The sequence below is a fragment of the Portibacter marinus genome (assembly GCF_021533195.1).
GTDB classification, from domain to species: Bacteria; Bacteroidota; Bacteroidia; order Chitinophagales; family Saprospiraceae; genus Portibacter; species Portibacter marinus.
This window is the reverse complement of the sequence record NZ_JAJNKB010000007.1, coordinates 115,344-173,014: the sequence shown is the minus strand read 5'-3', so window position 1 is coordinate 173,014 and position 57,671 is coordinate 115,344. Positions and strand designations below refer to the sequence as shown.

Here is a 57,671-nt window from a genome sequence, read left to right as displayed (position 1 = left end):
AGTCTCCTGGAGGATTTCATAGATCTCGTATCTCTCCAGTTTTGGTTCTGAGCCTATTTTTGAAAATCGATCAGCCACCAAATTAAGGCGGTCCACATCATTGGTCAATTCGCCTATGATTTCAATCTGGTTTTCGGTGATGTTTTCGTCGACCTTCAGCATTTCTAACCATCCAAGTATGGCAGAGATAGGCGTTCCTAGTTGGTGTGCGGTTTCTTTTGCCATTCCCGCCCACACTCTATTTTGCTCTTCTCTCCTAGAAGCAGAAAATACCAGATAACCCAGGAGTATGAAAATGGCAACCAGTAAAAACTGGACCAAAGGGTAAAGACGAATAAGATTGTATAGCCTGGAGTAGTTAAGATAAATAACCCTGGAATATCCAGTTCCTTGAATAGGTTCGAAATTTCTTTTTGACTTTTCAACCTGTTTCTTTAGAAATTCCTGATCTAAAAGTTTTTCTTCCGGATAATTTGACCCTTCCAGATTTCCTTCTTCATCCTCTAAAACTACTGGTACAGTGTTATTCCTGATAATCTGATCAACTAATTTGAGATCGGCGTTTAAGTCTTCATTGGCATAAGCTTCGTCCAGGGCCAAAGCAAACAACTTAACGCTTTTTAGTTCTTTTTCACCCAATTGATTCGCTAAAAAATAAGAATAAAATGAAGTGATGACTACAATAATCATCCCGAAAATCGCGAGGAGTATCCTCCATTTTGACCTCGATTTATATAACTCCATTTATTGGTTTTCCCTTTGTAAAAAAGCCTGTACTCGTTCTTTCGCATTCTCTCGCATATTGGCATAAAAGAAATTATAGTCGGCAATGTGATAATTTCTTGTCCTTAAAAATATGCTGCCCCTAAACTTAGGCTTTGTCACCCACAAATGACCTTTATGCCTTTGCGCATCAACAATTCCCTTCTTCACTCCTTTATTAAAATCATACAAGACCGTGCCATCATTTTCACTCGCCGGCACATAGAGGGTATCAGTGGTCCAACTTAAGGGATTGGTCACCACAATATCTTCAGCTCCGTCTTTCCACTGTGGCAGATATCCGCGTTGGTATGATCTCCAGGAAACATAACAGCCGGTTTCAGTGCTATTCTGGCAAGGTTCCAATTCTGAAAACTCTGATTTGCTAACTGGAATTCCTATCAGGTAAGCTGCAACCAATTGACTCATCAGGGGCTCACCTTCGAAGTACTCTTTCACCAGTTTCTTAGCATGAGTGGTCCCCTGGCTATGTGAGGCTATGATGATGGGTCTACCCTCGTTCCAATGCTGTAGATAGTATTCAAAAGCTTTGCGTACATCAGAATAGGCCAATTCAAAAGCCTGTTCTGCAGAGGATTGATCATAGCCATCAGACCTTGTGTAATAGGAAAAGATGTGCGCTTGCCTGTATCTTGGAGCATAAATCTTAGCTGCACCATTAAAAACACTGGCTTGAAACAAAATGGCTGTTTCATCGGTTTTTTCATTAAGCTCCTCGTCATCCAGATTTCCATTCCACTCCGTATTGCCCTTTTCCTTAGTGTAAGTCGTTGGATGTAGAAAAAACACATCAGCCTCTGCTTCAGACTGCATATCTTCGTAAATTGATCCAGGTGTTCGATCAGCATTGTCTTTCTTCTGGGGATGTGCTGCCCAATACTTGAGCTCGCTATAGTCGGGAAAGTCTCTTTTTTGTTCAACTTCAAAGCTCCCTTGAGGAATGGTTTTACAAGAAATTAGAACAATCATCAACAAAAAATACCTCATGCGCAACTAACGATTTTAAGGGCCTATATATTGGTCAGGGCCTGGATAATGTCACCTGAAATATCATCCAGATGCTCTAATCCTACTGAAATTCTAATTAAGCCAGGAGTGATCCCCAATGACAATCTTTCGTTTTCCGTCAATTTGCGATGAGTCGTCGAAGATGGGTGTGATGCGATGCTCCTGGTATCGCCCAAGTTAGCGGTAAGCGAGAGCATTTTCAAATTGTTTAAAAATATTCGACCAGCATCCACCCCGCCTTTCAGGTCAAATGTGACTATGGCACCACCCTGTGACATTTGCCTACGAGCAATGTCGGATTGAGCGTGACTCTCTAGAAACGGGTAATTCACTTTTTTGATTTTCTCTTGTCCTTGTAACATTGTGGCCAATTGATACGCATTTGCACAGTGTCTATCCATTCTAACGGCAAGGGTTTCTAAGGATTTGGTTAGCACCCACGCATTAAAGGGACTCAGAGAAGGGCCTGCACTTCTGACGAAATTGAAAACCTTTTCCATATTTTCTGCTGAACCACAGACCACACCTCCTAATACCCGACCCTGTCCATCTATAAATTTTGTAGCAGAATGACAAACGATATCTGCTCCGAAAGCTGCCGGTCTTTGCAAATAGGGCGTGGCGAAGCAGTTATCCACATTAAGCATCAAATCGTGCTTTTTGCACCATCGGGAAATATTCTGAAGATCATAAATGTGCAAGCCTGGATTGGATGGTGTTTCTAAATAAACCATTTTGGTATTAGGTCTTATCGCATCCGTCCATTCATCAACTCCCTGGTCCGGCGTTAGAAAAGTATATTCAATTCCGAATCCGGATAGATAATTTTCCATCATCTTGTAGGTTGAGCCAAAAACGGCTCTGGATATGAGCAGGTGGTCTCCCTTTTTTAGAAATGCTACAAAACTTGCAAAAATAGCCGACATCCCACTTGCAGTCGCTATTGCGTCCTCAGTACCTTCCAATGCTGCCATCTTCATTTCAAACTCACGGACGGTAGGATTGGTAAATCTACTGTAGATATTTCCATCTTCCTCACCGGCAAATACATCTCTCATTTGCTCAGCAGTTTCGAAGGTAAAACTACTCGTCGGAAAGATGGGGGTACTATGCTCTCTGTGCTTTGTTTGGCTGGTCTGTAGCCTAATCGCCTTTGTCTCAAATTTCATATGAGGATTAAAGGTATACTGAAATGCGCTAAATTTTAGACTATTTCATAGGAACTTGTTATTTCTGCTGCTTTTTCAAGCATTTTAGAAACGCTGCAGTATTTGCCTAAAGACATATCGATGGCCTCTTTTACTTTTGCTTCTTTTAAATCACCGCTTAGAATATAATGAATATGAATTTTAGTAAAGACGGCCGGGATTGCACCTTCCTCTCTAAATCCTTCTACCTCCACATCCAGATTCTTCAAATTTTGTCTCATTTTTTGTAGAATGGTGACTATGTCTATCGAACTACAGCCGGCCATTGACATTAATAATAACTCCATTGGCCTAACGCCTTTTCCTTGCCCTCCTATTCCGGGTGAACCATCCATCGAAGCAATATTACCACTCGTATTCCAGGCGCGGAAATGTACTTTGTCATTCACGCGCTTCATTTTAACTTTTGTCATTCTCCTTCAGTTAATTCCATGTAAGCTGCATCTAAACTTCTTTCTATCCCATTTCCACTCCATTGTGGTGCACCTTTAACCACAGTCATTTCTTTTTTTAAATCCTGTAAAGACTTACCTGCCTCTATTCCTTTTTCCACCTCCAGCATCAATTGTTCTAAATAATTAGTGAAAGCTTTGACATCTTCTATACTTCCTGTGATTTCAAAACCTTCTCCTGAGTGTCCAAAGATAAAAATAGTATCCTCATCGAACCTTTTCACCGTATGATCCAGAATATGAATCCAATTTCCTATGTGTGCCCCGGCTGATTTATCGATGTAAGGAAACCTCCGGTTAAATACCAGATCTCCCATGTGGACAATGTTGGCATTTTCAAAATGGGTGATGATGTCGCCATTTGTATGTCCTCGACCGTGGTAGCTACACGTAATCGTTTCGTCTCCTATTTGGTTGCTCCATTCCTCCTCGAAGGTCATATCAGGGTATAATTGACCTTCTTCATTTCCACGCTCTTTGGCCACTCTCATTTGATTGGCCTTCGAGTTTTCATGGGCAAATACATGTTCTGTCATTTCCTTGAAGGCGATATTTCCTCCTGTATGGTCCCCATGGTGGTGGGTATTGATTAGAAAGTTGACCTTTTGATCCGTTTGTTTCCGTATTTCTCCTATTAAATTTTCTGCACTTTCAGGAAACTGAGCGTCAATGACTACCACTCCTTCATCATTGACCATCCATCCGATCGTTCCTCCTCTGTCTGTATAAAACCCTACATTTTTTCGAAGCGGTGTAAAAGCTCCAACTTTCGAAATGTTTAAAGCAGGAATCAGTTGGGGAGGCAAGAAAAGTGAGGCGGCACCAAGACTGGTAAATTTTATGAAGTCCCTTCTGAACATATACATAAGTTAGTGGATTTTTACTTTGTTAATAATCAAAATAACGCAATTCTAAAGTTAAGGTTTAATATTGAGAGCCAGTATTAATTTGATGGGAGCTTAATAGAAAGTGATTGATCTATGTTAAATTTGTTCATATTAAAATAAATGACAAATAGTATTGCATGAAATCAATCATTAAACATCTTGGTATAACTCTTTTCTTATTTAATACCGTTTTGGGGTTTACTCAAATTGGCCCTGTTATTAAAGATGGTGAAGCTCAAGTTGTAGAAGAATTTGCTGACATGAGTAACTGGATACGCCATGATTTGTGGGTTGAAACAGAATTTGACACAGATGGTGATGGTCAATTAGACCGCATGCATGTATCTGTCACGAGGCCTGGACAAACGGATTCTACAGATCTCAAACTTCCTGTTGTTTATGCTTCATCACCCTATTACTCGGGAGTCCAGGCTGATCCTCCGGGAATCTTTTGGAATGTAAGGCATCAATTAGGAGAAGATGCTGAACCTCGTGTTCTTACTGAGGTAGTGAGAAAAGGAGAGCGTCCTATCATCTCTAACAGTGAGATAGAAAAATGGGTGCCAAGAGGTTATATCGTCGTCCATTCTTCCTCTCCTGGAACGGGTTTATCAGATGGTGTGCCAACTGTAGGTGGAGATAATGAATCTTTAGCTCCAAAAGCTGTAGTGGAATGGTTGGCTGGGAAAGACAATGGATATTCAGATAGAGTGGGAGGAGAAAAAGTATACGCTTTTTGGTCGAATGGCAATGTTGGCATGACCGGCACTTCTTACAATGGAACCTTACCACTCGCAGCTGCGACGACTGGTGTCGATGGATTGAAGGCTATTATTCCCATTGCTCCTAATACATCGTATTATCACTATTATAGATCTTACGGTCTGGTCCGATCTCCCGGTGGCTATTTAGGAGAAGATATCGACGTTCTTTTTGATTTTATTTATAGCGGAGATGAATCTAAAAGAGCCTACGGTCGAGCCACTGTGAGAGATAAGGAGATGGCTGAAGGAATGGATCGAAAAACTGGTGATTACAATGAATTCTGGGCTGGTCGAGACTATCTGAACGATTTGGAACCAATGAAAGCGGCATTGTTCATGGCTCATGGATTTAACGATTGGAATGTGATGCCGGAACATAGTTACAGAATATATGAGGCTGCTAAAAAAATGGGTATCCCTCACATGATTTACTATCATCAAGATGGTCACGGTGGCCCTCCACCTTTCTCTCTCATGAACAAGTGGTTCACCAGGTACCTTCACGGTGTGAACAATGGCGTCGACACATTGCCGAAAGCCTGGATCGTCAGAGAAGGAGATGACCAGGACAATCCTACTGCCTATGAAGATTACCCACATCCAGACGCTGAAGATGTCACTTTATATTTAAATCCAGGAGCTCCTGCAGCAGGTGAATTGACTCTTGAACATTACAGTAGTGACATTCAGAAAGAAACTTTTGAAGACAATTTTTCATTTGATGGTGCGTCTTTAGCCAAGGCTGAAATTACCGATCATCGCCTTTTGTATTTGTCGCCTATCTTGCGTGAAGACCTGCATCTATCAGGCGAAGCATCTATTACTATTAGCCTTGCTAGCAGTAAGGAGGCGACTAACTTATCAGTTTGGCTGGTCTCCTTACCCTGGAATGAAGGAAGCCAAGCCAAAATAACAGACAACATCATTACACGAGGCTGGGCGGACCCACAAAACTATAAGTCCATATCTGAAAGTGAGCCTTTGGTTCCGGGTCAATTCTATGATTTCTCATTCAAACTACAGCCAGATGATCAGATTATTTCATCTGGTCAACAGGTAGCTTTGATGATATTTGGTAGTGATCGGGAATTTACTTTATGGCCGGATCCCGGAACTGAGGTAACCATTGATTTATCAAAGACTAAGCTTAAATTACCTATCGTAGGTGGAGAAAGCACTTATAGAGCCGCAATTGAATAAAAAAGAGCCAGACTACCCTAGAAAGCCTGACTCATTATATAAATTCGGATTGCAATATTTTTGATTACATGATTACATATTCAGCAGAAGAGAAAAAATTTTCTAATTCATCTGAAATGTCCAATGCTATATGATGGTGTTTCAATTTTTTTTGAAATCTGCTTATAAAGATTGACTAGTGAATAAGCTCTGTATTAAAAGCCAGATCAAATTGCGAAATCAATGATTCAATTTTATTCTGAAGATCCATTTCGTTAAAATCATAGATCACTACACCAGGATTGATTTCTATTTTTCTGAACAATCTTTCATCCGCATTGGCAGGAATGAGCGAAAGATGATTTCCTTTTTTCTTTGAATGTATTCCGAGTGCTTCCATGCGGTTCGTATTAATTGTAATTAAAGTTTAAGTACTCACTCAATATCAATTGGCGTGCCAAATACATAAGATATTGTATTTCAATTTATTATGACAATTATTGGTAGCTTAAAAAGATGATATATCATCTTGTGACTAAATATCATCTTTTCATTGAAGCCGAAAGGAGGGTGATCTGCTTAAACAGGGCTCGCCCGTACTCTGAGATTTGATCTGGTTCAACAGTAAAATCATATTCTTGCAGCTCACTCTTGAAAAGTTTCCAATTCTTTATCTGTTGTACCATAAATTCTAAAAAACGAGTGGAAGCTTCCGGAATGTCTTTTTGCACGTACTTCAATATATATGCAGAACCAAGTGTACTTCCAAGAAAGGTATAAGCCACTGCAACCATATAGTCCATGTGATCGTGAAATGATCTGTCAACTACACCGCTCACTGTTTGATAAAGATCATCTGAATCGCGATGATCTTCTTGTATATATCGTAATCCTAAATCTCCAGAAAGGTATTTGTAAAAGGGAGAATCTTTGAAATGTTCTTTTTCAGAATAAAGGAATGCGTTAATCTGATGTGTCACCAAAAGCCAGGAATGATAATGCTCTGTATTAAAGGTGCCTTGTTTGATCAACTGGCCTACACCGTCCTCATCAAGTTTTTGATGCAATGGTGCGGTTTTTTCACGGAGTAAGGTTAAAATGTCATTGCTGGACATTCGCTAGTTTATTCTCAAGTTGGATCGTGGTGTTCACTATCTCATCGTATGAAGCTCTGTTAAAGGCCAGGTTTCTTATTTTTTCGATATCTAAAGAAATGAGGACAAACATTTCTTGTATATCTCTTTCCTTGTCCTTAATCTTTTTATTCTCCTCTACAGCCTTCTCGACAACCATATGAAGGTCATCTAAATTATCCTTGAGCACATAACCATTCGCACCTCTCAAAATAGCCTGAGCTACTTCTTCCTCATTGTTCAAAGCTCCTGTAACAAAAATAAACGGAACGTCCCAGGATTTTTTTGATAGAAGAAGAATTTCCAAACCGTTACAGTCCTTCATATCATAATCACATAGAATCACATCCGGTTTAACCCATGAAACCCTATCCTTATAGTCTTCCATTCCTTCGCCAAATGTGAAAACGGCATTTGGAAAGTGTTTTATTAACTTACTTTTAATCAATTCACGATCAAATCTTGAATCGTCAATGACTAAAATATTGACAATATCTTCATTCATTAGTCTTCTTAATAATCGATCCTATAAACATAGCAAAAATAAAATTTTCTACCATTTTAGCAGACTGGCAAACTAAAATTGAAAAGCCTTATTTTTTCCTTCTATTCTTCATAATTTCAGCAAAATTTTCATTAGAAGGCAGTGTTAATACAAATTTTGCTCCTTTTTTATATTTCTTATCTACTTTGATCTCGCCTCCATGTCGATCAATAATCTTTTTTACGATTGCCAAGCCCACTCCTGTCCCCTTATATACATCATCAGAAACCATCCGCTTAAACACTTCGAAAACCGCTTTTTCTTTGCCACGTGGTATCCCAATTCCATTATCTGAAAAATGAACTTCCACATAACCCTCCCGCTGAATATATGACACCTCAATTTCAGGTCGCGTTTCAGGATGCACATATTTGATGCTATTAGTCATGAGATTCTGAAATACTTGCTTTAACAGCCGTCTGTCTCCGTATACCAATGGTATTTCTTGCAATATTTGGTAATTTGCCCCATCCTTTTCATTTCCCAAATGACTCCATACTTCAGAGATAAGCTCGTTTAAATCAACTTCACTAACCTCCAGCTTGTTACTATTAAACTTAGAATAATTCAAAATATCTTGAATGAATTCCTTCATTCGAGAAATATTCTCTAGAATCATACCAATCAATTTGAGACCGTAATCATCAAACTTATGAGCATAATCTTCTGCTAAAATCTTAGCGAAGCCATCTATGGATCTAAGAGGAGACATTAAATCATGACTTACGGTATAGGAGAAGCTTTCCATGTTCTGATAGGCCTCCTTTAATTCTTTATTGACCAATATAAGTTCGTTGTATTTCTTATATACGAGTTCTCTAATCTCATTTTTAATGGTTTTGGCAATCTCTATTTCATCTGATTTCCACGGTTTAGATTGATCTTTGATAACCCCTTTCCATCTTTCAAATGATTTTCGCGGTGTCAAACGGCCTTTTACTTTATCAAAAGATTTGGATTCATTAGGATTACCCGCCCAAGTTACTTCGGAAACCTCTTCCGGCCTTGTAAAAATGATGTAATCCTGAGAAATCTGTGATAATTGCAAAATCATTAATCCCACCAATTTTTCGTGAAATATCTGGTCCGCAAGTAAATATTTAGAAGATGAAGTATGTAAAATATCAAATGACCCTTTTTCCGCAAGCCAATCAAAAAGTCTTTGATGATCTATGTCACTAAGGTTTTTTGTGTACTGGATAGAATCTCCTGCTTTTACCAAAATACCTTTAGCATCCATGATCTGAAGTAGTTCATTTGAATGCTTTAGAAGTGTCTTAGCAATATCAGGTGAATTAATAATCTTGCTTAAAATTTTATCCTTATGATATTGCTTTTGTAACAAATTATTTTGGATTTGACCACTCTCCATTTTATCCAAATTCATGGAAATAAACTTCGATAAGAATTTAAGCCACTTTCTGGTTCTGTAATTGATAACTTTAGGTGCTGTATGATGGCAAGCAATGAGACCCCAAAGCTTATTTTCCTTTATGATGGCCACACTGAAGGAAGCCTTGACATCCATATTGGATAGATATTCCAGGTGGATTGGTGATACACCTCGAGAGTGAATGTTAATCAAACTCAGGTCTTTATCATAATCAGAATCTGCGTTTTTGTAAATCGGAACCTGCTCATTTTCGACATTTGCAATGGTCCTAATAATTTCTTGAAAATATAGCGCTCTGGCTTGCTCTGGGATATCAGTCGAAGGAAATCGCAGTCCTAAAAATGACGAACGCTCTTCCGTTTTCAATTCACCAATGACTTCACCATGATATTTTTCATCAAACTGATAGATCATGATATGATCATAACCGGTAATAACACGCACCTCCTGTAGAACAGCATTAAAGAAACCTGGTAAGCTCTTATCCTCTGTCAGACGAAGTATGGAGTTTTGATATTCATCTAAATTGAAATTCTCAGGTGTTAGGGCTTCTAGTTCAAAATAGATCAGTCCATCCTGTTGGTGTTTTATCAACCTCCTTTTACCTAATGATGTATTGACTTCGAAGGTTTGGTCAAACTCCAATTTCTTTAAAACGGTTAAGTCCTCCTCAATGAATCCTTGTATCCCCTCATCCTTAACATAGGGCAAAAGGTCCTCTGTTACGAAATGCCAGTTATGATATTCTGCATCTATAACCAAAAGAGAAGCATAAGATTGTAATCTTCTAATTAATTTTATTGGCTCTTTATCACAATTATGTAAGTCATATTCTTTTGGATAAAGACTAGGTATATTATCTTTCAACATCGAAGCTCTGTATTAAAATCATCGAGGCGAGCAATTTGGTGTTGCATTTTCACAAATGTAGCTCGAATTAAGGACTTTGTGATAAATTAGCTCATTTTTCTTGTTTTTGACAAAATTTTAAACACTTTATTGACAAACTTTGAATCAATATCAACTTTGACAAGCTTGGCAGAGGCTATTTCGTCGATGTATTGCATTGTCAATTCAAAAGGAAAATTACAAATAATCTCTGATTCACTCCAAAGATTGATTGGGCATCCGACATCCATTTTACAAATCGATACCAACATGAGTATCCAAGAATGGAAGTCAATGACCTCAAAATCCTGTAATATACTTCACAGGAGGAAAACCGAAATTGTTGATGAACAAGAGAATGAACTTAGAGCAGAAGTGCAATATTTAAATTTTTCACATCAAGATGACCTTTACTGCCTTTATATCTTAGAGCTTATAGATCAAATACGGGAAGCCACCACTTCGCTTCAATCTCTAGCTCAAGAATTTTCTTACGACCATTATGCGCCAAATGCTATTTTCTATTTCGATAAGGATGGTGCCACTACATATAAAAACCCACTAGCCAAAGCATTGAGGTTGAAGGCCGAAAACATGAAAGACATTTTCCTGGAGCCAGAAATAGGAGCTTTGCCATCAGCCCTTCATAAATTACAACCTGGAAAAGAGCACATCATCAGAATGATTATGAAATGCAATGGTGAGCTCATAGAGGGATATGCCAGGGTATCGATTTATCCGGAACACCGGGATACCGAGTTTTTCAGACTGGAGTTTTTGCTTCTTGATGGAATGAGTCTCACGGACAAACCTTTAGAACAGGCCATGATCGAAATCGATCGACTGAAAAGAGAGGTAGTTGTCGCTAAAGAAATCATCATCGACGATGCATTCATAGATTTTAAGTTTGATGACATTGTCACACAATCAAAAAAATACAAGGCTGTTTTAAGACAGGTCGCTCAAGTTGCGGACACAGATTCCACGGTGTTGATCACCGGGGAAACAGGTACAGGTAAAGAATTGCTCTGCAATATTTTATACAATCTTAGCGATAGGTCAAATGAAATTATAGTTAAAGTCAATTGTGCTACTATTCCAGAAAATTTAATAGAATCGATCTTATTCGGACATGAAAAGGGCGCATTCACAGATGCTAAAGGTCAGAGAATAGGAAAATTTGAATTGGCACATAAAGGCACGATTTTTCTTGATGAAATAGGTGAGATGCCATACGAAATGCAGTCCAGATTATTGAGGGTTTTGCAGGAAGGTGAAATCGAAAGAGTAGGTAATCCAAAACCTATAAAGATAGATGTTAGGGTGATCGCCGCTACCAATAGGAATCTGGAGCAGATGGTAAAGGAGAAGAAGTTCAGATCAGATCTATTTTATAGATTAAATGTTTTTCCGATCTATAATATTCCACTTCGTGAAAGGAAGGAAGACATTAGTTTGCTGATCAAACATTTTATACAAGAAGCAAACAGAAAGACTGGAAGAAAAGTAAACAAAGTACTCGAAAGTGATGTCAAGATATTAGAGGATTATGATTATCCAGGAAATGTGAGAGAATTAGAAAATATTATTGAGAGATCTGTAATTTTATCTGATTCAGATACACTAAATTTAGGATTCTTTTCTGTGAATAATATTGACAAGAATGGAACCAATTCGCATTTTCTATCATTAGAGGATATGGAAAGGACCCACATTAGTGATGCACTTAAGATTGCAAAAGGAAGAATTACGGGTCAAAATTCAGCAGCTGAATTATTAAAAATTAACGGAAAAACACTAGTATCAAGAATTAAAAAATTAAATATTAACCCCAAACAATTTAAAGCTTAAAGCGTGAGCAACACCAGATATAAGAATACTGATCCACTATCAGCTATCAAAAAGTATAGTAAAGCAGGTAATGAAAGTCTGTTACTTGTTTTTGACGCCGAATGGTCTAGTCTTTCTTCTATGACCGAAGTCATTATTAATAAAATCTCTTCTGAAAAATCCAATTTAAATATCGTTTTAGCAGATATAGAAAAACATCCCGAAATTTCTAAAAAATATCGAATCCGGCGAGTGCCTACTTGCATACTTCTGGAAGACTCAGAAATGAAGTTTAGACACGAAGGTATGTTTTCTAAAAAAACGATTCTAGATAAAATAGCTCGATATTCATCGAACTAAATCAGATATTTAATAGTATCAGGTTTAAACACATGAAATGAAAAGGTGGTTGTTATCATATAGCCTGATTTTATTTATCACTGGAATTATGGCTTTCTCTGGAATATGCGGCGCCATATCCTTTTTGGCCCAAATTCTTTTCGTTTTCTTACTTATCATATTGTGTCTGGCGCTACTTAGCGCTTTAAGAAAGCAAAGGAGAAGAAATAGAAGCATCTCTACTTTGCTTAATAAACCTCATATCTAACTTCCTCTAAATTCCAATCGATCACTAATCCCTTTGCAATTGATTTGGCGATTTCCGTTCCATATAGTAATTCAATTAAATACAGCGCAGCTTCAAATGATTTTGCTCCTCCAGCAGAAGTAATGGCTTTTCCATCATGGACAAACAAAACATCGGATTTTACATCGAGATGAGGAAACATTTCCTTGTAAGTATCTATATCTGTGGGAAAAGTTGTAGACTTAAGGCCGTCCAGCAATCCCGCTTTAGCAAGTACAAATGCACCATCACAGTGCGATGTGATAAACTGAGCCCTCTCACCCACTGATTTCACAAAATTTATCATCTCTTCATTTTCCAGATCGGTATCAAGGTGATGTTCTGCACTTGGAACTACCAAGATATCTATAATCGGAACATCATCTGTGAGATAATTATAATCTGGCAAGATGCGCAACCCCTCAAAAGATTGGATGGGTTCATGAGTGTCAGCAATAGTGAAAACATTCATAGGTCGAATGCCTTCCCTGTATTGAGTATGTTGAAATATATCATAGGGAGCAGTCAATTCAGTATTGTATACACCCTCCATGATGAGAAATCCTACATTATACCAGTCCGGCTGAAGGGAGGTAGGACGATGTGAGGCATCATGCGCTTCATGTTCGCACGATAGTATAAAAATGAGTAAAAGTAAACAGTAATGCTTCATTTTCATGATTACAAGGTATCAGCATGTAATTTAAGTTATTCTACCATCATAGAATAATTGAAATAATACCACTATCTTACCTTGCTCATCGAAAATCTTACACTTTTAATACAAAATCAGATAAATTAGATCATTATATATTATTATGGATTAATATTTGTATAAAGTACATAGAGTTGTCCCTGACAATTCGTGTCCTTATATTAGTGAAGAATATGAGAAGAAATTAAAGTAGAGCGTTGAATTGGTGGAACTGCATAAAATTAGATAAGTAATATGACGATGAGACTGGGCTTTTTGATTTTTTTACTGAGTTTGTGTTCCTGCAAAGAACCTTCCAAAACAACAGTAAAATCTGAAGAACAAAAGAAAGTGGGGAAAGAACTGAATGGTTTGAACTGGATGTTGGGAAAATGGAAAAGAGAAGATACCGGTGAGCTTGCACTATGGTCTAAAAAAGAGGATACTTTTTTTGGTGGCATGATGGTGACGCTCAATGAAGAAGAAAAAGCGGTAATTCAGGAAGTGCTGTCGTTAGAAGGCCGCAAAGATGGAATTTATTTTAGTTCCAAAGAAAGAGGACAGACGAACAGGAGGAAGGCAGAATATAAAATGAGTAATAAAGACTTTGACGCTCCTAAATTTACGAATCAAAATACAGATTATCCCACTCATATTTCTTACATGAGAATTGGAAAAAATAAGATTAAAGTGGAGGAAATGGGCCAAAGCGGGCAAGGAAATTCTTACTATTTTATTAGGGAGATGTAAGTTATCCTCAAAATAAACGCTAATTTTATCATTGAACAAGTAGAAATAAGGGGTTGTGGCACAGGCAAAAAAAGTAGAAATAAAGAATAGAAAAGCCAAGTTTGAGTACCACTTCGTAGACACCTATGAAGCAGGCTTAAAGTTGGTGGGTACTGAAGTCAAAGCACTTCGTGCGGGAAATGCCAATCTCTCTGACGCCTATTGTGTGTTTCGCGATAATGACTTAGATGTTCATTCTATGTATATCGGCGAATATAAATATGGTAATCAAAATAACCATGAAACCAGAAGAGTAAGGAGGCTACTCCTTAAGAAATCAGAGCTTAGAAAGCTTCAGCGTAAAGTTGAGGAAAAAGGCAACACCATCGTTCCTTATCGTCTATATTTCAATGATCGCGGTTTTGCGAAGCTTGAAATTGCCTTGGCAAAAGGTAAAAAGTCCTACGATAAACGCGACCAGATCAAAGAAAGAGATCAAAAGCGGGAATTGGAGAGATTAAAGAAAATAAGCATCTGACTTGAGAGAACCCTTATTGAGGGTGGTAAATTTCAATGGCTTCCTCCAGAATCTTCTCTTTGTTAAAGGTCATTTTCTTTAATTTTTGATGGGCAAAGTATTCCATCTGTGAGGTGGAATAAGGATGTCCTGGTACTTCTGAATTCCCGTAAGCATTGATGCTTTCAATTTCTACGCCATCCGATCCAAACTTGACCAATTCGATGTAAGATTCACCGCCTATTGCCCGAAGTGTGCCATCTTTCTGCTTTTCAGAATAAATGGAAGCCAATACATCAGGTCCTCCCGCCATTGGAAAGCTGATCTCTCCTCTGCTGTGCTTTTGTATTTGGGCCAATGGTACTTGAATGGTCCCAAAGTTTTCCAAAAGTATTTGCTTAGCTTCCAGTAAACCTTTGTAGGCTTGTTCTTCACGTTGCATCAATTCCCCACGTACATCATGCATCGCATAAATGGTAGATAAGAAGAGGGACGCTCCAACACTTTCCACATTAGTCCTTCTGTCCCACGATTGAATGATCTCTAACATGTCTTTCACTTCCGGATATTCAGCGGAATTCATTTTCATTAAAACGTTGACATCCATACCCCTCACTTTTCTAAAAGCAGACGGATACCGGTTATCATATTTTACGGCTTTAAAGTCTTCATAACTAAGTTTTTCAGCACCCTCCATTAATTCCAAAAATCGAACGCTTCTATTGTTTTCCTTCCCGGAAGTCTGAAAACCCATCACTTGATTAAGGTCGTTTTCGACAGGACTGCAATTGGAGAATGACGCGGTAAATGGTGTATTGTTGGTATTGAAAACCCAACCACATTCAGGATTCAACACTTGCGGCAATGCTTCAAAAGGGACTAAATCATTCATACTGGTCTTGGTCTCCATGGTATTTCCGGGTAGTACTTTACTCCAGTCATATTTTGGGTCTCTCTTCGGAATGCTTCCATTAGATACATAGTAGATATTGTCTTCTCTATCAGCATAGACGATATTTGTACTCACAATACCTCTCATTTCCAAAGCATCTTTAAACTCATTCAAATTGCTTGCAAGATTCATTCTCCACCACTGCTCTGCCATCTTTAAAGTTTTTCCGGCCATAAAACTCCATGCATAAAATCCTTCATTAGTCTCAAAGGCAGGTCCGTAAATGGTCTCATAATAAGTTCTTGAAACAGGTATTTTTAAAAAACCCAGCACCTTAGCTTTGGCTCTGGCCTTCCTTTTAATCAATGGCATCCATTCTCCATCGACCATGTATGCAGTTTTATCATCGTTGACTTCTAACAAATACACATCCGAAAAATCCGCGTGATTAACAGTGTGCGCCCATCCTAAATGCTGATTTGCACCGAGAAAAATTGAAACTCCTCCGGCAAATGTCCCTCCGATAATGTCCATTCCCTCTTCGCTCTGCAGGTGTGCCTCATACCATGAGTACCATCCCTCCAATGGCTGATGAGAATTAATGGCGAGGTAAGTCTTCCCATCCCGGGTCTTATCAGATGAAATCGCAAATGCATTAGATCCTTTATCTTCGTTTTTAGGGAGGTCACGGTCAATTCGCCCACTGATTATTCGCTGAAGATCCCGGCCTGCACCTGATATCTCTGTGCTTCCCAGTAAGTAGCCTGTAATGATATCCTGACCACTTACTGGGAATAATTTCTTCAATATAACCCGTTCAGGATGCGAGGCAGCATATGCGTTTACACCAGCCACATAGCTTTCCAAATAAGACTTGAATTCACCACTTACCTGACTGTCATACTGGGCATTGACAAAGTCAGCAATGCCCATATACTGTATGCCTATATCTGCAATTACGCCATCTTTACCTTTAATTTCACCCAATACTCCACGACATGCTGCCTGAATTTCTTGTAGAGTGGTAAATTGATCCTCACATTGCGCCCATGCCAAACCATATGCGACACCATCATGGGTTGGCGCAAATATATGCGGGACTCCGAAAGAATCTCTGGCAATAACAATCTCATCCGTATTTAGAGATTGACCAGTTAACACATTTACGGAAGTTACAAACAAAAGAATTGTTATCAATCGCTTCATTAATCTTTAAATTAAATCCTTAAATTATATTTTTAATCTTCTACTTTACTTCACGATATGCAGAAGCCAACTTTGAAAATTCAATTCACCTTACTGCTCTTAATGGTTTTTTGTTGTAGAATATACACTCAAAATACTTCTAATCTACAAACACACATTGATCAATACCTAGAGGCAAGCAGTTCAAATGCTCAATATGATGCTCTAGCCCGCTTAATGGAATATAATGCCAATGTATCAGTAGAAGAATCAGCAACGATTTTTGAAAAACTACATTCATCCAAAAGTAATCAAAAAGATCTCCGAAATGTACTTCTGGCTCATTTCATTGCAGGAGATGTTTTGTACTACAATGAAAGGCCAGATAGTGCATTACAACATTATTTGACACTTGCCAGCGAGGCAAAAACCGCAGGTGAAAACATGCTTGCAACCTCTGGTCTCGGAAACGCTTCTTACGTTTTGTCTGATCTGGGAGATAAAACTGGTGCCATTCAATTGCTCAAACAAAATCTTAATATTGCCAGGAACACTGGTGATATCAGAGATTATTCGGATTACCTTTATAACATCGCCAATAGCTATTCAGATCTAGGAATGATAGATAGCTCCATTCACTACTTTGAAAAATGCATTGATACTGATCGAAAAGCCAATAATAAGTCTGGAATGCTTTACAATATGTTGGTACTTTTAGATCAATACATAGCCAATTCAGATCAGCAACAAGCCTTAGCCTTGTGCAACGAATGTTTGAAAGTATCCAATGAGGTCAACGATACTCGATCCGAGGCGAGATGCTTTGCTGCCAGGGCTATGGTCCATCTTGAAAGTGCAAACTATTCAGATGCAGAAAATGACATCAGGGAGGCTATCAAAATTGATGAGAATCGTAAGGATCTTACGCGAATGTCCAAATACTACAGAATTTTGGCTGCTACCATGAGCGACCAGAAGAGATATGGTGATGCCAATAATTATTTTAACCAATCACTAAGCTTAGGTGCTCAGTATACCTCAGCAGAGGATTTGATAGAAACTCACCTTGCTTTTGCTCGCTCATATTTTAAACAGCAAAGATTCGAAAGCGCCATTGAGCAGACAAGCGCTGCAAAAAGTCTCATTGATAAAAATGAAATAAACCGATATCAAATCGATGTCCTGGCTTTGTTTGGTGAAATTTATTCTGAGCAAGGCCTTATTGAACAAGCATTAGAATATGAGCAAATGGAATCTGAACTACTTACTGATCTTCTGGCAAATCGGAATCTGGAAATTACAGATCAAAGTAAACACACTTATGATCTTTACAAACTTGAAAACATCAACAGAGCCTTAAGGGCTGAAAAGCAGCTTGCCGATCTCAAGGTACGTCGCCGAAATATCATCATCTTATCCAGTGCGTCCATATTGGCATTGCTTTGCATACTGGGTTACTTTGCTTATAATATTCAACGACAAAAGGCGCGGATACGGGCTCAGGAGCTTGAATTTCAAGTAGTAGAAAAAGAATTGCTGGCCCTGCGATCACAAATGAACCCTCATTTTCTTTTTAACTCCTTGAATTCAATCAATGACTACATCATGCATGAAGAACCCAGACTGGCTTCCAGATACCTGACTAAGTTCTCGACATTGATGCGGACCATATTGAATCATTCGAAAGAACAGCTGATAAGCTTAGAAGATGAGTTGCATGCCTTGCAACTCTATGTAGAGATGGAAAATCTCAGATTTACCAATCAATTTTCCTATCAAGTTGATGTGGATCCAGCGATCGATCCGGCCACCTTGATGATTCCTTCTATGATTCTCCAACCCTATATCGAAAATGCGATAAAACATGGGCTTCGGAATAATCTAAAAAATGGTATTTTAAGTCTGAGTATAGGTCTGGAAGGTAAAAAAGTGAAATTTGAAATCTATGATAACGGGGTCGGGCGAAAAGAGGCCATGAAATTCAAATCGAAAAACGATCCTAAGAGAAAATCTCATGGAATGAATATCACCACTGATAGACTGCAGGCGCTAAATAAAATTTATGACATCCATTCATCAATTGAATTCATTGACCATTCTGAACCCAGCGGCACAACGGTCATACTTTTATTGGAGTCAAATCCTAAGAAAACAGCTTAAAAATGGTTTCATTGAACGTGTATTTTGAGAAACCTTTGAGATCTGAACCATATTCTCCCAGGGCCTAGAATAAAGTGCCTTAAAAAACTCTGGGTCATTTTTCTAATCTTTATGTCACGGCGTTTGGTTCTTTGATAGGAAAAGAGGGACCATCATCTGATTTTAACTTTTTTACGGGATTTAGACTTTTAATCATCGCCCAGTAAATCGGCCGTTTAGGAAAAAGTTGTCGCCAATTGATATGTTGAAGACTTATTATTAATTATTTTGTATTCCATGATTCAACAAGAAGCTACACTAGTTTTTATCATAGACGATCACCGTTTGGTCCTGGATGGTCTTAGAATGTTGATCGAATCATCTGATGCTCTTGAATTAGCTGGCATGGCTGATAATGGAAAAGAAGGGATTCAAAGGGTGGCAGATTCAAAAGCAGATATCCTTCTGCTTGACATTGAGATGCCTCATATGAATGGTATTGAGGTATGTAAAACCATTAAGATAAAGCTTCCAGATGTTAAGATAATAGCGTTAACCATGCTTGTACAACCCAGTATTATTTCAGCAATGAAAAAAGCAGGAGCTGATGGTTTTATTGTTAAAAATACGGGCTCTAAGGAATTACTTTTCGCCATACAACAAGTCATACAAGGAGAGGAGTACTACAGTGCTGAAGTGAAGATCTCACTTGAAAAAGGGCTCACCATCCAGGGGACTTCCCAGCAAATACCTCAACTTTCCAGAAGAGAAAAAGAAATCACAAAATTAATCATGGAAAGTATGAGCACGAAGGAAATTGCTGCTCAACTTTTCATTTCAGAGGGCACCGTTGAAACTCACAGAAAGAATATTCTCAGAAAGTTAAACGTAAAAAATTCTGCCGGATTAGTGAAGATGGTCATGGAAAACAGGCTCTTATCCTAGATTTGTTCCACTTTGAACTTAATCTGCTTTGGAAATTGTAATAGAAGTACCTTCTCCAGGCCTGGAATCAATATCTAAGTCCGCCTTTATTATCGAAGCTCTGGATCTGATATTTCTAAGGCCCATGCCATTGCCGGCAGTTTCATGGAAACCTTTGCCATCGTCTTCTATCAATACTGTATAACCTCCATCAAAAACATTGACCTGAATTAAAAGCCGTGAAGCATTAGCATGTTTCATAGTGTTAGAACAAGCCTCTTCTATTATTCTATAGATCATGATGCGGTCCTGTTCCGGAATTTCCTCTCCGTGCCACTGGTAAGACACTTCGAGCGCGCCTGCGGCATTGATATCAGTTGATAAATCTGCCAGAGCCGCATTCAATCCTGACAAGTCCAGCGCTCTGGGAGCCATGTTGTGTGAAATTCTTCTGACTTCCCGGCTTGCCTTATCAAGCAACCTGGAAACATCGTCGGTGTTTTCTTCGTTTACCCACTCCGTCAACCTCTCTTGAAGCCGCTCAAATTGAAGTTTAATAGTAGTCAGCAAGCCACCGAGAGAATCATGTAAGTCCTTAGCTATTCTCAGCCTTTCATGCTCCTGTCCATTAAGCATAGAAGCGATCGCCAGGCTGTGCATCTTTTCATCCGTAAGTCTCTTTTGGTATTTGTTCCTGGACCAATAGTAGAGTGTTCCGAAAAGTCCCAACCAAACAGCAGCCAGCAGCCCACCCCATAGATATTGTTGTCTCACTTGTGCCCGGGCCAATTCATTTTCCTTGATGGCAATTTGTTTCTCCTTTTCAGCGGTTTCATATCTCACCTCAAATTCTGCAATTTTAGTATTGAGTTTAAGGTTATCAACAGAATCCTTGGTTTTACGATACCGTTTATAAAATTTTAAGGTCTCAGAAGACTTGTCTAATTTTTCTGCCACGTTGTATCTGATTAAATCAAAATTTAACTTGTCCACTGTAGACCCATTGGCCATAATGATGGCTTCATTTTCATTCAGAACAGTTTCTGCTTTCTCGAATGCGCCTTGACCATAATACACATAAGTTTTATTGACGTCAATGGCTGCTGCAACAACATAGTCACCTTCTTCCAGTGCAATTTCTTTAGCTTTACTGTAATAGTTCAATGCAGCATCATCGTTGCCTAAGGTCTTTTCCAGGATTGCCAGATTGTTGTAATTAATGATATAAAATTCAGGGTCTGCACCTGGCGGATACAGGTCTATACCTCTTAGATAGTAAAAGCGTGCGGAATCAGGTTGCTCCTGATGCCTAAAGTAAATACCCATGTTAGAAATAATTTTGGCGGAATCAACTGGAGTTCTTGAAAACACCAAGGCATCTTTTAGGTACTTGTAATGATTATCGTAGTCAAATCGATCGCTGAAGAGTTTAGCGAGACCGTAAAGTGCCTGTGAAGTCAAAGTGTCATTTCCGAGTGCCTTAAATCCATGGATCGCCTGTTCCTGCATAGCAAAAGCTTTTTCATACGCCATGTTAAGTCCATGTAATTTACCCATCTTGCTGATTCTGACCAGTTTTTCTAAAGTGTCTAAATCATTGAAATCCTGGTATAGCAGATTAATGGCATCGTCGTAATTGCCCTGTTTTTCCAATGAGTCAATGGTATCATAAAGGTCTTGTGCATTGGAAACCAAAGCAAAAAGGAAGAGTAAGGCTATCTGGAGATGCTTCATTTCACTTACAATATAATTAATGGCAAGATAACATTGGGCATTGCCCTAAACATCTATGAAAACAGGTATGGGTGATCAGATCTTACCATTCATTGGCCTTATATCGTTGTTCTACCTTTTCACCTCTTAAAAAAGAGACGACATTCATGGAGGCCAGTTGGCATATTTCATCAAAAGTTCTCTTGGTCAAACTACTGGAATGAGGGGTAAACAATACATTTTCGAATGCTAATAAAGGGTGATCGCTACCGGGGGGGTCTACGAATGGTACATCTGCCGCATAGCCACCAATGCTTCCCGATTTCAAGGAGTCAATGAGTGCATTCTCTTCAATGATCCCATTACGTGCTGTATTAATCAACAGCACACCTTTCTTCATTTTTCTAATCGATTCCTTGTTAATAAGACCTTTCGTCGCAGGACTTAATGGCAAATGTATACTAATAATATCTGAAGTTTCGATCAATTGCTCCAAGGAACGAAAGCCATAAGGCACTGATTTTTCACTCCTATTCCAGTACTGAACTTTCATACCGAAACATGTGGCTAATGTGGCAACACGCTGACCGATTTCGCCCATTCCCAGAATCCCAAGTGTTTTGTCACGAATTTCATCGCCACTATATTGATTTCGGTAATTCCAATTGCCTTTTCTGACTTCACTGGAAGCCGTGTGCATTTTGCGCTGTAGCATTAAAATAAAACTGAGCGTATGTTCTGCAACTGAATCAGAATTGACACCAGGGGTATTCAGCACCTGGATGCCATTAGAGCTTGCGAAATCAACATCAATACTATCTAACCCTACACCACACTTTGAAATCACTTGAAGATTAGGGAGTGATTTGATTAAATGCTGATCCACTATACTTTTACCTCTGGCCACTATAGCGTGTAATGCTTCAGCCTTAGGCGAGGATTCGGGTCCAAATATGTTGAAATTGTCTTGTTTTGCCAGAAAAAGCTCTGATTCCTCCGTAAGATTTTCCATTAGCCATACTCCGTACTTCATTTCTTGTGATAAAGGGTTGCGTCTTTGGTTTTATATCCCCTGAAATCATTCCGACCAGAAACATAGATTCCCTCCTTGTATAATTCATCTTCGAAAATCGCAGGGTCGATCTCTGCATCTGGGGCCGAGGACAATTCCACCAGGTTACCTGAAGGATCTCTGACAAACATTTGAATAGCCCCATCCGGCAGCTGACGAACTTTACCCCAAGGATTGATGTCTATTACTCCCAATTCCTTCATGCGCCAGAAAATGGTATTGATATCATCTACCTGAACACAGATATGACCTCGAAAAGAATAAACATCATCCCATTCAGTCAGATGTAATTGCTGCTCCTCATTGAACTTAAAAAAGGCCGTCGGATAATCAAAAAGAAATGCAGGTATGGCTTCCAGGCCCAATTCTTTCTCGTAGAATTCACAGGCTTCTTCCAGATTGCTGACGACCAGGGCCACGTGGTTAATCTTAATTGCTTTTGCCATCATTTATTGTTTAAAATCATTGACGAAATCCCAGTTTGGACTGATTCCCAAACCCGGCTGATCAGGCGTGCTAATCATTCCATGCTGCACTTTAATTTCTTCATTAATCAGATCGTACATCATGGGATTGCCACCGCTTGAAAACTCTATCACCCTGGCACTTGGAGAAGCAAAGGCTACGCTTAGCCCTGCCATAAAAGAAAATGCTGATCCCCAACAATGAGGTGCTAATTCCAGTTGAAAAACATTGGCCAGTTGGCTAACTCTCTGAGCTTCAGTGATACCTCCAATGATTGCACAATCAGGTTGTAAAACATCGACTGCATTTTCCATGATCAGGTCTCTGATATCGAATGAAGTATATTCACTTTCACCTGCTGCAATGGGTGTGTAGGTAACGTCTCGCACCTCAGCTGTGCCTTTCTTATTATCCGGGCTGATGGGTTCTTCGAACCAATATAGATTGCACTCTTCCGTACGCTTAGCAAACTGCTTGGCTTCCGGAACACTAAATGTTCCATGGGCGTCGGTCATTAATTTGATTGAAGGACCTAGAGCTTCCCTGGCATTCTTCACCCTTTGTATGGTATCGTCCAATGACTTGTCCATGATTCCCACCCTCATTTTTACTCCTTTGAATCCCTTCTGAACATACCCATTAAGCTGCTCACCGATATCGTCAGCCCCGGCCCATCCGCCACTGGCATAAGCTTCCATTTCATCTCTGCAAGCCCCGCCTAATAAATTTACCACAGAGGTTTCAAGCGATTTTCCTTTAAGGTCCCATAGCGCAGTATCCACCCCGCTTAATGCTGAAATCAAAAGTCCTCTTCTTCCCAGGACTGGAAACTTTCGACCCTGACTCAAGGCATAATGATCTCTGGTATCATTATAAACCATTTCCCAAATCTTATGAATATTAGCGGCATTCTGACCAACAATTTTTGGTTTGATTTCATTTTCAACACAATGTACTATAGATGCACAGGAACCTGAAGACCCTACCGCTGCTTTGGCTTCCCCAAATCCCTGTAAACCCGAATCTGTAGTAACGACAACCAGAGTCATGTCAAAATGGGTCAGCAGTCCATAATCTGATCGGTGTTGTTTCTCTGAAGGAATCGGGCAACTTAACCAGAATGCTTCAACATTAGCTATTTTCATAGATGAGCCTTTAAAGTCTCTATAGATTTACTGGTCAGCATCGAGTAAAATTCCTCAGTTACTGCAGAGCTTCCATGATCTTCTAAAAACTTTTTTTGCTCACGGCTTAATCCTTCAGGATTTTCGTCGATAGAATGTGGATAAGGATTGGCGGGAGTTCTATCGAGAGGGGAACAGAATTCAACAGAGATCGTTTTATTATAACCTATTTCTCTAAGAGTGCTTATTGTTTTTTTCCAGTCAATGGTTCCCATGCCTGGTGCCATCCTATTGTTATCAGCGACGTGAAAATTAAATAACCGATCTCCCACCCTCTTCATGGCCTCGTAAGGATTGTCTTCCTCAATATTCATATGGAAAGTATCTAAGCAGACCCCACAATTAGGACCAATGGCTTCAGCCAGGACCAAAGCCTGATCTCCTCTATTGATAAAATAAGTCTCAAATCTGTTGATGGGTTCTATGGCGATTTTGACCCCTTCCCCTTCTGTGTATTTATAGATTTCTTTGATGCTATTATAAGCATTGTCCCAATCTTCATCAGGCGTTCCTTCAGGAATTATTTTACCTACCGTGGAGGGTACCAGAGAAATGACAGACCCGCCCAGATCACTAACCATCTTAGCGATATCCTTTACATATTGAATGGACATTTTTCGTTGGGCTTCATTTTTTGCCAGAAGGTTTCGCTGCTCCAACATTAAGGTGACGGAGCCCCAGCATTCGATTTCGTAATCTTCGAGTATGGCTTTTACCTCAGCAGTATCATACATTTCTGGACTTCCCTGAATTTCTATCTGGTCATAGCCCATTTCAGCGATTCTCTGAATGGTCGTTTGCAGCGGTTCTGCCCTCATCCAATTGTGTATGGCTATTTTCATATTTTCTTATTTCAAATGAGTAAGTGTTCGAATTTATGCAAAAAAAATTAGAAAATGGTTCAACCGCTCATCCAGCTGTTCCATTCAGTCATTACTCATAGCAAATGATCTCAGTTCTTATTATCTTAATTGAGAATTTAAAAAATCACTAATCATGAAACATGCCTTAATTATTATTCTGGTTTTCATAGCTCAGGCTACCTTTTCCCAATCTGCTCAACTGTCTACTTTTGAAGAAATGTGGATCGTCGAACCTACTTTTTCAAATCTTGAAATTAAAGAAATGGTTGCGCTAGCCCCGGAATCTATGACTTATGAGAAGCTTTCAAGTGCCAAATCTATTACCGATTTAAATAAAACCCTGGAAAAAACAGCATTTCTGGTATTGAAAATAGGTGACATCGATGGCGAATCCCAAAGAAAATATGATACTAAGACTGGCTCGATTGGATTAAAAAGTCTTTATGGACCCAGCAGGCAACTGAATGGTGAAGCAGAATGGGTTGCGGTCACCAAGGATAAAATGGGATATAATCTGATTATTCCGACTCATCATCCTGAAAAATTAAAAGAATATTTTACCAAGAATAATTTTACGATCAAGGACGAAACCGGTAAATTACAAAACATGACCATCAAGGAAATAAGAATTGAAAATGGAACCTATGGCAAAACCTATTGACCTTGTATAACCTATGAAGACCATCCGCTCGATAATTGTAGATGATGAGGAACATGCGCAGCGATCCCTGACAAAATTATTGTCATGGGTCGCTGAAGAGGTGGAAGTGGTCGAAACATGTTCTTCAGGGACTGAAGGATTATTGGCGATACTTGAACATCGACCTGATTTGGTATTCCTAGACATCGAAATGCCGAGAATGTCCGGATTCGATATGCTGGCTAAGATAAAGGAGAGAAATTTTCAGGTGGTCTTTGTAACTGCCTATGATGAACACGCCATTCATGCATTTGAAGCCAATGCTATTGATTACCTCTTAAAACCAATTGACGAAGAACGATTAAATAAAGCATTAGACAAAGTTAAAAAGATGCTGAACTACGATTCTCATCAGGAGAAATTGGAAGAATTGGTCGCAAAGCTGAGCAATTCACAATACACCTTTAACAAAATTGCCTTGCCCACCTCAGAAGGTCTTGAATTTATAGAGACGGAAAAAATCGTACGGCTGGAATCTAATGGGAATTACACCGAAGTTTATACTGAAAATGGAGATAAGTTATTGATCAGCAAGACCATGAAAGAAATCGGTTCAAAATTACCGAATGAACTTTTTATCCGACCTCATAATTCTCACATCATTAATTTACAATTTATCAAGAAATACATGAGAGGCAGTGGTGGTCAAATCATTTTAGAAGATGACTCAAATATTCCGGTAAGCCGCTCTAATAAAGATATGATTAAAGATTTATCCAAATGAAAATAAGCTCATTGTTTATATCACTTCCGTTGCTTGTGATTCTGTTACAGTGCCAGGAACGTAAACCGCCATACACAAGTCATTCAATTCAAACAGAACGATCTGAAAAGATGACAGTCGATTCCAATGTTCAGCCTGAAATTTCAGAAACGCCTAACGTTCCAGAACAAGATGAGGTCAATACCTATATGGATCCCTTTGACCCTGATTTTATCACCGGTAAATGGGAAGCCGAGGACTACGATGAGATTTCCTTTAGCACCTGGTTTTACGTAGAAGATGGTTATGTATCAGGCCAATATTGTGCGATTAATACTGATGCAACAAGAATCGATTGTGGTACTCAGGATGAGGTGGATGTGTGTTATGTAAAAAGTCCTTACCTGGTAGGCGCCGATAAGATTGAATTGGAAATTGTAAGTTGTTACTCCCATAAAAAAGGAAAGGCGACCATCGAACCTTCACCCTATGAAGAAGGCGCTATCATCTGGACTATTACCGAGCCGCCGGGAGAATATAGGGTGGATTATTTTGCTCACCAGAGTGCCGTTCTCAGAAAAGTACATTTTGATCCTTTTGAATAGAATTCGTAATATTACACGAAAAGGCATCAAAATATGGAGAGTCATGAGTACAGAGAGGATGAACACATCGTAGAAAATAAAGAAATTAGCATCTGGGAATCATTGATTCCGGTCATTTTGCTAATGGCTCTGCTCGCCTACAATATTTTTGGTAGAGATGGGGTGTGGTTGGGAGATTATTCTAACCAATTCATTCTTCTCATTGGAGGTTTGATTGCTGCCATCGTAGGCTTTTTCAATAAAACGGCTCTTCGCACCATGGCTCTGGAGGTTTGGGAGAACATTAGAAGCGTACTCATTCCTATAGGAATTCTATTTCTTGTAGGAGCACTTGCCGGCACCTGGCTGGTGAGCGGAATCATTCCTGCTATGGTATATTACGGACTACAAGTGCTCAGTCCGGGTGTATTTTTGCCAGCCTCAGTCATCATTGCAGCAATTATTTCTATTGCGACCGGTTCTTCTTGGACCACCTCTGCAACCGTGGGTATTGCGCTAATTGGCATAGGAACTGCACTTGGTATTCCTACTGGCATGATTGCCGGAGCAGTCATTTCGGGTGCATATTTCGGAGATAAGATGTCGCCACTCAGTGATACTACCAATCTCGCGCCTGCTATGGCCGGAACGGATTTGTTTACGCATATTAAGTACATGACATTTACCACCGTTCCCACCATATTGATTGCATTAATGGCTTTTACATTGATGAGCTTTTCCATTGACACCTCCGGAAATGCAGATATATCTGAACTTTTAACCACTATGGATGCCACCTTTAATATCAATCCATGGTTATTTTTGGTCCCCTTATTAGTCGTAGCCTTAATCATACTTAAGACCAAACCTTTGATAGCCCTGGCAGCAGGAGTAATCGCCGCCGCTGTTTTTGCTTTTATCTTTCAAAGTGAAGTTCTGAATACGATCAACGATAGCAGTATTTCAGCCATCGTGCAGGCGATATTTGTAGATACCTCGATCGTGACTGAAAATGAAACTCTGAATGACTTATTCTCTGCGGGAGGAATGAAAGGCATGTTATGGACCATCTATCTGATTTTGTGCGCCATGGTTTTTGGTGGAATTATGGATGGTATCGGCGCACTGGCGAGGATCACCAAATCCTTACTTTCAATAGCTAAGTCAATGTTTGGGTTATTCGCATCAACAGTGGCCAGCTGTCTGGGCTTGAATCTCATTGCTTCAGACCAATACCTGGCCATTGTCATTCCGGGTAAAATGTTTAAGAATGCCTACGAAGATCGTGGGCTTGCACCGGAAAATCTTAGTCGAACCTTGGAAGATTCCGGTACAGTTACTTCGGTACTGATCCCCTGGAACACTTGTGGTGCCTATCAATCGGGAGTTTTAGGTGTAAGCGTAGCGGATTATTTTGTTTTTGCGATCTTCAACTGGTTAAGCCCGATTATGACCTTAATTTTTGCGGGATTGAAAATAAAGATTCGTGAGCTGTCAGGACAGAACCTAAAAAGAACTTAATCACACTTTTTTACAAGGTAATTCGTGCGGCTTAGTACTTCTAGTATTAGGTTTGTATAAAAAAGATGCTCAGACAAATATTTCACATTTTTTTGCTAGTGATCATGCCGTGCATTCTTGCTGCTCAAGAGGAAGATCATACCATTTGGACCACAAGGTGGAGTCCCAATGGAAAGTTCATTGCAAGTGGTGGCCAGGATGGAACATTGAGAATCATTGATACGGATTCTATGAAGGTCATTTATACCTTTTCCATAGGTAGTGAGATTATAAGTCGTGTGAGTTGGCACCCAACTGAGGATAAATTGGCTATTGTGGCGCAAGGGATTGATTTTACAGCTAAAATCTTAGATTTAAATACCTGGAAATATACCGGCTTGCAAAATTTAAATAATACAATGCGTGCGATCGATTGGACTCCTGATGGAAAACGTCTGGCTGTTTCCCATTTGGAGGATTCCGTATCTATATTTAAAAACGATGGAGAATGGATCAGAACATTCAAAGCCGATGAGAAGGGAGTTACAGATCTGGACTGGCACCCTTATGAAGAGGGACTGATTACAGTAGGGTCTGAAATCAATTATTATGATTTCAATATGGACAGTCTGTTTCATCTACGATCCTGGACAAGACCCATCATGCTGCTATGTGTAGAATGGCACAAGTCAGGTCACTTTTTCATCTTTGGCGATTATGGATTTATGGATACTGATGTCCATTCAAACGATAAGTCATTATGGATATACGACTTTGATCACAGCAAGACACGATCTATTTATTCCAGTGATGTTGAATTTAGAAATATTCGATGGAACCCTGACTATACGATGTTTGCTTCCGCCTCTGATCAACTGACCCTTTTCTCTAAAGAGGGTGAAGTGCTTTTTCAATCCATATCAAACGATGGCAATCTGTGGGGAGTGGACTGGAGTCCTGATGGAAAATATATAGTGACTGGCAGTAGCAATGGCCAGATTACGATTTGGAACCATAAAGCTGAGAAGATAAAACAAATGCGATTTTAGATTCTGACTTTAGTGCCGATCTGCAGGGCCAATCGATGATGGACATCATTATTAGGTCCGATACCACTTTGTGACAAATTGTGATAATAAGTAGGTTGAATATAAAATGACATCTGATCAGAAATTTCCTTGCTAACGCCTACTCCAATATTTACCGTGGTATAGGCATTGTTCAAGAAGTTTCTAGATTTTACAAATCCTTCGTCAAAATCTTTGCGGTCTACAAAGGTGCCTGGATTTCGGTTTTGATTAGGTGTAGCCATAGCGGAGGCGAGCGGTTTGGTTTCTTTCTCCTCAATATCATAGTTTGCAAAAGCTACTACGCCTACAGAAGCTCCATTTACCCCATATACTTTCCAGCCTTTCTTCTTAAAGAGACTGTACTTAATATTAAGTGGAATCTCTACCAGATCAAAAATGATCTCCTTAAGGAGTATATCCTTATAGCCCACAGTTGCATTGCTCACCCTTTCTGTGATTTGCTTGGGATAATAATTAAGGGAAGTATATTCTATTCCACCTTCGACTTCCCAGGCTGCGCTTTCTTTAGAAATAGATGCACCTACAGTATAACCTTCAGCCAGATGAGAATATGCTTCTATCACTCCCTCTTCTGTATTAATAAACCGATTGACACTGTAAGATTTGTCAAAAGGAGTATTGATCATATTAATTTGAGGAGAACCATATAAATTAAACCAATGCTGTCCATTTTTTAATTGAGAAGCCAGACCTTTAAAAGGAATACTGAAATTTCGCCTTTCCGCCTCTATTCTTGGAATGTCTAATGAAGCCAACAAAAGAGCAGGCTGCTGTCCAGGGTAATCGTCTTTGTTTGCATTCAGTCGAATTTCTTTTCTTTCGAATGCAATATGCTCTGGTTCATCGGTGTCAATGGCCTCTAAGTCAGCAATAATCTTTTCTCCAGAAGTACGCTCTATGCCAAAGCTACGTTGAGACTGGAGTGGGTTATCTGTATGACGAAAAATAGTAGGTAAGGAAGATAGACTTTTGATTATCGAGTCATCATTAGCGGATCTTTCATTGTCAGCAATAAGTGTGGGACTATTTTCAAGCGTCGAAATGCTTTCCACTGAAGCGTCAGGAGAAGTTTTGATGTTAGCCAGGGAGACATTAGAAGATTTCTGATCGCCATTGATCTGATCAATTTCACGGCCCTGGACATTTTGATGATCAGTAGCATTTGAGTTGCCACTTTGCCTCACAGCCTCTGCAACTCCATGGGTTCTGTAAACCGGCTTTTTCGTTAGATTCTGAATAGGGTACAACTGCATAATGGTCAAAATAAACAGAATGAATACAGCAGCTTCTATGAATTTGGTAATCAGAATCCTTCTTCTTCGTTTTTCTATTTTTTCAAGATGTTCACTCAGTTTAGGCCATTGGGCACCATTGTAGGGTACTTCAAAATCTTCCACCTTTTGCTTGACACGTTCATCAAAGACTTCCTCTCCTTCAAGTATTTTTTCAAATTGATCCCAATCTGAATTTCCGTCCAGGTTTAGTTCTGCTAGCTTGGCTCCAATTAAAGCATCAAATCCTTTCGGAGCATTACGGTCACCGATTGAGTCAAAATCCTGAGGAACTTCTTCACTATTGAAATGGACCAGCTTTTCCCGTATGTGCTCATCAAAGCTTATCATACCAGATTTTTCAGCAAAAGACTCCCAAGCAACATTTGGCACATCAACCTCATGCGGCACAACTTTATCTTTCAATTGTTCATCAAAAGTATGAGCATCCTGGCTTTCCTGAAAAGCATCCCAGGCTTGCGCATCATTTTCGATTGAAAACTGCGATAACTTTGATTTAATAATATCGTCAAATGACTTATTCTCCATATATCCTGGACTTCGCCAATAGTATCTTTTTTAATTTTGTCCTGGCTTTAACCAAATTTGATCTGGAGGTGGATTCGGTAATACTTAAGATACTTGCAATTTCCTTATGTGGATAACCTTCGATAACATACAGGTTGAAAACTGTACGATAAGCAGGTGTTAAAAGTTGCAATGCATCAATAATTTCCTGAGCCGACATTTCACTAATCGCATCAGGTTCAGTGGTAGAAGCATCATAAACAGTATCCAGGTCCTCCGTCCTTCTCCTTGACATTTTTCGATAATAATCAATCGATGTATTGACCATTATTCTCTTAATCCAGGAATTTAACGAAGTTCCAGGTTTGTATTTATTGACATTCTTAAACACCTTAATAAAACCCTCGTGCAACACATCCAGGGCATCTTCCCTATTATTGGTGTATCGCATGCATAAAGGCATCATGGTGCCATAGTAATCTTCATACAACTTTTTCTGCGCCCACTTCTCTTTGCGGACACAAGCTTGAATGAAATGTTCTTCACTACGCTGTAAATCAAGAGTTACATCCATGATACTAAATTATGCATTTAGCTCCATCTTTTTTAATTAAAGTCTAGATCATAACGGTTTTTTAACGAAGGGTGCTGCTTTCTTTAAAATATGTCTTAACAAATTGTTAAGGTTTACTCTAACTTTACACTTTACTCTTCTTTTATGGGTATGTCAGGATATATCATCCATGAATACCTCAAACCTTTTTAAGTAGGACTTGTTAACTCATTCAATTCGCAAACATCGGCGGATGCATTTCATCGTAACTGGTCGCTTCCTGAAAAGCTTTTGCCACCTTTAGAATCTTAGCTTCTTCGAACAGATTTCCGATTAAAGTAAGACTGGTAGGGTGACCTTCTTTATCTAATCCCGTAGGAAAAGTGATCACCGGATGTCCTGTCAGATTCGTAATCACTAATTGACTGCCTCCAAAAGTGGGGGAAACAACCACATCATACCGCGACATAAATTCGTGCATTTTTTCGATCAAAACCTTTCGATGCCTGTTGGCTTGAAGGTATTCAACGGCAGGTATGAACCGACTTTGTCTTAGTGAGTTAGCTCGGGATCTTTTGCTTTGCTCCACCATTAAGTCTACCTGGCCACTTCTGACCAATTCGTCAAAGAATGCCCCGGCCTCTGCTCTTAGTATCACATCGAATGATCTGAATGGAAATTCTCCCGGAAGAGAATCAGAAATAAAAGTCAACCCCAGCAAAGTTAGAGAATCCACAGCCTTCCTCACCACCCTCATCGCCTGAGAAGTATCCCTAACAAATAGGCTGTCCAGATATCCGATTTTCAGCTGGCTTAAATCCAGGTCTTCGTCATAGCAAAATGGTACATCATACAAAGTGGGATCCATCGGATCGACACCCTGAATTTCTTGAAATACAAGAATACAATCTTCTGCACTTCTGCATATCGGACCAACCTTATCCATAGACCAGGACAATGGCATCACGCCAGTTCTACTTACTCTTCCATAGGTTGGTCTCAAACCTGTAACCCCATTTCTCGTACTGGGTGAGGTAATGGATCCCAGGGTTTCTGTGCCAATGGAAAAAGAGACCAATCCGGCAGCTGTAGCAGAACCCGATCCTGCTGAAGAACCACTGGCTCCTTTAAGTGTATCCCAGGGGCTGACAGTCTTACCTCCGAACCAAACATCCCCTCTAGCTAATGCTCCCGACGTTAGCTTTGCAATTAATATTGCACCAGCTTCTTCCAACTTCTTAACAATTGTTGCCGTTTCATCGATTTGCTGATCCTTATAGGGCATGGCGCCCCAGGTGGTGGGATAACCTTTTACCGCAACCAAGTCTTTAAGCCCATATGGAATACCATGTAAAGGTCCTTTATATAGGCCATTTCTAATTTCTTGATCAGCTTTCCTCGCTCTTTCCAAAGCTTCTTCTTCCATTAAAGTGATGACTGCTTTCAATGTGGGATCGTACTTTTTGATACGACCCAGGTATATACGGGTAAGATGCTCTGATGACAGTTTTCCGGATTTAATCAAGGAAGCCTGCTCAGCAATGGTCATAAAAGCCAGTTGGTCGTCGTCAGGCATTTCTGACACAAGCTTGGTTGGTTCGTAAATACAGGCAGGTCCCTCCGGAAGCTTGAAACCGAAGGGCAAGGGATCAAACAATATCGCTGGCATGACGTCATTTTCTAAACGGTAATTTCTCATCGTGTCATAGCCTTCCAGATTACGCTCCAGATAACTGTACATGGTATCTATTCGCTCGTTACTAAATTCCAGACCTATCACTTTCTGGGCGGATTTGACATCACTTTTGGTAAAAGCATGTTTGGTCGAAAGGCAAGCACTTAACGTAAAAACGATGAGTAGCAGGGCAACAATTCTATTCATAAATTGAAAGTAATCGTTTTTGTAAATAAAATCCTTTTATCGATTGAATTCTCGCACTTATTTTAAAATTCGACTCAAGGTATAAATAAGAAACTCCCCTATTCCAGGTTGTGCATTAATTTTAAAATAGGCATTATTACGATCAGAAATGGATATTTTTTCAATGGCTTACCGCTGTGCAAGGGGCGCAGTCTCGTACAGATTTTTAAAGTTTACCCTGAGGTGTTTAGGGGTCCATTCTCACCTTATGATCCTCATCAATATAGACAGCGCCTCCCGAAGGGACGAGCCTAATGGCGAGCCTGGAACATAGGGACCCGGAGGGTAAGCCCCTAAACCCACTCATATTAGTACATTCTCTAATCCATAAACTTTAAACTCTAAACTATATAAGCTATTTTTGCACCTTGTAGAAAATAAGTATGGCAGAAGATAAGAACAATGAGCTTAGCAACGGAGAAGCAAATTCCGACGATAATATAATTTCACTTTCAGGAATGTACGAAGACTACTTTCTGGATTATGCTTCTTACGTAATCCTGGAAAGAGCGATCCCAACAATACTGGATGGCCTGAAGCCGGTGCAGAGAAGAATTCTGTACAGCATGAAGGAAAAGGATGATGGTCGATATCATAAAGTAGCGAACCTGATCGGTCATACCATGCAGTATCATCCACACGGAGATGCAGCCATCGGTGATGCACTGGTAAAACTGGGACAGAAAGATCTGATGATTGATTGCCAGGGCAACTGGGGAGACACGCGAACAGGTGATTCTGCAGCCGCGCCCAGATATATTGAAGCCCGGCTAACCAAATTTGCACTGGAGGTCGGCTTTAATGCGCAGACCACAGAGTGGCAACTCAGTTATGATGGCAGAAATAAGGAACCCATCAATCTGCCGGTCAAATTTCCATTGCTATTAAGCCAGGGAGCCGACGGAATAGCGGTCGGGCTTTCTACCAAAATCTTGCCTCACAACTTTAATGAACTGATTAAAGCCTCTATCAAAATACTTCAGGGAAAAAAAGTCAAAATTTATCCTGATTTCGATACTGGTGGATCCATAGATGTTAGTGAATATAACGGAGGAAAGCGGGGAGGAAAAGTGAAGGTCCGTTCTAAAATAGAAATTGTCGACAAGAACTTTCTGGCCGTTAAAGAATTGCCATATGCAACGACTACCTCATCACTGATCGATAGCATCATCAAAGCCAATGACAAAGGCAAGATCAAGATCAAGAAAGTGGTCGATAATACTGCCAAGGATGTTGAAGTACTGATCGAACTCGCCTCGGGTGTTTCACCGGAAGTGACGATGGATGCACTCTATGCCTTTACCAATTGTGAGATCAGTATTTCTCCCAATGCATGTGTCATCATCGACAACAAGCCACACTTTCTGACGGTGGAAGAAATTCTGGAAACTTCTACCATGAATACCAAGGACCTGCTAAGACAGGAACTGGAGATCAGAAAAGGTGAGCTCGAAGAGAAATGGCATTTTGCAAGCCTTGAAAAGATTTTTATTGAAAATCGTATTTATCGCGATATCGAGGAGTGCGAAACGTGGGAAGAAGTCATAGAGGCCATTGACAAAGGACTTAAGAAATACATCATCACACCTGGAATGAAGGGTGTGGATCCGAAAGGTAAAATAGAACTGGCAAGAGATGTGACGGAAGAAGACATCCTGAGATTGACAGAAATTAGGATTAAGAGGATCTCAAAATTTAATTCATTCAAGGCAGATGAGATCATCGCTAAAATCAACGAAGAACTTGCAGAGGTCAAACATCACCTGGCAACCCTGACGGAGTATGCCATTGCCTATTTTGAAAGGTTATTGGAGAAATACGGCAAGGGTCAGGAACGCAAGACAGAAATTACGACTTTAGAGTCAATAGAGGCCCGACAGGTTGTCGCTAATAATGCCAAGCTTTATGCCAATTTTAAGGAAGGCTTCATTGGCACAGGTCTGAAGAAAGATGAATACATCGGTCCGTGTTCAGATATTGATGACATTATCGCTTTCAAAAAAGACGGCACCTTCCAGGTTTCCAGAATCGCAGATAAAGTGTTTGTTGGAAAAGACATCATTCACACTGCAGTATGGAAAAAGGGGGATGACCGGACCACCTATAACTTACTATATGTAGATGCGAAGACCGGACGTACCATGGCCAAGCGTTTCCAGGTCAATAGTATCACACGAGATAAGTCTTATGATCTGACTAAGAAAGCTCCGGGTTCAAAAGTGCTTTATTTTACCAGCAATCCCAACGGTGAAACAGAAACGGTCCAGATCCAGCTTTCTCCGGGTTGCAAGGCAAAAAAAAAGGTTTTCGATTTTGACTTTGCGGAAATTGCCATTAAAGGGCGTGGAGCCGGAGGAAATATTGTAACCAAATATCCGGTAAAGAAAGTGACGCAATTGGAGGTTGGGAAGTCTTCATTGGGAGCACAGCAATTCTGGATGGATGAGGTCAGTGGCAGGCTGAACAAGGAAGAGCGTGGAATTTACCTAGGCAAATACGACACAGGGGATTTAATCATCGCATTTTTCAAAGATGGGTCCTATGAATTGAGAGAGGCTGATGACATGGTGAGATATGAAGTAAAAGAGTTGGATAAAATCGAAAAATTTGATCCAGATGCGATTGTCAATGTGGTGTATTATGAAGGTGAAAAAGGATGGACGATGGTCAAAAGGTTCGAGGTTGAGACATCAACATTAGCCACAAGATTTAATTTTCTGACAGAACATCGATCTTCAAAGCTTTATTTCGTTAGTACGCATCCGAGCGCTACTGTACAGTACACCTACAAGGAAGACAAAGAAAAGCACACGGAAGAGTTGTTGATTCCTGAGTTTATTGACGTGAAGGGTTGGAAAGCCATTGGCAACAAACTTGGAGAATTTAAGATTTTGAGTGTTAAAGATGTCTCTCCTGAAATTGAAGAAGAGGTGGATGATTCAGAAGAGCAGTATGAAAATGACAAACCAATTCAAAAGGACCTCTTTGGAAATACAGATAAAAAGGAAAATTTGGGAGCTGGTGATACGATAGAATTCGATGTCTAGAGAAAAAAAAGAAAAAGATTTTGTTTACCGGGCCTATTACGAAGGAGGTACCGAGGCACTTAGAAAGTTCATTGGAAAGCACATGCAGTATCCCACTGAAGCGAAAGAAAAAGGTATCGAAGGTACTGTTAAATTAAAATTTAACATCGATCATGAGGGGAAAGTGCATCAAGTAAAAGTGCTCTCGGGAATTGGGCATGGTTGTGATGAAGAAGCGGTTCGAATTGCACGATTGCTTGAATATACAGTACCCAAGACTCATAAGCTGAAAGTTGGTTTTAAGAAACAACTGAATATACATTTCAGATTGAAGAAAACATCAGACCAAAATACTGGTCAAATTACCTACGCGTATACTGTGACGTCTCCTAAGGAAAAAGAAAAGAGCTACAGTTACAGGATTAACATCTAGTTAAGATTTGCTACTCAAAAATTTTGTATCATTGCCGACTACTAAATTTTTTGCTGCTTTTTATTGATCGATGAAACGGAACTGTCTCTTACTAGTACTTTTTTTTGCCTGTTATCAGCTGAATGCTCAAAAGTCTGCCACTGTAGCTGTTATCGACCAGCCGATCACCTTAGATGGTGCACTGGAAGAGGAGGTATGGCAATTGTCTAAACCTGCTTCTGATTTCTGGCAATATTTTCCATCTGACTCTGTTTTGGCAGAGAATCAATCAGAGATCTATTTTCTTTATGATGACAAAAACCTATATATAGGTTTCAAGTGCTACTCATCTGGAAAAGACTATGTGGTTCCTACCTTAAAGCGTGACTTCAGGGCTGGAGGCAATGATAACATAACCATCATGATCGATCCATTTAATGACAGAATCAATGCTTTTTTATTTGGTACCAATCCCTTTGGTGTTCAACGAGAAGGATTGGTGGCTGGAGGTGGTGAAGATATTGACAACTTTTCAGTGGCCTGGGACAGTAAGTGGAAATGCAATGCCAAGATTTTCGATGATTACTGGACTGCTGAGATGGAAATTCCTCTAAATATCCTAAGATTTAATCCGGGTGTAGACAAATGGAGTTTTAATTCATATCGGTTTGATACACAGGCTAATGAACAAAGTACCTGGAACCAGATACCGCGAAACCAGTGGATCTTCAACCTGGCATTTATGGGAGAGATGCTCTGGGATCAGCCGCCAGTAAGACCTAAAGGTGGTGGTAATGCCATCATTCCTTATGTCACCGCAGGACATTCTAAAAACTATGAAAAAAATTCTCCGGCTAATTTTACCTATAATTTCGGAGGAGATGCTAAGATTGCCGTTACACCGAGTTTGAATCTAGATTTGACCTTCAATCCTGACTTTTCACAAGTCGAAGTTGATGAGCAGGTGACCAATGTGGATCGTTTTGAGATCTTTTTTCCGGAAAGAAGACAGTTTTTTCTGGAAAATGCAGATTTGTTTGGGGGATTTGGTACGCCGAGAATCAATCCATTTTTTTCAAGGAGGATTGGGGTGAGTCGAGATACCACCACTGGTAATGCTATCCAAAATACCATTTATGCGGGTGCAAGGTTAAGCGGTAAATTAAATGAGGACGTGCGGTTGGGTTTGTTGTCCATGCAAACTGCTGCCGATCCGGTGAATGGTTTGCCTGACTACAATTATTCTATTTTCTCCATTCAGAAGAAAATCTATACGCGATCTAACATAGGTTTCATTTTTGTCAATAAACAAGCTTTTGGTGAGGTGGATGCGAGTTCCAATAATGACCGATACAATCGTGTTTTAGGACTGGATTACAATCTGGCCACAGATGATAATACCTGGACAGGAAAGGCTTTCTTGCATCGCTCCATTTCTGAGGAGGGTTTGCCAAATCCATGGGCTCAGGGCACTTCATTGAGGTACAACAAGAGAATGTTTTTCGTTCAAGCCGATCAGCAATACGTTGGAGAAGGATATGATGCTCAAGTAGGATTTGTCAGAAGGCAAAATTTTTTAAGATTCAGTCCGAGTGCCGGGCTTAATTTTTATCCAACCAATGGATTTGTCAATCAACATGGTCCTTCTTTGGAATGGACTTATTTTAATTTTATAGGAGTCGGAAATACTGACCGTGAATTACAGTTTGAATACCAGGTAGAATTCAATAATAATTCAGAAATTGGAGTAGAAGTTACGAATACTTATGTGTACCTATTGGGAGATTTTGACCCTACAGGTACTGGATCTGAAAAGTTATCTTCCAATACAGATTATAATTATACGGCGTACGAATTATCTTACCGATCGAATCGAAATCTGGATTTCTCTTTTTCATTGAGTCCTAATTTTGGTCAATATTTCAATGGGACTCGCTATGGACTGAGGGGATTTGCATCATATCGTTATCAACCTTACGGCCAGTTTAGTTTGTCCTACAGCTACAACCATTTTGAACAGGACCATTTGAAAGAAGCGAAAAGAACGGTGCTTTTAGGACCCAGATTAGACATCTCATTCAACAAGGCGCTATTTCTAACGACGGTCGTACAATACAATTCGCAGATCACAAATATGAATGTCAATGCAAGGTTGCAATGGCGTTTCGCACCGGTTTCCGATCTTTATATCGTATACACAGATAATTACTTTACGGACATCACGGATGATCCTGCTGATCGGTTTATTACCCAGATACGGAATCGTTCTTTGGTAGCGAAAGTGACCTATTGGCTTAACATCTAGGCGAATTCTTAGGACCTCATAAAAGGCCTCTTGCTTCATCCCAAGCTAAACCCATTCTTGAAACATGCTACACAGGACCTCGTGCTTCAGCCCGAGCTAAACTCATTCTTGAAACATGGTCCACAGGACCTCGTGATTCAGCCCGAGCTAAACTCATTCTTGAAACATGCTCCACAGGACCTCGTGCTTCAGCCCGAGCCACTAACCTTGCTTCACATCTACTCTCCAAGAACCCATTCTAGGAAAATTAAGTCAGAATAGAGATCCCATTTTTGCTTCTCACAGGGATGATATCCATTTGCAAATTAAAACTATCTAAATACCGGGACTCCAGATCTTCAAAATCTTCTGCGTGATCTTTCAGCAAGGCAATGACACTTCCTCCAAATCCGCCGCCCATCATTCTAGCACCAATACAGTCTTCTCTCTTCTTTAGATTTTCGACAATAAAATCCAATTCTTCACAACTCACTTCATATAATTCAGACAAACTTTGGTGAGATTCAAAAAGCAATTCCCCTGCCATATGAAGATTGGTTTCGGTCAGCGCCTTGACCATAGCCAGCACTCTATTATTTTCATTGATCACATGCGTCAATCGATCAAACTCAGTCTTACTAATTAGGTCAATAAAATCATTTAATTTTTCTTCATTTAAATCCCTTAGCGAATGTATTTCGGGATTTCTTTCCTGAATGGCCGTCAAGGCTGATTCGCAATCAGCTCTCCGGTCATTGTATTCTGTTTCAGCAAGATTATGCTCAACGTTTGTATTGAATAAACACCATTTGGCACCCTTGACTTCACTATCGATTAGCTGGTAAGAATAATCTCTGCAATCCAGTAAAATCGCTTTGTTTTCCTCACCCATACAGATGGCAAACTGATCCATCTTACCGCCATTAACACCAGTGCCGTTTTCAGCTCGGCTTGCCATAAACACAATGTCCCTCTTAGAATAATTGAGATCAAACAAATGCTTGATTGTGAATAGAAACCCACAGGTCAATGCTGAACTGGAAGAGATTCCTGCACCAAATGGTATGTCACCATTAATCATAACATTGAAACCGCAAATAGAATGCTGATCTTCACGAAGAACTCTGAGAGCACCCATGAAAAAGCGAGTCCATTGTAGATCGGATGTTGGATTATTGAGGTCAATGACCGTTTCTTCTCCTAAATCCAGGGCATGAATATGAATTTCTTGATCCTGCCTTTTAGAAGCAGCAAAATAGATGGCTTTCTCAATAGGAAATGGCAAAACCAGTCCGTCATTATAATCTGTATGTTCACCTATTATATTCACCCTTCCCGGCGCCCTGCAAATGATGGGTTCTTCATTAAAATATTCCGTAAATCGCTTTCTTAATGTTTCGATCATCTTATTTCGTAACCAAATTGGTCTTATTTTTTTCTGGTTTGCTATAAGTCATAGTACCACAAGCGGCCCTGCACGGCCCAGAGAGAACGAAAATAAGATATATGTGAGAATATCATTAAAGATTTCAGTTAGATTTCAAATTACAGCTTCTCGATCCACTAAATTTTTCGAATGAATGCCAACGCCTCTTCCTTTACAGCGTCTGTCTTACTAAAATACTGGTCAATATGCTGTATGACCTTGACATCAGGTTGAATACCAATTTCCAATGGAAGCTCAGTGGCATAGGTAACACATGTCACATCTGCAATATTAAGCATGGTGCGGGTATTCTTCAAACGAACATTTACACCTCCGGCGGTGCATAATTGATTAGAGCCTAGCTCCTCTCCGAATATAGTCCCTAGAGCTTCCTGTTTGACAATCGACATAAAATGACCGGTTGTCGATTCACCATGTCCATCCATGAGATAAAATTGATTTCCTTTAAATCGGTGGACAAATGGTTGATAAACTTCTTTAGTACTGAGATCTTCAATGGTTTTTCCATTTTTCCCACTTATCCGGGAATAATACTCGAAGGGCTTATCCATGAGATATCGTAGTAAATGTATACTGGCTTCAGGCGCTCCACCGCCGTTGAATCGAACGTCGATGATGAGATTCTGTATATCATTTTCAGCAATCACTTTAAAACTACTGTCAATGAAGGTTTTGAATTCATCGAAATTCATCCATTTGTAATACACAAATGACGAAATGGTAAGTATGGCGGTTTGAGGGTCGTTCAGGATTTCAAGACAAAGACTTTCTTCACACGATGGTATCGACCGATCAATCTGTGGCATCAGATGTTTCTCCGTGGGTTTAAGTGCCAATGTTTCTTTTTCTCCTTTTAGGTCAATGTTATACTTATCCGGTAGGCCTAACGCGTAAGAAATTAAACTGGTAGAATAGGCATTGAATTTTTTAATTTTCGGCGTTTCAGAATGTGCCTGAGAAACCAGATGGTCAAAAATCCGGTCCATGATTTCTTCAACAGGTTGACCATTAATTTTTAAGATCTGATCTTTAACATTGACTTGATCTTCATTCTCCAATGGGTCGATGACAAAAAGTTGACCATCGACCAATCTGGTTATTAAAGGAAACCGGCGTTCTACAGGGAGCATGTTGTTTTCCTCATAGAAATCTCCCATAGTGGTATGAGAGCAATTGACACTAGCCATAATTTCCTGACAATACCATCGGAATGTTGCATAATTGGTTTCATTGTTAATGTTACTTTTAATTTCCTGGATTAAGGTTTTAAAGTTTGCTTCCGTTTGGTACAGATAGAGATTGGGGTGCAGGTCAATGAGCATTGAAGCAAGTTGGTCAATATCTTCTTTTAGGTCAATGGCTGAAAACGCGGCATCAAAAGTATGAGTTGGGTTGTCCATTTTGTAGGAAGGGTCATTGATCTTTGCGAGGTAGTCTTCCGCATTGTAGTTGTATGGGTTTAGTTCCAGAGATTTATTGTAATAGCGGATCGCGTTGCTGGTATGTCCTAAAGCAAGATAAGCTTCACCAAGGCTGTCAAAACCATTGGCGCCTTTTGGAAACTCTAATACCAGGAGCTTAAAGATTTCCAATGCTTCTTTAGGCTTGTCTTCCCAAAGCAGAGAATAACCATATCGGTTAAGTTCATTTTCACTTTTTACGTAATTCGGATTAGAAGCCTTTGCTTTTAGTTGGTAATAGAGTTGGATTCGATCTTCAATGGGGATGTGATTAAAACTCCTCAATGTGGAAAGGGTGGAAAATTCACGATCAATGGTTATTCCATTAGTAATTTCATCCAAAGAGGGCTTCGAAAGCGCTGTATTCTTACATCCGGCATGACCAATGAGGATTGCGGCGAAATAGATAAGTATTCTTAAGTGCTGCATGTTTTTGGTTCAAAGCTAGTGGTGAATCTTAAATGATCAAGGATTGAATTGTAAATTAATGTAAAGTGCTGTGTAAAGAGAATGCAGTTCTTTTATAAAGTCCAAATACCGCTTGAACTGATGGGGAATGGCTTGGTTTTTGAAACTTAATTAAATCTGAGCAAACATATTATAAGATTTTTCGTTTATATTTGCTCTCCCTTAAAAGGGTCGCGTGGCCGAGTGGCTTAGGCACTGGTCTGCAAAACCAGGTACAGCGGTTCGAATCCGCTCGCGACCTCAATTATAAAGCTTCGTAGCGAATTCTGTTACGAGGCTTTTTCTTTTTTGCACTATACAATATGACAGCTCGCGGATTCTCGCAGCCGCAGCCGGAAGGTGTGCTTCCGGTTCATTCGCTAAAACGCCCTCTGGCGTCATTGCTGCGCAACGCTCATGAATGCTCGCGACCTCAAATTTAAAGCTTCGTTACACCTGTTTCGAAGCTTTTTTATTTTAAACGTATCAAAGTAATGCTCGCGGATTCGAGCAGCCCCAGCCGGAAGATTTGCTTCCGGTTCATTCGCTATAACGCCGCTGGCGTCATTGCTCCACAACGCTCATGAATGCTCGCGACCTCAAATTTAAAGCTTCGTTACTTTTGTTTCGAGGCTTTTTTCTTTTTTGCATTTGGTTCAAGCCTTCGCAGGCCACAGGTCTATCCTGAGCAAGGAAAGCTATCAAACGAGTAAGCTGGAGAGGTTAAAACAAGGAATTAATCAGTTCCATCCCTTACAATGAAACTAAAAATTGGTACAAAACGTACTTAGATAGGTTATTAATTAGTAACTTTACTATATGAAAATTGTAAACTATACAGATTTAAGGTTAAACCTTAAAAAATGGATGGATTCTGTGGTAGATAACTTCGAGGAAGTTATTATCAAGAGGAAAAATCAGAAAGATCTAGTGATGATCTCACTTGAAGAATACAATTCTTTAGTAGAAACTAATTATTTATTATCAGGCAAAAATAGGGAAGTACTCTTGGAGTCCTTAGAAGAGTATAAAGCTGGGAAAAAGGTTATTAAAGATCTTGTGGAAGAATGAAAATTGCTTGGTCAACAAGAGCATGGACGGATTATTTATATTGGCAGAACAACGATAAAAAGAAGCTATATAGAATTAATAGCTTAATTAAGGAGTCCATCAGAAACCCATTCGATGGAATTGGTAATCCTGAACCACTAAAGCATAACTTGCTGGGATTTTGGTCAAAGAGAATCGATAGAGAACATCGACTCATATATTCTTATTCTGAAACAGAATTGTACATTTTATTTTGTAGATATCATTATTAAACAGCTGACTAGCTGCACTCGAATGCTATTAGTTGTAAACCTCTCCCTTACTCTTCCAGGATTGCGGAGATAAGCGGCGTTCGGCGAGAGAAATTCGGCATTTACACACGCCATTACTCCCTGCGTGACGTTAAAAAGTAGTGCTCCGGTCTTGGACTTTTTTACAGTCTGAATGATAGAGTAGCAAGTTGAAAAGATTGATTCTTTGCCGCCCGCGGAGTAAGATCAGCTGCACTCAAAGCGACTTAGCTAGCGCCCTGCGGTTGTTTACTCATTTTGATCATTAAACGCATACCTTGCGATTGCTCTTGCTGTTTAGTGCTCAAAATCGAGTCAAAATGTATTACCAGTACTTAAATAGATCTTTGCTCAAAACGGCTGAGCCTGGCGGGTATGATAGCTTGGAGCTTTCAAGCATCCCTGGCTCTCTCACTGTCTAGCGCTTTCGCTTATGTCTTCAGTGGTATTCAAAGACAGTATTCTCTTGGATGGAAGATAGGACAGGTTGAACACCAATTAAAATTTGGACCTGAGTTCGAATCCCAGCAGCTCCACTACATTTTTTATTTTCATCCGAACCATTTTCAATTGAATTTTTTCAGCTGAAAACAAAAAGGACTCACCAAAACGTTATATTTGTGAATCTGGTGATTGAGGGAAATTGTGAACATGCTAAAAGTAGCATATGGAAGTTTTGAAATAAACTTGAGAAGCTGCGCAGGTAAGGTGGGGAGTAGATCCCAAAGCAGAAGCTGTACCGAGTATGACGCCGTACGGAAGTATGGGTCTAAATCCCATATGTAATGTCGATCCGGATGGGGTTATTGCCTTTGCACCTATTCTAATCGGTGCAGCTTTTCCTACATTTAGCAACCAATCAAAGATCATTCGATAATTAGATTTTAAGGGCATTTGCAGAATCTAAAGTCCCAGGTAAAGTATCAGAAGGAAGTTTGATCGATTTGTCAAATTTGCTCACAAATTCTTTTCTTTGAGTAAAAATTAAATGCCTGAGTATAAAGCGATACTTTTTGATATGGATGGCACCTTGGTAAATACTGAACCACTCCATGAAGAGGCTTGGCATCAAACTTTAGATCCATTCAATATCAACCTATCAGAAGATTGGTTCAACAAATATACAGGTTCAACCGATCGCGTTTTGATCAATGATATTTCAAAACAATATCAAATACATTTGGATGTCGATGAACTACTTGAGAAAAAAAGAAATGTCTTTCTAAAATTGGCACAAACAAGATCTCAAGTATTTGGAGGAGTGAGAGAAGGCTTAGAAAGACTGAGTAAAATCTATGATTTAGCATTGGTTACTTCTAGTTCAAGAAAGGGTGCCGTGTGCGTTCTGGAAGCTGTGGATTTATCAAAGTTTTTTAAGACTACCATCACATTTGATGATGTTGAAAAGCATAAGCCTGATCCAGAGCCTTATCTAAAAGCTATAAACTACTTTGGAATAATGCCACAGGATTGCATAGCTGTCGAAGATTCCTTCTCCGGAAGCAAGTCTGCAAAAACAGCTGGTTGTTATACTATTGGAGTCTTGAATTCAGTAGAAGCGGACAAACTAGAAAGTGCTGACAGGATATTCGAATCTACCAAAGATGTCATGAAATTCTTAGTGGGCATTCATCATCAGAATGACCGCTCTTAACTTCGCCGTTAAGATCTGTTCATATGATTAAATGCTCTCATTGACTGAAATTCAAAAATGTAGAATTCACAAAAAACCGATCCCATTAAATTGAACATTGCCCGTTCAGATCCAAATTGACCTGTGGTAAACAAACGAAAGAGAGATGTTTCAAGAGCTCTTAGCTCAAAAGCAAAGACATAAAATATCTAAAAGCAATTCTAATTTTGCTTCGTCCTAAATCCAAACCACGAAATATAAAGAAAACAAAATAAGGGCAGGATGAATGAAAAATTGACCTCCCTAACTCCTAAAATAGTGGTGTCATTTACAGCTGCTCCTCCAACATCAATAATTATACCCTGTAGCTTAGGCATTAGCGCTCCTCCTACAATAGCCATGACCAATCCGGCAGCTCCAATTTTTGACTCCTCTTCGCTTAAGCCGTCTAAAGCAATACCGTAAATCGTTGGAAACATAAGTGACATACATAAAGAGATGCCCACAAGTGAGTAAAGCCCTCCTATACCAGAGATCCAAATCGTTCCAATACAAAAGACCACTGCAAGCATCGCAAAATACATGAGCAAACTTCCAGCATCAATAAAACGCAGTAAGTAAGTGCCTATAGCACGACCTATTAAAAATACTATAAAAGCAGCGAACTGATAATTGGCCGCATTTTCACTACTCATCCCGATATTCTCAGCATAAAGATAGATATAAGTCCAGCACATAATCTGGGCACCTACATACAATACTTGGGCTAATACTCCGAGTACGTATTTTCTGTTGTTCTTTAGGGAAGTAAAGGTTGCCCCAAGGCCAGGAATCCCATCTTCATCCTTTACCTGGGGCATCTTACTGATATAAATGAATATGAAAATTACGGTAATGACTATTCCAAGAATAACATACGGGTTGCGAATCACTAAAAGATCAGACGTTCTAACCAGCAATTTTTGGGCTGTATCCAAAGACGCAAAATTTTCGATATCATCAGATTGTAGTCTTTTAAGCACAAATTGCTGAGCCACAAGTAACCCCAACAGCAACCCCACAGGATTAAAGGCCTGTGCAAGATTTAGTCGCTGTGTGGCTGTTTCACGACTTCCCATTGCCAGAATGTATGGATTAGCAGTGGTCTCCAGGAAAGCAAGTCCAAAAGTCAATACATATAGGCCCAGACAGAAAAACCAGAATTGCTCTGTGATTGCCGCCGGATAAAAAAGTAAGGCTCCTGCAGCATAGAGTGCCAAACCAATCAAGACTCCAGTCTTATAACTGTATTTTCGCACAAATAAAGCAGCTGGCAGCGCCATGCAAAAATAACCACCATAGAAAGCCATTTGTACCCAGGCAGCCTGAGAGTTCGTTAATTCCAGAACCTTCTTAAACGCCTGCACCATGGGATCTGTAACAGCGTTGGCAAATCCCCATAATGCAAATAGCGATGTAATCAAAATAAAAGGCAGTAAAAGCTTTTTAGGAACGACTACCTCATCATAGTTTTTACTCATTTCCAAGCAATATAATTTTTTTCGTCATCATATTTTGATTGGATTGCAGTCCAATAAAATATATTCCTTGAGGTAAGTGTTCAAACCTAACCCTAACCTGATGTTCGCCTGCATTCATACTTCGAGAAAAGATTTTATCAACTTGATTTCCAGATAAATCAAACAATCTAATATCTACCCATCCACTTTCAGGCAAATCAATATTGAGGTTTGCTTCTGAATAAATAGGATTAGGAATAATTTCAAACTGAGGCAATAATTCATTTTGTACTATTTCAATATCATCCACGTTAACCGTAGAATCCAATTCTGTAATCAACTGAATATGATCCACTATAATCGTACCCGCGGAAAATGCTCCTGTATCCTTATTCTTCCATCTGAATGAAATCCATCCCTTTGCAGTACCCACCGGAGTATTGTAAGTAAATTTATATTCCTGATAGTTATTGGTCAGATCATAGATTTCTGAACCTTCACTAATTACATTCCTATCTTCGTCGAAAAACCCATAAGCAAAAGTCAAAGATCCTCCACTCTCTCCTACTTCCTTGGCCCAAAATGAACCATTGTACTCTTTTTCAGGCTTTAACTCCATATTAGAATCCCAATTATCAAAAGCTCGATCAGCCAACCCTTCTACAGGCTCCACAAAAGTCACTTTGGCTGCTTTTTCACCATCAATTACATCGTCGGTAATGATTTCCACCATACTGCCTAAAGCATCTGGCACCTCATAAAATCTCCAGAACTCGAGGTCCTGCTCAAAACTCGGGTTGAAGCCTGCTATAGCATCTTCAGTATCTGTCACCACAACCGTATCCTCAACTTCCGTAAGCAATTGAATATGATCCACTATAATAGTACCCGCGGAAAATGCTCCTGTATCCTTATTCTTCCATCTGAATGAAATCCATCCCTTTGCAGTACCCACCGGAGTATTGTAAGTAAATTTATATTCCTGATAGTTATTGGTCAGATCATAGACCTCTGAACCTTCACTAATTACATTCCTATCTTCGTCGAAAAACCCATAGGCAAAAGTCAAAGATCCTCCACTTTCTCCTACTTCCTTGGCCCAAAATGAGCCATTGTACTCTTTTTCAGGCTTTAACTCCATATTGGAATCCCAGTTATCAAATGCCCGATCAGCCAAACCCTCTGCTGGCTCCATAAAAGTTACTTTGGCTGCTTTTTCGCCATCAATAACATCGTCGGTAATGATTTCCACCATACTGCCTAAAGCATCTGGCACCTCATAAAATCTCCAGAACTCGAGGTCCTGCTCAAAACTCGGGTTGAAGCCTGCTATAGCATCTTCAGTATCTGTCACCACAACCGTATCCTCAACTTCCGTAAGCAACTGAATATGATCCACTATAATCGTACCCGCGGAAAATGCTCCTGTATCCTTATTCTTCCATCTGAAAGAAATCCATCCCTTTGCAGTACCCACCGGAGTATTGTAAGTAAATTTATATTCCTGATAATTATTGGTCAGATCATAAATTTCTGAACCTTCACTAATTACATTCCTATCTTCGTCGAAAAACCCATAAGCAAAAGTCAAAGATCCTCCACTCTCTCCTACTTCCTTGGCCCAAAATGAACCATTGTACTCTTTTTCAGGCTTTAACTCCATATTAGAATCCCAATTATCAAAAGCTCGATCAGCCAACCCCTCTACAGGCTCCACAAAAGTCACTTTGGCTGCTTTTTCACCATCAATAACATCGTCGGTAATGATTTCAACCATACTGCCTAAAACATCCGGCACCTCATAAAATCTCCAGAACTCAAGGTCCTGCTCAAAACTCGGGTTGAAGCCTGCTATAGCATCTTCAGTATCTGTTACCACAACCGTATCCTCCACTTCCGTAAGCAATTGAATATGATCCACTATAATCGTACCCGCGGAAAATGCTCCTGTATCCTTATTCTTCCATCTGAATGAAATCCATCCCTTTGCAGTACCAGGTGGTGTTTCATATGAAAATTCATATTTATCGTAAGTTGAAGACAAATCAAAAATCTCATTTCCTTCACTAATAACATTGCGGTCATCGTCAAAAAATCCATAAGAAAAGATTAATGAACCATCGCTTTCTCCAATTTCCTTAGCCCAAAATGATCCCTCATACTCCTTTTCCGGCTCTAGTAACATGTTAGAGTCCCAATTATCAAAGGCTCTATCTGCAAGCCCTTCAACAGGTTCCACAAATGTAATCTTAGCTGCCTTCTCTCCATCAATTACATCGTCGGTAATGATTTCAACCATACTGCCTAAGGCATCTGGCACCTCATAAAATCTCCAGAACTCAAGGTCCTGCTCAAAACTCGGGTTGAAGCCTGAGATAGCATCTTTGACATCAGCATCACTAGTATCCTTAACTTCTGTCAGAATTTCAATATGATCAATAAAAATGGTGCCGTCTGCAAATTCATTGGTTTCCTTATCTCGCCATCTAAAGGAGATCCATCCTTTGGCAGTACCAGGAGGCGTCGAAAATGTAAATTCATATTTTTCGTAATTTTCAGTCAAGTCAAATGTGATGCCAGATTCGTCTAGAACATTTCTGTTCTCATCAAAAAATCCGTACGTAAAATTAATTGCCCCATTACTTTCGCCTTGTTTTTTCGCCCAAAATGAACCTTGGTAAATGGTTTCAGGCTTCAAAGTCATATTCGAATCCCAATTGTCAAATGCTCGATCCGCGAGTCCTTCCTCTGGTGCCACAAAGGTTACTTTCGCAGCTTTTGCACCATCCACAACATCTCCTTGAATGATTTCGACAGTACTGCCCAATCCGTTAGGAACTTCAAAAAATCTCCAAAACTCCAAATCATCCTCAAAGCTAGGATTAAAACCTTCAATAGCATTTTCAAAAACTACAACATCTCCTTCTTCCCAAATTGGATCTTTATCAGTTTCTTCCACAGTTCCTCCTAAAATACCGGTATTTCCACCTCCAGCCAGATCATTGATAATTTGACCGCTGCCTTCATTAATTGGCCAATATGCAGCGATACCTTCTTCATCTCCAGTCAATCTCTTAGTTGAAAATTCTTTAATTTCACTATCAGTTCTGGCAACTTTCCAGATTCGAACTTCAGCAACTGCACCATTAACTACTCTGTCAGGAAAAGCAGGCGAGGATCCTATGTAAAGGTTTTCATCTAAAGTAGGCAGAACTAACGCCGAAAAGGTGTCGCTGCTAAAAATAAGATTGCCATTCAAATAGATCTTTTGTGTCTCCCCGTCATACGTACCCGCTACATGGTTCCAGGTTCCTTCTTCGAATAACTTTTCTTCAGAACCACTTGACACTTCATGCCACATGCCATCTCCGAAACCCCAATTGATCTGTCCATCACCATTGGCGCGAAGAAAAAATCCTATATCATTTCCAGCTTCACTATGATCCATAGCCAATATTGTGCTTTGAAAAGTCTCCGCCCTAGATTCATTTATGTTGAACCAGGCTTCTAGTGTGATAGCATTTCCACTTACCAGTAATTCCTCTCCTCGACCACAGTCTACAAAATCATCTGTTCCATCAAATGTCAGGAACTGCTCAACTACAATTTCTGAAGGTGACGAAGGGCTTAAAAACAGACCGGAAAATACAGCATTAGGGCCTTCAATCGTATTCAGCTCTATTCTCACCTTACCATTCATTTTCCAGGTCAACCATTTTCCACCCGAAAAATCTGAAACAGTTTGCACATTATAGGTTTCCCCAGTGGCCTTATCGACCAGACTTACTGTTATAATACGACCTTGATCATCACCATCGAGAAAATATAGAGAAACATTGTATTCTTGTTCACCAAGATTTAAATTTATTGACCAGGGCTCTTCCGTCGAATCTACAAAATCAGCTGCTAAAATGGTAGAGTCCATATTGTAATACAAACCTCTCTCATCCGAGCTGTTATGCTCCCAAATAATTGTTTGCTGCATTTGTGGAAGATCAAGATGTACATTTTCCGGCAGATTTTCACCTATACCAGCGATGTAATAGCCTTGTACTCCATAAACGCCATTCCACTTACCTTGAGTTTCTGTATCACTTCCTATAAACTTGGCAAAGCCACTTGGCATTGAAGAAAAATCAATACTGATATCATCTATTGCAATTCCCTTATTTTCAGTAAACGGACCACTAGCAGTATGCTGAAGTCTGATAACATAACTAGTAGTAAATCCCAATTCTAATTCTTCAGATCTATCCGCCAAGTTGATTGAAATAGTACTTGAGCCTTCCCCTGTAATCGAAAATTCTTCAGCAAGCGTAAATGTATTCCCCCCATCTTGAGACAAATATATACCATCATTTGCACCAATTTCAGAGGGTATAGTAACCGTCATACTCAATATCAAATCACGCTGTATGCCATTCAAATCTACATGCAAGTCCGCAACATTTATCGAATTGCTTCCTTCCGTATCTGAGTCCATGAACAGAGCAAACCCATTGCCTGCATCTAATTCATTTGTGACATAAATTCTCCCATTACCACTATCAGAGTTGGTAGTCCAAAATCTCTCATCTACTTGTCCTGTTTCAAATCCTGTCGTATAAGGCACTTGTGAAAATCCATGCACACCAACCAAAGCCTTATAAGCTAGAACCTCACCCGTCAATTCATCCACCTCTACCATTCTTATAAACTTTCCTCTATCACTTTCAGAAAAAGTAATCGTATCTAATAATAATTCATTATGGAATAAGGAGGAATCCCTCTGAGTACCTACAGTTGGAGCACCATCCGGTACTTTGTAAGGATCCGCAAAATAGATAGCTCTTCCTTCTGCACCTTCAGATATAAAAATACTATATACATCTCCGTGATCTACAAACTCGACCATTGTTTCGAAAGCCTCAGATTTCGCGCGCTCTCGAATGGTTGTACCCATTACAAACTCTCCAGTCAAAGCTCTTTTTGCTTCACCTGCAAGCCATAAATAATGATCTTCCGGATCATCACCATAATCAGCAAAACTTACGGTGTTACTGAAAAAAGGTGGATTGTTATTGATTTTGTGATATTGAGTGCCTTCATCTACCTCATCAAACATTCCCAAATACAACATCTCTACTCCTACATCTATAGCTGCTCTTGCCATATCCCAGAAATAATAACCTCCTTCCCGAGGTCTTTCATAGTTGTTACCATGAAGAATTTTTTCTCTGATGCCTGGAGAAATAGTAGGGGTGTAATCTATGTCATTTTCATTGCACCACAGGACGTCACTTCGCACTTTACTTTTGAAATCTGTGGCCATCTGATCTCTGCCATATCTACTGGTATGCCAAGGTTGGATAATGTCAATGGATTTAAGGAGCTCTATCATTTTATCATGTTCAAAACCACTTATACAATCTCCTCCTCCTTGTCTCCAGTTTGTTGGTACACCAATCATTATAGCACAACCACCGTATACTGGATCATTCTGAAAAAAGTCAACCATATCAACAAAATATTGAACATCATAGCCATCAGCATCATGCCTGGAATTAAAACCTAACCCCCACAATACTACAAGTGGTTTTCCATTGTGGTATAAATAAGGTTGATCTTCTCCTCCCGTGGTCAAGTTCATTTCATCAACCAGTGCCTTAAAATCATCTGTTATTCTGGCCACCTCTTCCGCACGCTTATCTGGATTAACAGTCCCGTTAGATTTTATACTTGTTCCCGACAAGTCATACATTAGCGCAATCGCTCTGTCATTATTTCTAGCTGCATCTAAACCATTTTGTAACACTTTATTAAGGGTCGGTTTGATACCAAAGTCTGATCGGAAACGTTGCATAAATGCACCATCTATGCCATATTCCTTCATCCACTGAAAGTGTCTGTTTACTGTTTTGGGATGGACCGAACTAAATACAGTAGCTGTAGTGCCATCGGCGAACTCAAAATCGGTAGGGTATTTCTCATCTGGTTCTGCTTCGCGCATATCAGGCCAATATTCGATAGAGGCATTTCCTGGTTGAAAACCTCCACCATCTCTATAATGTCTAAAGCCATTGGTTCCTCCATCGCCAGGAGTACCGAACCATCCTTGATATCCTGTCATGACCAACCCGGTGTATGTTGGATGAGCTGAGGATGGACTATGAATCTGGGCTAGTACTATGCGGCATTGTAAAAACAAAATACCAATCAAAATCGCTGAGTAATTTCTCGTTTTCATATTCAATTTTTTATTCATTTAATTTGTAGTAGACCAATGGACCATTATTATTTGCAATGATTATCTGGGAGCTTTTACCTGTCTTTCTTAATTTGATTTTTTTAGCTTCAAAGGGGTTATAGATTCCTGTTTTTTCGTAACTAGAACACTCAAAACTTCCATGACCATCGCCGATTAATACAGTCCCGAAATTAGCATCGCTTCTGGGCGTTTCAACCTCAGAATTAAATTGATTCCCCACCATAATGACATCTAAATTTTGATCCTGATTCACATCAAGGATCAAAATATCATTGACAGTCCCTATTTGCGAGCATCCAGGTAATTGCAGTGATTTAAGCTCTCCTGATCCAAGATTTTCCAGATACAAATGAGCAAATTCATTAGCTTTCAAGTGTAAGCTTTTACTTAATTGTTCCTCTTGATAGATCTCTTGAATATTAGAACTTGCAAAGAGATTGTAACTTTCAATTCTATCTTTCAATACCGGCATTTGTTCTGTACTGCACTGCTTACCTCGTACGGGGAACTGAATACCGTTTTGGTAATAGCCCAAAACTATATCCTGATGACCGTTTTGATCAAAATCGTCTGAATAAATGTCAAATGTCGCTTCAGGGGATGCTTTATATTTGTAATTGAGCCCTAGATTCCCAAGAATATAATCATGATCACCATCACCATCAAAATCAGCCTTTTCAATCGTATTCCACCAACCGACCGTTTGATCTAAAAATGCTAAATCAACAACCTGACTCAGATCATTTCCGTTGTTTTCAAAGATCGTTAATGGCATCCACTCGCCCACGATCAATAAATCCTTATCTCCATCCTGATCGTAATCATCCCATAAGGCATCTGTCACCATCCCCAATTCTTCAAATTCTTTGATGACTTCAAAGCCTATTTCATTTTTTGAACTAGTATTTCGAAGAAGATAGCTTGTTGCTGGATTAGGATATAATCCTGGAATTTGCCTATTCCCTATAAAGAGATCAATGTATCCGTCTTGATCGTAATCTAAAGGCCTTACTACTGCTCCGCTATTCGAAGGAAATGGCCAATTAACATGAACTAAAGTAAAAACGCCACTTCCATCATTTATATATAATCTGTCTCTGTAGGCACTATCATGTGCAGGTCGCTCATTTCCTCCAGAAACGATATAAAGATCCTGATCTCCATCATTGTCTAGGTCTAGAAATATTGCATCTATATCTTCATATTGCTCACTTTCCAGTTCAATAATGGTATCACATTTATCCTTACTTAAAATAAGTTTACCATTCGATCCAAACGAAGCGCCGAGGTACAGATCTTCTGATCCGTCCATATTCAAATCTGCAATGGCCAGTGCAGGTCCGTGAGTTGACATCTTATGAGGAAGTAAAACTTCTCGATCGAAGTCATTATATTCATTTTCCCTATGTTCAATTCTTGATGAATTTTGTTGTTGAAAGAAGCGTCTTTCACTTGGATTTTCATCTATACTTTCAACTGCATTTTTTTCTTCGACAATAATTCTTTGATTGACGGGAACATCATTTAAGGTTGAGATTAATCCGCTAGGCCATTCAACGATTAATTTTTTAACCACATCATTTTCTCCCAGTCCAAAAATAAGCGTGGGATCCACTGAAGACTGGTATCCGCGCACTGGAGATTGCTCCAAATACTGAAATGTTGTGGGGTTTTTAATTTTCACTTTAGCACCGACACCATCTCTATTGCCACTCTTACCCTCTAACTTGACATTTATAAAGTTTTGAGAGGATCTTTCTTTGGATAGGTTTTTAAAGATGGTTGCCGTACTATCAATATTGTTTATAATCAATTCCAAATCCCCGTCATTATCTAAATCTGAATAAGCCGCACCATTGGAATAGCCGGTAAAGTGTAGTCCCCACTTGTCATTAACCTGTTGAAACTTTTTTCCTCCAATATTCTGAAAGATTGGATTGTCCAATTTTTGATGGGGCATTTTTTCAAGTAATTCTGTCAGACTCATATCATTGTATAAGTGACCTTTACCTTTATTCTCTTTTTCCATTTGTCCCAGCCACCCAAAGTAGTCCTTATTATTAATGTCTTTTCGAATTCCATTGGTCACAAATAGGTCTTTATATCCGTCAAGATCAAAATCTGCCAACAAAGCCGACCAACTCCAGTCTGTCTTATCTAGACCCAAGTGTTTCGCTGTTTCTGCATAAAATGGTATCCCATCATTTCGTATCCCCTTAGCAGTCTGAACCATATTATACATATATTGATGATGCAATCCATTATCTACCATTTCGGCAAATAGTGAAGGGTTCATACTTGCCATATTGGCTTTAGATCTGAAGTTATCAGGCGGAGCCATGTCCAATTGAATCAAATCTATCAGACCATCATTATTGTAATCAGCTGCATCTACGCCCATACCAAAGAGTGCTGTCTGCATCAATGAACTACCAAGCTGATCAGTAAAAGTACCGTCACCATTATTGATATATAGATAATCGGGAGAATGAAAGTCATTTGAAAGGTAGAGGTCTAGCCATCCATCATTATTTAAATCACTGGCCACGATTCCTAGTGTGAGGCCAAAATTCAAAACACCTGCCTCTAAAGTTACATCTGTGAAGCTTCCATCTCCATTATTCTGATACAGGTGATCTGAAGATGAGATAGAACCTCTTTCAATAAGTCTTTTGTAATCCATTGGTCTTAGGTTAAATCTGGTCTCAGGATAATTGGCCATATATGCATCTAGATCTCCATCACCGTCATAATCAAAGAAAACAGTTTGCATCGTATTGCTGTTATCGGCCAATCCATATTTCTCGGCTTTCTCTTTGAATACGGGGATACCCATTTCATTCGTCCCTTGATTTTCAAAAAGCATATTTTTCCTGGAAGACCACTTACCCGCCACACTTACATAAATGTCACGCCATCCATCATTATTGATGTCCACAACTGAACATCCCGTAACCCATCGGTCATCACCACCGACTCCTACCTCGCCCGTCACATTTTTGAATTGTAAGTTACCTAAGTTTAAGTATAGCTGATTTTCAACCATATTCCCTGTGAAGTACACATCCTGTAACCCATCGTTATTAAAATCACCGATCGCTACTCCGCCTCCTAGATAAAAGTACCCATAGGTGAAAAAATTCTTTTGCTCACTCATTGTCAGGTCATTCCTAAATGTAATCCCACTTTCTTCAGAAGTTAGCATTTCAAATATATGACTACTCTTGTCATATTGACCATAAAGTACTATACTACAATGGCAACCCAGAACTACCAGGAAATATGTTAATCTATATGACATATTATTAGTTGGGCATTTTTTTAGACAAAGGAATTTCTTTTCTAAGCATTTTCGCTGCCATTCCTGTCAAAAACAAATAATGGTCCGGCCGTACACCATCATTATCTACAAATTTGACCTCATCTGAGACCGGAGGGCTATCAGAAACAGGAATAATTGCTGTTCCTTCATCTACTTCATCAAACATGGCAACATAAAGCATCGATGCACCTGCATTGATGGCATTATAAATCAAATCCCAGTAAAACTCTCCTCCCTTCCGAGGTATGGCTCCATACTGAGTATGCCTTGCCAATCCCGGTCGTGAAATGGAAAGATTATGCCAGGAAAATCCGGGATAGACCAATGGAACATAATCCACTCCATTTTCTGCACACCATGAAATATCCATTATCACATGATCTCTGTATCTTTCTTCATCTTTATGCATGAGTGGGGTAAATCTTTGTACCATCCATGGCATTACGATATCTGCTGACTTGATGACCTCATGCAAATAGGGATCCGAAAGACAGTCTTTATTGAGGTCCCTGAAATAAGTAGGTACTCCCAACATCACAGCACATCCTCCGTATTCAGGGTCATTTTTTAAGAAATCAATCAACCTGTTGATTCCAATATTTCTAATATTATAGGGACGATCCGGAAAGCCC

The 57,671-nt window shown here is 39.6% G+C and carries 44 protein-coding genes and 1 tRNA gene (2 of these 45 cut by a window edge); 19 read left to right on the top strand and 26 right to left on the bottom strand.

Annotation, left to right across the window (positions count from 1 at the left end; all coding sequences use genetic code 11):
• The 5 genes in view from L2567_RS15755 to L2567_RS15735 are tightly spaced (at most 35 nt apart) and all read right to left on the bottom strand, a layout consistent with a single transcriptional unit that may run on beyond the window.
• Positions 1-744 carry the 5' portion of a sensor histidine kinase gene (locus tag L2567_RS15755; protein ID WP_235298765.1) on the bottom strand. Its footprint begins 411 nt before the window's first position, so only the first 744 of its 1,155 coding nucleotides appear in the window; the start codon lies at positions 742-744; its stop codon lies off the left edge, out of view.
• On the bottom strand, positions 745-1,770 hold the full coding sequence (locus tag L2567_RS15750) for a DUF3089 domain-containing protein (protein WP_235298764.1): 1,026 nt from the start codon (positions 1,768-1,770) through the stop codon (positions 745-747).
• Positions 1,771-1,793: 23 nt separating this feature from the next.
• Positions 1,794-2,960, bottom strand: coding sequence for an O-succinylhomoserine sulfhydrylase (locus L2567_RS15745; protein ID WP_235298763.1), 1,167 nt, complete (start codon positions 2,958-2,960; stop codon positions 1,794-1,796).
• A gap of 35 nt (positions 2,961-2,995) precedes the next feature.
• Positions 2,996-3,412 (bottom strand): OsmC family protein, encoded by a 417-nt coding sequence (locus tag L2567_RS15740; protein WP_235298762.1) that lies wholly within the window; start codon positions 3,410-3,412, stop codon positions 2,996-2,998.
• Complete coding sequence (locus L2567_RS15735) at positions 3,409-4,311, bottom strand: MBL fold metallo-hydrolase (RefSeq protein ID WP_235298761.1); 903 nt, start codon at positions 4,309-4,311, stop codon at positions 3,409-3,411. The genes L2567_RS15740 and L2567_RS15735 overlap by 4 nt, the downstream gene beginning before the upstream one ends.
• Before the next feature lie 164 nt (positions 4,312-4,475).
• Here L2567_RS15735 and L2567_RS15730 point away from each other — a divergent pair, with 164 nt between their 5' ends.
• A complete protein-coding gene (locus L2567_RS15730) occupies positions 4,476-6,302 on the top strand; it encodes a Xaa-Pro dipeptidyl-peptidase (RefSeq protein WP_235298760.1) in 1,827 nt (608 codons plus the stop codon).
• A 175-nt stretch (positions 6,303-6,477) separates the two neighbouring features.
• Here L2567_RS15730 and L2567_RS15725 read toward each other — a convergent pair whose 3' ends face one another.
• From L2567_RS15725 to L2567_RS15710, 4 genes are all read right to left on the bottom strand, one after another.
• Complete coding sequence (locus tag L2567_RS15725) at positions 6,478-6,681, bottom strand: hypothetical protein (RefSeq protein ID WP_235298759.1); 204 nt, start codon at positions 6,679-6,681, stop codon at positions 6,478-6,480.
• A gap of 142 nt (positions 6,682-6,823) precedes the next feature.
• Positions 6,824-7,396 carry a biliverdin-producing heme oxygenase gene (locus L2567_RS15720; RefSeq protein ID WP_235298758.1) on the bottom strand — a complete coding sequence of 191 codons (573 nt, stop codon included), beginning with the start codon at positions 7,394-7,396 and terminating at the stop codon, positions 6,824-6,826.
• Positions 7,383-7,919: a response regulator gene (locus L2567_RS15715; protein ID WP_235298757.1), complete on the bottom strand. Its 537-nt coding sequence runs from the start codon at positions 7,917-7,919 to the stop codon at positions 7,383-7,385. The genes L2567_RS15720 and L2567_RS15715 overlap by 14 nt, the downstream gene beginning before the upstream one ends.
• Before the next feature lie 88 nt (positions 7,920-8,007).
• A complete protein-coding gene (locus tag L2567_RS15710; RefSeq protein WP_235298756.1) occupies positions 8,008-10,221 on the bottom strand; it encodes an ATP-binding protein in 2,214 nt (737 codons plus the stop codon).
• 288 nt (positions 10,222-10,509) lie between these two features.
• Between L2567_RS15710 and L2567_RS15705 the strand changes: the two genes are divergently transcribed.
• Both L2567_RS15705 and L2567_RS15700 read left to right on the top strand, forming a co-directional pair.
• The gene (locus tag L2567_RS15705; protein WP_235298755.1) at positions 10,510-12,090 is read left to right on the top strand and encodes a sigma-54 interaction domain-containing protein; all 1,581 of its coding nucleotides are present in this window, start codon (positions 10,510-10,512) and stop codon (positions 12,088-12,090) included.
• A gap of 3 nt (positions 12,091-12,093) precedes the next feature.
• The gene (locus tag L2567_RS15700) at positions 12,094-12,429 is read left to right on the top strand and encodes a thioredoxin family protein (RefSeq protein ID WP_235298754.1); all 336 of its coding nucleotides are present in this window, start codon (positions 12,094-12,096) and stop codon (positions 12,427-12,429) included.
• Between the two features lie 227 nt (positions 12,430-12,656).
• Here L2567_RS15700 and L2567_RS15695 read toward each other — a convergent pair whose 3' ends face one another.
• Complete coding sequence (locus L2567_RS15695) at positions 12,657-13,367, bottom strand: DJ-1/PfpI family protein (RefSeq protein ID WP_235298753.1); 711 nt, start codon at positions 13,365-13,367, stop codon at positions 12,657-12,659.
• 276 nt (positions 13,368-13,643) lie between these two features.
• Between L2567_RS15695 and L2567_RS15690 the strand changes: the two genes are divergently transcribed.
• Both L2567_RS15690 and smpB read left to right on the top strand, forming a co-directional pair.
• Positions 13,644-14,138: a DUF6265 family protein gene (locus L2567_RS15690; protein ID WP_235298752.1), complete on the top strand. Its 495-nt coding sequence runs from the start codon at positions 13,644-13,646 to the stop codon at positions 14,136-14,138.
• A gap of 55 nt (positions 14,139-14,193) precedes the next feature.
• Complete coding sequence (gene smpB, locus L2567_RS15685; RefSeq protein ID WP_235298751.1) at positions 14,194-14,655, top strand: SsrA-binding protein SmpB; 462 nt, start codon at positions 14,194-14,196, stop codon at positions 14,653-14,655.
• Positions 14,656-14,668: 13 nt separating this feature from the next.
• Here smpB and L2567_RS15680 read toward each other — a convergent pair whose 3' ends face one another.
• Positions 14,669-16,732: a penicillin acylase family protein gene (locus L2567_RS15680; protein ID WP_235298750.1), complete on the bottom strand. Its 2,064-nt coding sequence runs from the start codon at positions 16,730-16,732 to the stop codon at positions 14,669-14,671.
• 57 nt (positions 16,733-16,789) lie between these two features.
• On the opposite strand from L2567_RS15680, the gene L2567_RS15675 reads away from it, so the two are divergent.
• Together L2567_RS15675 and L2567_RS15670 are read left to right on the top strand one after the other, a co-directional pair.
• Entirely contained in the window at positions 16,790-18,871 is a 2,082-nt protein-coding gene (locus L2567_RS15675; RefSeq protein WP_235298749.1) for a tetratricopeptide repeat-containing sensor histidine kinase, read from the top strand.
• Between the two features lie 276 nt (positions 18,872-19,147).
• Positions 19,148-19,795 (top strand): response regulator, encoded by a 648-nt coding sequence (locus L2567_RS15670; protein ID WP_235298748.1) that lies wholly within the window; start codon positions 19,148-19,150, stop codon positions 19,793-19,795.
• Positions 19,796-19,813: 18 nt separating this feature from the next.
• Here L2567_RS15670 and L2567_RS15665 read toward each other — a convergent pair whose 3' ends face one another.
• The 5 genes from L2567_RS15665 to L2567_RS15645 form a co-directional block, all read right to left on the bottom strand.
• Positions 19,814-21,508 carry a tetratricopeptide repeat-containing sensor histidine kinase gene (locus tag L2567_RS15665; protein ID WP_235298747.1) on the bottom strand — a complete coding sequence of 565 codons (1,695 nt, stop codon included), beginning with the start codon at positions 21,506-21,508 and terminating at the stop codon, positions 19,814-19,816.
• 82 nt (positions 21,509-21,590) lie between these two features.
• Positions 21,591-22,520 carry a 2-hydroxyacid dehydrogenase gene (locus L2567_RS15660; RefSeq protein WP_235298746.1) on the bottom strand — a complete coding sequence of 310 codons (930 nt, stop codon included), beginning with the start codon at positions 22,518-22,520 and terminating at the stop codon, positions 21,591-21,593.
• Positions 22,517-23,005 (bottom strand): VOC family protein, encoded by a 489-nt coding sequence (locus L2567_RS15655; RefSeq protein ID WP_235298745.1) that lies wholly within the window; start codon positions 23,003-23,005, stop codon positions 22,517-22,519. Before L2567_RS15655 ends, L2567_RS15660 begins: the two co-directional genes overlap by 4 nt.
• A 3-nt stretch (positions 23,006-23,008) precedes the next feature.
• Positions 23,009-24,169 carry a mandelate racemase/muconate lactonizing enzyme family protein gene (locus L2567_RS15650; protein WP_235298744.1) on the bottom strand — a complete coding sequence of 387 codons (1,161 nt, stop codon included), beginning with the start codon at positions 24,167-24,169 and terminating at the stop codon, positions 23,009-23,011.
• Positions 24,166-25,050 carry a sugar phosphate isomerase/epimerase family protein gene (locus L2567_RS15645; protein WP_235298743.1) on the bottom strand — a complete coding sequence of 295 codons (885 nt, stop codon included), beginning with the start codon at positions 25,048-25,050 and terminating at the stop codon, positions 24,166-24,168. Before L2567_RS15645 ends, L2567_RS15650 begins: the two co-directional genes overlap by 4 nt.
• A 154-nt stretch (positions 25,051-25,204) precedes the next feature.
• On the opposite strand from L2567_RS15645, the gene L2567_RS15640 reads away from it, so the two are divergent.
• The 5 genes from L2567_RS15640 to L2567_RS15620 all read left to right on the top strand — a co-directional run bounded on the left by L2567_RS15640 (position 25,205) and on the right by L2567_RS15620 (position 29,607).
• A complete protein-coding gene (locus L2567_RS15640) occupies positions 25,205-25,732 on the top strand; it encodes a hypothetical protein (protein WP_235298742.1) in 528 nt (175 codons plus the stop codon).
• A 13-nt stretch (positions 25,733-25,745) separates the two neighbouring features.
• Positions 25,746-26,495 carry a LytR/AlgR family response regulator transcription factor gene (locus L2567_RS15635; RefSeq protein WP_235298741.1) on the top strand — a complete coding sequence of 250 codons (750 nt, stop codon included), beginning with the start codon at positions 25,746-25,748 and terminating at the stop codon, positions 26,493-26,495.
• Complete coding sequence (locus L2567_RS15630) at positions 26,492-27,079, top strand: hypothetical protein (protein ID WP_235298740.1); 588 nt, start codon at positions 26,492-26,494, stop codon at positions 27,077-27,079. Before L2567_RS15635 ends, L2567_RS15630 begins: the two co-directional genes overlap by 4 nt.
• 33 nt (positions 27,080-27,112) lie before the next feature.
• Complete coding sequence (nhaC, locus tag L2567_RS15625) at positions 27,113-28,579, top strand: Na+/H+ antiporter NhaC (RefSeq protein WP_235298739.1); 1,467 nt, start codon at positions 27,113-27,115, stop codon at positions 28,577-28,579.
• Positions 28,580-28,683: 104 nt separating this feature from the next.
• A complete protein-coding gene (locus L2567_RS15620) occupies positions 28,684-29,607 on the top strand; it encodes a WD40 repeat domain-containing protein (protein ID WP_235298738.1) in 924 nt (307 codons plus the stop codon).
• Here the strand turns inward: L2567_RS15620 and L2567_RS15615 are convergent.
• The 3 genes from L2567_RS15615 to L2567_RS15605 all read right to left on the bottom strand — a co-directional run bounded on the left by L2567_RS15615 (position 29,604) and on the right by L2567_RS15605 (position 33,883).
• Positions 29,604-31,469, bottom strand: coding sequence for a hypothetical protein (locus L2567_RS15615; RefSeq protein WP_235298737.1), 1,866 nt, complete (start codon positions 31,467-31,469; stop codon positions 29,604-29,606). The two genes, L2567_RS15620 and L2567_RS15615, sit on opposite strands and share 4 nt — an antisense overlap.
• Positions 31,459-32,022, bottom strand: coding sequence for an RNA polymerase sigma factor (locus L2567_RS15610; RefSeq protein WP_235298736.1), 564 nt, complete (start codon positions 32,020-32,022; stop codon positions 31,459-31,461). Before L2567_RS15610 ends, L2567_RS15615 begins: the two co-directional genes overlap by 11 nt.
• A 211-nt stretch (positions 32,023-32,233) precedes the next feature.
• A complete protein-coding gene (locus tag L2567_RS15605; protein ID WP_235298735.1) occupies positions 32,234-33,883 on the bottom strand; it encodes an amidase in 1,650 nt (549 codons plus the stop codon).
• 422 nt (positions 33,884-34,305) lie between these two features.
• Here L2567_RS15605 and L2567_RS15600 point away from each other — a divergent pair, with 422 nt between their 5' ends.
• The 3 genes from L2567_RS15600 to L2567_RS15590 all read left to right on the top strand — a co-directional run bounded on the left by L2567_RS15600 (position 34,306) and on the right by L2567_RS15590 (position 39,665).
• Positions 34,306-36,969 (top strand): DNA gyrase/topoisomerase IV subunit A, encoded by a 2,664-nt coding sequence (locus tag L2567_RS15600; RefSeq protein ID WP_235298734.1) that lies wholly within the window; start codon positions 34,306-34,308, stop codon positions 36,967-36,969.
• On the top strand, positions 36,962-37,381 hold the full coding sequence (locus L2567_RS15595; RefSeq protein ID WP_235298733.1) for an energy transducer TonB: 420 nt from the start codon (positions 36,962-36,964) through the stop codon (positions 37,379-37,381). The genes L2567_RS15600 and L2567_RS15595 overlap by 8 nt, the downstream gene beginning before the upstream one ends.
• A gap of 70 nt (positions 37,382-37,451) precedes the next feature.
• Entirely contained in the window at positions 37,452-39,665 is a 2,214-nt protein-coding gene (locus tag L2567_RS15590; protein WP_235298732.1) for a DUF5916 domain-containing protein, read from the top strand.
• Positions 39,666-39,912: 247 nt separating this feature from the next.
• Here the strand turns inward: L2567_RS15590 and galK are convergent, their stop codons facing one another.
• Both galK and L2567_RS15580 read right to left on the bottom strand, forming a co-directional pair.
• Positions 39,913-41,049, bottom strand: coding sequence for a galactokinase (gene galK, locus L2567_RS15585; RefSeq protein WP_235298731.1), 1,137 nt, complete (start codon positions 41,047-41,049; stop codon positions 39,913-39,915).
• Positions 41,050-41,207: 158 nt separating this feature from the next.
• On the bottom strand, positions 41,208-42,980 hold the full coding sequence (locus L2567_RS15580; protein WP_235298730.1) for a S41 family peptidase: 1,773 nt from the start codon (positions 42,978-42,980) through the stop codon (positions 41,208-41,210).
• Positions 42,981-43,188: 208 nt separating this feature from the next.
• Here L2567_RS15580 and L2567_RS15575 point away from each other — a divergent pair.
• The 3 genes from L2567_RS15575 to L2567_RS15565 all read left to right on the top strand — a co-directional run bounded on the left by L2567_RS15575 (position 43,189) and on the right by L2567_RS15565 (position 44,320).
• Positions 43,189-43,260 (top strand) — tRNA-Cys (locus tag L2567_RS15575).
• Between the two features lie 557 nt (positions 43,261-43,817).
• Positions 43,818-44,069, top strand: a complete 252-nt coding sequence (locus tag L2567_RS15570; protein ID WP_235298729.1) for a type II toxin-antitoxin system Phd/YefM family antitoxin — start codon at positions 43,818-43,820, stop codon at positions 44,067-44,069.
• Positions 44,066-44,320 carry a Txe/YoeB family addiction module toxin gene (locus L2567_RS15565; protein ID WP_235298728.1) on the top strand — a complete coding sequence of 85 codons (255 nt, stop codon included), beginning with the start codon at positions 44,066-44,068 and terminating at the stop codon, positions 44,318-44,320. Before L2567_RS15570 ends, L2567_RS15565 begins: the two co-directional genes overlap by 4 nt.
• Before the next feature lie 672 nt (positions 44,321-44,992).
• Here the strand turns inward: L2567_RS15565 and L2567_RS15560 are convergent.
• A complete protein-coding gene (locus L2567_RS15560) occupies positions 44,993-45,208 on the bottom strand; it encodes a hypothetical protein (protein ID WP_235298727.1) in 216 nt (71 codons plus the stop codon).
• Positions 45,209-45,326: 118 nt separating this feature from the next.
• Between L2567_RS15560 and L2567_RS15555 the strand changes: the two genes are divergently transcribed.
• Complete coding sequence (locus tag L2567_RS15555) at positions 45,327-45,992, top strand: HAD family hydrolase (RefSeq protein ID WP_235298726.1); 666 nt, start codon at positions 45,327-45,329, stop codon at positions 45,990-45,992.
• 200 nt (positions 45,993-46,192) lie between these two features.
• Here L2567_RS15555 and fucP read toward each other — a convergent pair whose 3' ends face one another.
• The 4 genes in view from fucP to L2567_RS15535 are tightly spaced (at most 10 nt apart) and all read right to left on the bottom strand, a layout consistent with a single transcriptional unit that may run on beyond the window.
• On the bottom strand, positions 46,193-47,491 hold the full coding sequence (fucP, locus tag L2567_RS15550; RefSeq protein WP_235298725.1) for an L-fucose:H+ symporter permease: 1,299 nt from the start codon (positions 47,489-47,491) through the stop codon (positions 46,193-46,195).
• Complete coding sequence (locus L2567_RS15545) at positions 47,484-53,696, bottom strand: LamG-like jellyroll fold domain-containing protein (protein ID WP_235298724.1); 6,213 nt, start codon at positions 53,694-53,696, stop codon at positions 47,484-47,486. The genes fucP and L2567_RS15545 overlap by 8 nt, the downstream gene beginning before the upstream one ends.
• Before the next feature lie 10 nt (positions 53,697-53,706).
• Positions 53,707-57,018: a VCBS repeat-containing protein gene (locus L2567_RS15540; RefSeq protein WP_235298723.1), complete on the bottom strand. Its 3,312-nt coding sequence runs from the start codon at positions 57,016-57,018 to the stop codon at positions 53,707-53,709.
• 4 nt (positions 57,019-57,022) lie between these two features.
• Positions 57,023-57,671, bottom strand: the 3' portion of a protein-coding gene (locus tag L2567_RS15535) for a glycoside hydrolase family 71/99-like protein (RefSeq protein WP_235298722.1). The gene runs 638 nt beyond the window's last position; 649 of the gene's 1,287 nt are visible here — the last part of the coding sequence; its start codon lies off the right edge, out of view; the stop codon is at positions 57,023-57,025.

Excerpts from the sequence above, each read along its gene's own strand:
- fucP (WP_235298725.1), bottom strand. The coding sequence starts at position 47,491 with ATGAGTAAAAACTATGATGAGGTAGTCGTTCCTAAAAAGCTTTTACTG.
- L2567_RS15615 (WP_235298737.1), bottom strand. The coding sequence starts at position 31,469 with ATGGAGAATAAGTCATTTGACGATATTATTAAATCAAAGTTATCGCAG.
- L2567_RS15680 (WP_235298750.1), bottom strand. The coding sequence starts at position 16,732 with ATGAAGCGATTGATAACAATTCTTTTGTTTGTAACTTCCGTAAATGTG.
- L2567_RS15545 (WP_235298724.1), bottom strand. The coding sequence starts at position 53,696 with ATGAAAACGAGAAATTACTCAGCGATTTTGATTGGTATTTTGTTTTTA.
- L2567_RS15670 (WP_235298748.1), top strand. The coding sequence starts at position 19,148 with ATGATTCAACAAGAAGCTACACTAGTTTTTATCATAGACGATCACCGT.
- L2567_RS15580 (WP_235298730.1), bottom strand. The coding sequence starts at position 42,980 with ATGCAGCACTTAAGAATACTTATCTATTTCGCCGCAATCCTCATTGGT.
- L2567_RS15745 (WP_235298763.1), bottom strand. The coding sequence starts at position 2,960 with ATGAAATTTGAGACAAAGGCGATTAGGCTACAGACCAGCCAAACAAAG.
- L2567_RS15730 (WP_235298760.1), top strand. The coding sequence starts at position 4,476 with ATGAAATCAATCATTAAACATCTTGGTATAACTCTTTTCTTATTTAAT.
- L2567_RS15635 (WP_235298741.1), top strand. The coding sequence starts at position 25,746 with ATGAAGACCATCCGCTCGATAATTGTAGATGATGAGGAACATGCGCAG.
- L2567_RS15540 (WP_235298723.1), bottom strand. The coding sequence starts at position 57,018 with ATGTCATATAGATTAACATATTTCCTGGTAGTTCTGGGTTGCCATTGT.
- L2567_RS15690 (WP_235298752.1), top strand. The coding sequence starts at position 13,644 with ATGACGATGAGACTGGGCTTTTTGATTTTTTTACTGAGTTTGTGTTCC.
- L2567_RS15645 (WP_235298743.1), bottom strand. The coding sequence starts at position 25,050 with ATGAAAATAGCCATACACAATTGGATGAGGGCAGAACCGCTGCAAACG.
- L2567_RS15620 (WP_235298738.1), top strand. The coding sequence starts at position 28,684 with ATGCCGTGCATTCTTGCTGCTCAAGAGGAAGATCATACCATTTGGACC.
- L2567_RS15650 (WP_235298744.1), bottom strand. The coding sequence starts at position 24,169 with ATGAAAATAGCTAATGTTGAAGCATTCTGGTTAAGTTGCCCGATTCCT.
- L2567_RS15740 (WP_235298762.1), bottom strand. The coding sequence starts at position 3,412 with ATGACAAAAGTTAAAATGAAGCGCGTGAATGACAAAGTACATTTCCGC.
- L2567_RS15570 (WP_235298729.1), top strand. The coding sequence starts at position 43,818 with ATGAAAATTGTAAACTATACAGATTTAAGGTTAAACCTTAAAAAATGG.
- L2567_RS15560 (WP_235298727.1), bottom strand. The coding sequence starts at position 45,208 with ATGATCTTTGATTGGTTGCTAAATGTAGGAAAAGCTGCACCGATTAGA.
- L2567_RS15590 (WP_235298732.1), top strand. The coding sequence starts at position 37,452 with ATGAAACGGAACTGTCTCTTACTAGTACTTTTTTTTGCCTGTTATCAG.
- L2567_RS15750 (WP_235298764.1), bottom strand. The coding sequence starts at position 1,770 with ATGAGGTATTTTTTGTTGATGATTGTTCTAATTTCTTGTAAAACCATT.
- L2567_RS15695 (WP_235298753.1), bottom strand. The coding sequence starts at position 13,367 with ATGAAGCATTACTGTTTACTTTTACTCATTTTTATACTATCGTGCGAA.
- L2567_RS15725 (WP_235298759.1), bottom strand. The coding sequence starts at position 6,681 with ATGGAAGCACTCGGAATACATTCAAAGAAAAAAGGAAATCATCTTTCG.
- L2567_RS15605 (WP_235298735.1), bottom strand. The coding sequence starts at position 33,883 with ATGAATAGAATTGTTGCCCTGCTACTCATCGTTTTTACGTTAAGTGCT.
- L2567_RS15660 (WP_235298746.1), bottom strand. The coding sequence starts at position 22,520 with ATGAAGTACGGAGTATGGCTAATGGAAAATCTTACGGAGGAATCAGAG.
- L2567_RS15565 (WP_235298728.1), top strand. The coding sequence starts at position 44,066 with ATGAAAATTGCTTGGTCAACAAGAGCATGGACGGATTATTTATATTGG.
- L2567_RS15720 (WP_235298758.1), bottom strand. The coding sequence starts at position 7,396 with ATGTCCAGCAATGACATTTTAACCTTACTCCGTGAAAAAACCGCACCA.
- L2567_RS15705 (WP_235298755.1), top strand. The coding sequence starts at position 10,510 with ATGAGTATCCAAGAATGGAAGTCAATGACCTCAAAATCCTGTAATATA.
- L2567_RS15665 (WP_235298747.1), bottom strand. The coding sequence starts at position 21,508 with ATGAAGCATCTCCAGATAGCCTTACTCTTCCTTTTTGCTTTGGTTTCC.
- nhaC (WP_235298739.1), top strand. The coding sequence starts at position 27,113 with ATGGAGAGTCATGAGTACAGAGAGGATGAACACATCGTAGAAAATAAA.
- L2567_RS15555 (WP_235298726.1), top strand. The coding sequence starts at position 45,327 with ATGCCTGAGTATAAAGCGATACTTTTTGATATGGATGGCACCTTGGTA.
- L2567_RS15595 (WP_235298733.1), top strand. The coding sequence starts at position 36,962 with ATGTCTAGAGAAAAAAAAGAAAAAGATTTTGTTTACCGGGCCTATTAC.
- L2567_RS15600 (WP_235298734.1), top strand. The coding sequence starts at position 34,306 with ATGGCAGAAGATAAGAACAATGAGCTTAGCAACGGAGAAGCAAATTCC.
- L2567_RS15715 (WP_235298757.1), bottom strand. The coding sequence starts at position 7,919 with ATGAATGAAGATATTGTCAATATTTTAGTCATTGACGATTCAAGATTT.
- L2567_RS15655 (WP_235298745.1), bottom strand. The coding sequence starts at position 23,005 with ATGGCAAAAGCAATTAAGATTAACCACGTGGCCCTGGTCGTCAGCAAT.
- L2567_RS15640 (WP_235298742.1), top strand. The coding sequence starts at position 25,205 with ATGAAACATGCCTTAATTATTATTCTGGTTTTCATAGCTCAGGCTACC.
- L2567_RS15675 (WP_235298749.1), top strand. The coding sequence starts at position 16,790 with ATGCAGAAGCCAACTTTGAAAATTCAATTCACCTTACTGCTCTTAATG.
- L2567_RS15630 (WP_235298740.1), top strand. The coding sequence starts at position 26,492 with ATGAAAATAAGCTCATTGTTTATATCACTTCCGTTGCTTGTGATTCTG.
- L2567_RS15735 (WP_235298761.1), bottom strand. The coding sequence starts at position 4,311 with ATGTTCAGAAGGGACTTCATAAAATTTACCAGTCTTGGTGCCGCCTCA.
- L2567_RS15710 (WP_235298756.1), bottom strand. The coding sequence starts at position 10,221 with ATGTTGAAAGATAATATACCTAGTCTTTATCCAAAAGAATATGACTTA.
- L2567_RS15610 (WP_235298736.1), bottom strand. The coding sequence starts at position 32,022 with ATGGATGTAACTCTTGATTTACAGCGTAGTGAAGAACATTTCATTCAA.
- galK (WP_235298731.1), bottom strand. The coding sequence starts at position 41,049 with ATGATCGAAACATTAAGAAAGCGATTTACGGAATATTTTAATGAAGAA.